This is a genomic window from Ereboglobus sp. PH5-5 (assembly GCF_029504805.1).
GTDB lineage: Bacteria > Verrucomicrobiota > Verrucomicrobiia > Opitutales > Opitutaceae > Ereboglobus.
In genome coordinates this window covers 1-57671 of record NZ_JAQFIT010000002.1, presented here as the reverse complement: position 1 = coordinate 57671, position 57671 = coordinate 1, and the positions used below count along the sequence as shown (strand labels likewise).

Annotated in this window: 41 protein-coding genes and 1 riboswitch; of the genes, 14 read left to right on the top strand and 27 right to left on the bottom strand. The window is 60.8% G+C overall.

Annotated features, from left to right (window positions below; genetic code table 11):
* Positions 1–38 precede the first annotated feature (38 nt).
* Complete coding sequence (locus M2103_RS01440) at positions 39–1322, top strand: class II aldolase/adducin family protein (RefSeq protein WP_277508274.1); 1284 nt, start codon at positions 39–41, stop codon at positions 1320–1322.
* Positions 1323–1469: 147 nt separating this feature from the next.
* Positions 1470–2279 (top strand): sugar phosphate isomerase/epimerase family protein, encoded by an 810-nt coding sequence (locus M2103_RS01435; protein WP_277508273.1) that lies wholly within the window; start codon positions 1470–1472, stop codon positions 2277–2279.
* A 52-nt stretch (positions 2280–2331) separates the two neighbouring features.
* Here M2103_RS01435 and M2103_RS01430 read toward each other — a convergent pair whose 3' ends face one another.
* From M2103_RS01430 to cysS, 5 genes are all read right to left on the bottom strand, one after another.
* Positions 2332–3126: a uroporphyrinogen-III synthase gene (locus tag M2103_RS01430; protein ID WP_277508271.1), complete on the bottom strand. Its 795-nt coding sequence runs from the start codon at positions 3124–3126 to the stop codon at positions 2332–2334.
* Between the two features lie 143 nt (positions 3127–3269).
* A complete protein-coding gene (locus tag M2103_RS01425) occupies positions 3270–3878 on the bottom strand; it encodes a hypothetical protein (protein ID WP_277508270.1) in 609 nt (202 codons plus the stop codon).
* 193 nt (positions 3879–4071) lie between these two features.
* On the bottom strand, positions 4072–4860 hold the full coding sequence (lpxA, locus tag M2103_RS01420; RefSeq protein ID WP_277508268.1) for an acyl-ACP--UDP-N-acetylglucosamine O-acyltransferase: 789 nt from the start codon (positions 4858–4860) through the stop codon (positions 4072–4074).
* Positions 4861–5024: 164 nt separating this feature from the next.
* Positions 5025–6371 carry a bifunctional UDP-3-O-[3-hydroxymyristoyl] N-acetylglucosamine deacetylase/3-hydroxyacyl-ACP dehydratase gene (locus tag M2103_RS01415; RefSeq protein WP_277508267.1) on the bottom strand — a complete coding sequence of 449 codons (1347 nt, stop codon included), beginning with the start codon at positions 6369–6371 and terminating at the stop codon, positions 5025–5027.
* Positions 6372–6669: 298 nt separating this feature from the next.
* Positions 6670–8070 carry a cysteine--tRNA ligase gene (cysS, locus tag M2103_RS01410; RefSeq protein WP_277508266.1) on the bottom strand — a complete coding sequence of 467 codons (1401 nt, stop codon included), beginning with the start codon at positions 8068–8070 and terminating at the stop codon, positions 6670–6672.
* Positions 8071–8190: 120 nt separating this feature from the next.
* On the opposite strand from cysS, the gene M2103_RS01405 reads away from it, so the two are divergent.
* From M2103_RS01405 to M2103_RS01395, 3 genes are all read left to right on the top strand, one after another.
* On the top strand, positions 8191–8436 hold the full coding sequence (locus M2103_RS01405; RefSeq protein WP_277508265.1) for a hypothetical protein: 246 nt from the start codon (positions 8191–8193) through the stop codon (positions 8434–8436).
* Positions 8437–8504: 68 nt separating this feature from the next.
* A complete protein-coding gene (locus M2103_RS01400; protein ID WP_277508264.1) occupies positions 8505–8873 on the top strand; it encodes a hypothetical protein in 369 nt (122 codons plus the stop codon).
* A 235-nt stretch (positions 8874–9108) separates the two neighbouring features.
* Positions 9109–9498 (top strand): hypothetical protein, encoded by a 390-nt coding sequence (locus tag M2103_RS01395; RefSeq protein WP_108825317.1) that lies wholly within the window; start codon positions 9109–9111, stop codon positions 9496–9498.
* A 378-nt stretch (positions 9499–9876) separates the two neighbouring features.
* Here the strand turns inward: M2103_RS01395 and M2103_RS01390 are convergent, their stop codons facing one another.
* From M2103_RS01390 to M2103_RS01375, 4 genes are all read right to left on the bottom strand, one after another.
* Entirely contained in the window at positions 9877–17904 is an 8028-nt protein-coding gene (locus M2103_RS01390) for an autotransporter outer membrane beta-barrel domain-containing protein (protein ID WP_277508261.1), read from the bottom strand.
* A 934-nt stretch (positions 17905–18838) separates the two neighbouring features.
* Positions 18839–20272, bottom strand: coding sequence for an adenosylhomocysteinase (gene ahcY, locus M2103_RS01385; protein WP_277508260.1), 1434 nt, complete (start codon positions 20270–20272; stop codon positions 18839–18841).
* Between the two features lie 100 nt (positions 20273–20372).
* Positions 20373–21545, bottom strand: a complete 1173-nt coding sequence (gene metK, locus M2103_RS01380; protein ID WP_277508259.1) for a methionine adenosyltransferase — start codon at positions 21543–21545, stop codon at positions 20373–20375.
* 274 nt (positions 21546–21819) lie between these two features.
* Positions 21820–22602 carry a TIGR00282 family metallophosphoesterase gene (locus M2103_RS01375; protein ID WP_277508258.1) on the bottom strand — a complete coding sequence of 261 codons (783 nt, stop codon included), beginning with the start codon at positions 22600–22602 and terminating at the stop codon, positions 21820–21822.
* 77 nt (positions 22603–22679) lie between these two features.
* Between M2103_RS01375 and M2103_RS01370 the strand changes: the two genes are divergently transcribed.
* Positions 22680–24341 (top strand): formate--tetrahydrofolate ligase, encoded by a 1662-nt coding sequence (locus M2103_RS01370; RefSeq protein WP_345783532.1) that lies wholly within the window; start codon positions 22680–22682, stop codon positions 24339–24341.
* 226 nt (positions 24342–24567) lie between these two features.
* On the opposite strand, the gene M2103_RS01365 is transcribed toward M2103_RS01370, so the two are convergent.
* The 3 genes from M2103_RS01365 to rsmA form a co-directional block, all read right to left on the bottom strand.
* Entirely contained in the window at positions 24568–25011 is a 444-nt protein-coding gene (locus tag M2103_RS01365; protein ID WP_277508257.1) for a hypothetical protein, read from the bottom strand.
* Positions 25012–25156: 145 nt separating this feature from the next.
* Positions 25157–26032, bottom strand: a complete 876-nt coding sequence (locus tag M2103_RS01360) for a hypothetical protein (protein WP_277508256.1) — start codon at positions 26030–26032, stop codon at positions 25157–25159.
* An 82-nt stretch (positions 26033–26114) separates the two neighbouring features.
* Positions 26115–26987: a 16S rRNA (adenine(1518)-N(6)/adenine(1519)-N(6))-dimethyltransferase RsmA gene (gene rsmA, locus M2103_RS01355; RefSeq protein ID WP_277508255.1), complete on the bottom strand. Its 873-nt coding sequence runs from the start codon at positions 26985–26987 to the stop codon at positions 26115–26117.
* Positions 26988–27162: 175 nt separating this feature from the next.
* Here rsmA and rrtA point away from each other — a divergent pair, with 175 nt between their 5' ends.
* The 5 genes from rrtA (at position 27163) to M2103_RS01330 (ending at position 35398) form a co-directional block, all read left to right on the top strand.
* The gene (rrtA, locus tag M2103_RS01350; protein WP_277508253.1) at positions 27163–27852 is read left to right on the top strand and encodes a rhombosortase; all 690 of its coding nucleotides are present in this window, start codon (positions 27163–27165) and stop codon (positions 27850–27852) included.
* Between the two features lie 57 nt (positions 27853–27909).
* Complete coding sequence (locus M2103_RS01345; RefSeq protein WP_277508252.1) at positions 27910–28797, top strand: NTP transferase domain-containing protein; 888 nt, start codon at positions 27910–27912, stop codon at positions 28795–28797.
* Positions 28798–28971: 174 nt separating this feature from the next.
* Positions 28972–30132: a glycosyltransferase family 9 protein gene (locus tag M2103_RS01340; protein ID WP_277508251.1), complete on the top strand. Its 1161-nt coding sequence runs from the start codon at positions 28972–28974 to the stop codon at positions 30130–30132.
* Positions 30129–32924, top strand: a complete 2796-nt coding sequence (locus M2103_RS01335) for a tetratricopeptide repeat protein (protein WP_277508250.1) — start codon at positions 30129–30131, stop codon at positions 32922–32924. The genes M2103_RS01340 and M2103_RS01335 overlap by 4 nt, the downstream gene beginning before the upstream one ends.
* Positions 32925–32998: 74 nt before the next feature.
* A complete protein-coding gene (locus M2103_RS01330) occupies positions 32999–35398 on the top strand; it encodes a hypothetical protein (RefSeq protein WP_277508248.1) in 2400 nt (799 codons plus the stop codon).
* 30 nt (positions 35399–35428) lie between these two features.
* On the opposite strand, the gene M2103_RS01325 is transcribed toward M2103_RS01330, so the two are convergent.
* From M2103_RS01325 to guaA, 6 genes are all read right to left on the bottom strand, one after another.
* The gene (locus M2103_RS01325; RefSeq protein WP_277508247.1) at positions 35429–35866 is read right to left on the bottom strand and encodes a metallophosphoesterase; all 438 of its coding nucleotides are present in this window, start codon (positions 35864–35866) and stop codon (positions 35429–35431) included.
* A gap of 29 nt (positions 35867–35895) precedes the next feature.
* Complete coding sequence (locus tag M2103_RS01320) at positions 35896–37155, bottom strand: rhomboid family intramembrane serine protease (RefSeq protein WP_277508246.1); 1260 nt, start codon at positions 37153–37155, stop codon at positions 35896–35898.
* A 36-nt stretch (positions 37156–37191) separates the two neighbouring features.
* The gene (hisD, locus tag M2103_RS01315; protein WP_277508245.1) at positions 37192–38484 is read right to left on the bottom strand and encodes a histidinol dehydrogenase; all 1293 of its coding nucleotides are present in this window, start codon (positions 38482–38484) and stop codon (positions 37192–37194) included.
* Positions 38485–38548: 64 nt separating this feature from the next.
* Positions 38549–38929: a type II toxin-antitoxin system VapC family toxin gene (locus M2103_RS01310; protein WP_277508243.1), complete on the bottom strand. Its 381-nt coding sequence runs from the start codon at positions 38927–38929 to the stop codon at positions 38549–38551.
* Positions 38926–39174, bottom strand: a complete 249-nt coding sequence (locus tag M2103_RS01305) for a hypothetical protein (protein ID WP_277508242.1) — start codon at positions 39172–39174, stop codon at positions 38926–38928. Before M2103_RS01305 ends, M2103_RS01310 begins: the two co-directional genes overlap by 4 nt.
* A gap of 180 nt (positions 39175–39354) precedes the next feature.
* On the bottom strand, positions 39355–40902 hold the full coding sequence (guaA, locus tag M2103_RS01300) for a glutamine-hydrolyzing GMP synthase (RefSeq protein WP_277508241.1): 1548 nt from the start codon (positions 40900–40902) through the stop codon (positions 39355–39357).
* A 283-nt stretch (positions 40903–41185) separates the two neighbouring features.
* Between guaA and M2103_RS01295 the strand changes: the two genes are divergently transcribed.
* The gene (locus M2103_RS01295; protein ID WP_277508240.1) at positions 41186–43126 is read left to right on the top strand and encodes a sodium/solute symporter; all 1941 of its coding nucleotides are present in this window, start codon (positions 41186–41188) and stop codon (positions 43124–43126) included.
* Between the two features lie 141 nt (positions 43127–43267).
* Here the strand turns inward: M2103_RS01295 and M2103_RS01290 are convergent, their stop codons facing one another.
* The 4 genes from M2103_RS01290 to M2103_RS01275 form a co-directional block, all read right to left on the bottom strand.
* Positions 43268–46630 carry a CusA/CzcA family heavy metal efflux RND transporter gene (locus tag M2103_RS01290; RefSeq protein ID WP_277508239.1) on the bottom strand — a complete coding sequence of 1121 codons (3363 nt, stop codon included), beginning with the start codon at positions 46628–46630 and terminating at the stop codon, positions 43268–43270.
* Between the two features lie 128 nt (positions 46631–46758).
* Positions 46759–47913, bottom strand: coding sequence for a hypothetical protein (locus tag M2103_RS01285; RefSeq protein ID WP_277508238.1), 1155 nt, complete (start codon positions 47911–47913; stop codon positions 46759–46761).
* Positions 47914–47936: 23 nt separating this feature from the next.
* Positions 47937–49238: a TolC family protein gene (locus M2103_RS01280; RefSeq protein ID WP_277508237.1), complete on the bottom strand. Its 1302-nt coding sequence runs from the start codon at positions 49236–49238 to the stop codon at positions 47937–47939.
* Between the two features lie 125 nt (positions 49239–49363).
* A complete protein-coding gene (locus M2103_RS01275; RefSeq protein ID WP_277508236.1) occupies positions 49364–49777 on the bottom strand; it encodes a hypothetical protein in 414 nt (137 codons plus the stop codon).
* 175 nt (positions 49778–49952) lie between these two features.
* On the opposite strand from M2103_RS01275, the gene M2103_RS01270 reads away from it, so the two are divergent.
* Together M2103_RS01270 and crcB are read left to right on the top strand one after the other, a co-directional pair.
* A complete protein-coding gene (locus M2103_RS01270) occupies positions 49953–50711 on the top strand; it encodes a hypothetical protein (protein ID WP_277508235.1) in 759 nt (252 codons plus the stop codon).
* A 118-nt stretch (positions 50712–50829) separates the two neighbouring features.
* A riboswitch (Fluoride riboswitch) is annotated at positions 50830–50911 on the top strand.
* A 29-nt stretch (positions 50912–50940) separates the two neighbouring features.
* The gene (gene crcB, locus M2103_RS01265) at positions 50941–51333 is read left to right on the top strand and encodes a fluoride efflux transporter CrcB (RefSeq protein ID WP_277508234.1); all 393 of its coding nucleotides are present in this window, start codon (positions 50941–50943) and stop codon (positions 51331–51333) included.
* Positions 51334–51362: 29 nt separating this feature from the next.
* Here the strand turns inward: crcB and M2103_RS01260 are convergent, their stop codons facing one another.
* The 5 genes from M2103_RS01260 to M2103_RS01240 all read right to left on the bottom strand — a co-directional run bounded on the left by M2103_RS01260 (position 51363) and on the right by M2103_RS01240 (position 57521).
* Complete coding sequence (locus tag M2103_RS01260) at positions 51363–53852, bottom strand: HDIG domain-containing metalloprotein (RefSeq protein ID WP_277508233.1); 2490 nt, start codon at positions 53850–53852, stop codon at positions 51363–51365.
* Between the two features lie 212 nt (positions 53853–54064).
* A complete protein-coding gene (locus M2103_RS01255) occupies positions 54065–55660 on the bottom strand; it encodes a peptide ABC transporter substrate-binding protein (RefSeq protein ID WP_277508232.1) in 1596 nt (531 codons plus the stop codon).
* Positions 55657–56157 carry a DUF456 domain-containing protein gene (locus tag M2103_RS01250; protein ID WP_277508231.1) on the bottom strand — a complete coding sequence of 167 codons (501 nt, stop codon included), beginning with the start codon at positions 56155–56157 and terminating at the stop codon, positions 55657–55659. Before M2103_RS01250 ends, M2103_RS01255 begins: the two co-directional genes overlap by 4 nt.
* An 85-nt stretch (positions 56158–56242) precedes the next feature.
* A complete protein-coding gene (gene aroQ / locus M2103_RS01245) occupies positions 56243–56668 on the bottom strand; it encodes a type II 3-dehydroquinate dehydratase (protein WP_192881133.1) in 426 nt (141 codons plus the stop codon).
* A 100-nt stretch (positions 56669–56768) separates the two neighbouring features.
* Positions 56769–57521 (bottom strand): Nif3-like dinuclear metal center hexameric protein, encoded by a 753-nt coding sequence (locus M2103_RS01240; protein WP_277508228.1) that lies wholly within the window; start codon positions 57519–57521, stop codon positions 56769–56771.
* Between the last annotated feature and the right edge of the window lie 150 nt (positions 57522–57671).

The following is a 57671-nucleotide window of genomic DNA, read 5'->3' as shown; positions in this document are numbered from 1 at the left end:
ACTTCTTAATTCTTAATTCATACTTCTTAATTTTTCACATGGATTCCTCCTGGCTTCATCCGCGCGACGAACTCGTTGAAACAATGCGTCGCATTTATCGTTACAAGATGACCACCACTTCCGGTGGCAATCTCTCCATCCGCGACGCCGACGGCGGCATCTGGATCACGCCCTCGCGCGTGGACAAGGGGCGGTTGCATTCCGCCGACATTGTTTGTGTTCGCCCCGACGGCACGCGCGAGGGGCTGCATCCGCCGTCGTCCGAGTTTCCCTTTCACCGCGAAATCTACCGCAGGCGGCCCGACATCAAGGCCATCGTGCACGCGCATCCCGGCGCGCTCGTGGCGTTCAGCATTTGCCGGTTGATTCCGGACACGCGGGTGCAGGTGCTCGCGCACGCCGTCTGCGGCAAGATCGCCTATGCCGCGTATGCGTGCCCCGGCAGCGAGGAGCTCGGTCGCAACATCGCCGAAACCTTTGCGGGCGGCGCCGATTGCGTGATGCTCGAAAACCATGGCGTTGTGATTGGCGGGTGCGATTTGAAGGACGCGTTTCAACGCTTCGAAACACTCGAATACGTCGCGCAGACCCTTTGCAAGGCCGCCGCGCTTGGCAAAATCAACACGCTCACGGATGCGCAGCTCGTGGAGCGCGCGCTGCCCGGGCTTGCCGAGCTTCCCCATGCCGGGCCGACCAGCCGCGAGAAAGAGCTTCGCACGCAGATCTGCGATTTTGTGCAGCGCTCCTACAGGCAGCGCCTGCTCACCAGCACCGTCGGGTCATACTCGGCGCGGTTGGCGGGCGATGAGTTTGTCATCACGCCGCGCCGCCGCGACCGCCTTGAGCTCGAACCCTCCGGCATGGTGCGCGCCACGATCAATGCCTGCGAGGCCGGCAAGCGGCCCAGCCGAGCGGCGCTTTTGCACGCGCTCATTTATCAAAAAAATCCGGATGTGGGCGCGGTCATCAACGCCCAGCCCGCCCATGCGAGCGCGTTTTGCATGACCGACGCCGCCCTGAGCACGCGCACGATTCCGGAGAGTTTTATCATGCTCAACGACGTGCCGCGCCTGCGTCACGCGTGTGTCGTCGCCGACGCGGAAACAATCGCCGCGCATGTGTCGCTCGCCAAGCGCCCCGTCATCCTCATCGAAAACGAGGGCGCGCTCGTGGTCGGCAAAAACGTGCTCGACGCGTTCGACCGGCTCGAAGTGCTGGAGGCGACATGCGAGGCGCTTTTCCTCAGCCGCCCGCTCGGCCCGCTTGTCCCGATGCCGGACGCGGCGATCGACGAGTTGAAAAAAGTTTTCGGTGTCGAATAAACGGGCACGCCGCCGCCCGCGTTGGTTTGTTCAAGCGTCCCGGGGCTTTCTTACTGTTGGCCGTCCGCGGGGTTGACGCTTTGCGCGGCGGTCGAACACGATACGGACACTATGAGACTTGGTGTTCGCGCGCATGATTTTGGAAAGATGCCACTCGACGAGCTGGCACGGCGGATCGCCGCGCACGGCTTGTGCTCGGCGCAGTTTGCCGCGGTCAAATCGATTCCGGATTTCGAATCGGACGCGGGACGCGTGAGCCCGGGGCTGGCGACCCATGTGCGCGAGGCGTTTCGCGCGGAGGGCGTTTCGATTGCGGTGCTGGGATGCTACATCAATCTGGGAACACCGGACGATGCGGACGCGCGTTTCCAGATGGGGCGCTTCAAGGAATACCTGCGCCATGCGCGCGATTTTGGATGCGGTATGGTGGCCACTGAAACGGGGTCGGTGCGCGCGGATTTCGCGTTTCATCCTGAGAACCATGGCGAGGCGGCGTTTCAACGCGTGCTTTCGCGCGTGCGCGAATTGGTGCGCGAGGCGGAAAAATTTGGCGTGTTCGTGGCCGTCGAGGGCGTGGCCTCGTATGTGGTCAACAACCCAAGGCGCATCAAGCGGCTGATCGACGAGGTGGAGTCGAACAATTTGCAGATTATTTTTGACCCGGTGAACTTGGTGAACGCGGACAACCACAAGGACCAGGACGCGATCATCGAGGAATCGTTCGCGCTGTTCGGCGAGCGCATCGCGGCGTTTCACGCGAAGGACTTTGTCATCACGCCGGAGGGCGAATACAAACAGGTCGCTGCGGGGACGGCGGGCGGGCTGCTGAACTACCCGTTGTTTTTTAAACTGGCGAAACAGCACAAGCCTTGGGCGTATGTGCTGCTCGAGGACACAAACCCGGAAACGCTGGCGCGGACGGTGGCGTTTGCCCGGGAGGCGTGGGAGCGCGCGTAGGGGCGCATCCGAAAAACATCCGCGTGGACGAGGGCGCGCGCGAGGCGAGCCCCTACAATTTCGCGATCAACGCGTCGATGAAGGCGTCGAGGGTGGCTTCGCCCGCCTCGAAATCGACGGGGATTTTGTTCTCGCGCATCGTCTCGCTGGTGTGCGGACCGATGCTGCCGTAGAGGGGCTGTTTCGCCTTTTCCCCGCGGCGGAGCGATGCGCCTTGGGCGACGAAGGAATCGACTGTCGATGAACTGGTGAAGAGGAGCGCGTCGGCGCCGTGCTCGCGGTAATCGGCGGCGGCGGGGTTGTCGGCGAGGTTTGTCTTTTCGGTTTTGTAGAGCGGGAGGCGGTCAACAATGGCGCGGGCGTCCCCGAGTTTTTGCACGAGTGTGTCGCGGTTGAGATTGCCGGTGACGACGATTACCTTGGCGCTGTCGAGGCTGCCGGTGTCGATGAGCGCGTCGGCGAGGGCTTCGCCGGTGGCGGTCTTGGGTATGCACTCGACCTTGATGTGGTGTTTTTCGATTTCGCGAGCCGTGGCGCGCCCGACGCAGGCGAAGCGCAGGAGGCCGAGAGAGCGGATGTCGTCGAAGCCCTTGAAAAATTGCTCGAAAAAAATGCGCGCGCCGTTGGCGCTGGTGAAAACGATCCAGTCGTAGCTCCCGAGTTCGGCGAAGATTTCGACGAGGGCGTTTTTGTCGATGGCCGGGGTGACGGTGATGAGCGGGATGTCGAGCACCTCGGCGCCGAGGCTTTCGAGTTTTTCGCGGAGCCCGGCGTTTTGCGCCTGCGTGCGCGTGATGACGATGCGGCGCTTGAGAAACGGCTGGTTGGTGGTGCTGGCTTTGGACATGGAAGTTCACCCAAGAGCAACGCGCGGCGGATTCAGGGCAAGCGGATAAAATCGTTTTTCCAAAGGAGGATGTGCGGATGGAGATTTCGAAGCGGGTTTCTGCTATCCATCGGAGGATGTCCGTGAAATTAAAAGGTTCGTAATCATTGGCTTGGTGGGCTTTTTTTATCGTCGGGAAGCGTGAATACAATGGGTTCAAGCATTGTTTCACCCAGTTTCCATATTTTCTTCCAATCTTTTTTCAGAGATCCAATTGAGTAAACAAAGACAAGTCCTTCGCTAGGAATCGCCCGAACAATCGTCCTAACACGATACTTCTCTTTTGGGTGTGGTGCATCGGGTAAATAAGTGTCCCCTTCAATAACAAAAACCTGCATCGACTTGTTGTCGCTCTGTATCACTTTCTCAAAAGTTGGTTTTCCAAGTTTTTTTATCTCCTCCGAAGTTTTAATCCAAAACTGGACCGCGGAATAATAGGCGTCTTTCCATTCTTTTTCCGTGCGGCACACAACAGTATTCAGGGTGAATCCAGAGTCGAACCCGCCATCCTTTGTAAATTTTGGGCTGATGGTCACTGTTTGCGCAGGTTTATTGTCCTTTTCGCGCGACTGCCAGCCGATGGGCACTTGAATAACCGCACATGCCTTTGGGAACTCTTTCCATGCAAAACCGGATGCGGCCTTAGGCAAGCCGTCGGCAATCGCACTGCAAATGCACGCAAAGAATATAATAAATATAAAGTGATATTTCATTGGGGTAATTTTGTTTAGCAGCGTTATTATTTCAAATAGAGTTTTGGGTTAATCTTTTTATCACAGATTGCGAAATTCGAGGTTTCCGGTTTTAGTATTTTCCGTGTAGGTTCGTGCAATCCGCAGTTATTGTTATTTGGGGAAACAACGGAACCTCCGACTGGACGCCGATGCGGCGGAGATGGTCGCATTTTCACGCCGCCCCCGGCGCGAGGCCGCGATCGCTGGTTCCGGCGAAGGTCATGATGCGCTGGAACTCGGGGGTTTGGGCGTGCTCGTGGGCGGTGAGTTTTTCCATCGCCTGGGTGCGGTTCAGGCCGTCGCGAAAGAGGATGCGGTAGGCTTGTTTCACGCGCTCGATTTGCCCGGGCGTGAAGCCGTTGCGCTCAAGGCCGATTTTGTTGATCGTGCGGATGACCGCGGGGTTGCCGTCGGCAATCATGAAGGGCGCGATGTCCTGCACGATTTTTGAATAGCCGCCGAGCATGACATACGCGCCGATGCGGCAGAATTGGTGCACGCCGGAGTTGGCCCCGAAGACGACGTGGTCCTCGACCGTGACGTGGCCGGCGAGGCCGGCGTAGCCGCTCATGATGATGTTGTTGCCGAGCACGCAGTCGTGCGCGATGTGCGCGTAGCAGAGGACGAGGTTGTTGTTGCCGAGGACGGTGTGCTCGCCGTCGTTGGTGCCTCCGTGGACGGAGACGAATTCGCGGAAGGTGTTGCCGTCGCCGATGCGCACGCCGGGGTTGCCGCCCTTGTATTTGAGGTCCTGCGTCTTGGCACCGATGTAGGCGTAGGGGAAGACGTCGCAGTTTTTGCCGAGGTGCGTGTTGCCCTCGACGGTGCCGTGGTGCCGCACGCGGGTGCCGTCGCCGAGGCGGACTTGCGCGCCGATGTAGGCAAAGGGACCGATTTCAACGCCGTCGCCGAGTTGCGCGCCGGGTTCGACGACCGCGCTGGGGTGGATGAGGGAGGACATGGCTGAATTTTCGATTTTCGATTTTGGATTTTCGATTGGGGCGCTGCCGCGCCATTGGGTGAATTGGGTGTGTGCGTGTTATTCGATTTTATTCCGGCTGTCGCATTTTGTCATGGCGCGGAAGCGCCCAATCCAAAATCGGGAATCCAAAATCGAAAATTCATTCAGCCCGCTCCCATGGCGCCGGTTTCGGCGTCAACGAGGGTGAACATGAGCTCGGCGCTCGACACGACGTTGCCGCCGACGGTGCAGGTGGCCTCGGCGACGGCGAGTTTGTTGGCGCGAATTTTGGTGAGCTTGGCGTTGATGGTGAGCTGGTCGCCGGGGCGCACGGGGCGGCGGAATTTGATCTTGTCGGCGCTCATGAAAAACGGGGTGCGCCCGTCAACGCTTATGCCGCGCAGGAGGAGCAGGCCGGAGGCTTGCGCCATGGCTTCGAGCTGGAGCACGCCGGGCATGAGGGGCTCCTCGGGATAGTGGCCCTGGAAATAGGGTTCGTTGATGGAGACGTTTTTGATGGCGACGAGCTCGTTGTCGCCGATGAATTCGATGACGCGGTCAACCATCACGAAGGGGTAGCGGTGCGGCATCATTTCGAGGATGCGCTTGATGTCGAGCGAGGTTTCGTTGGGGCGGAGCGTGTCGGCGCGGGCGGCCTTCTTTTTCGCGGGCTTCTTTTTGCGCTCGAGGAGTTTTTCGTAGAGGGCCTTGGTGAGGTCGGCGTTGATGGCGTGGCCGGGGCGCGTGGCGATGATGTGCGCCTTGAGGGGCATGCCGAGGAGCGTGATGTCGCCGACGATGTCGAGGATCTTGTGGCGCACGAACTCGTCGTTGAAGCGCAGGCCCTCCTTGGAGAGGATTTTGTCGCCCTTGATGACGACGGCGCAGTCGAGGGTGCCGCCCTTGATTTTGCCGAGCTTGAGGAGTTCCTCGATGTCCTCGTAGATGGTGAAGGTGCGCGCGGCGGCGATCTGCGACATGTAAATGTCGGGGTCGATCGAGATCGAGAGGTGCTGGGTGTGGATGCCGCGGTCGTCGGCCGAGGTGCAGGAGATTTTGAGTTCGTCGGCGGGGAGGGCGATGATGGTGGAGTTGCCGCGCGAGACGGAGACGGGGGCGTCGAGCGTGAAGTATTCGCGGTCCTTGTCCTGCTCGACGGGCTCGGCCTGGAGGATCATGTTGACGAAGGGGCGCGCGGAGCCGTCCATGATCGGGGGTTCGGAGGCGTTGATCTCGATGAGGACGTTGTCGATGCCGCAGCCGGTGAGGGCGGAGAGGATGTGCTCGACGGTGTGGAGCTTGGCGTGGCCGACCTGGATGGTGGTGGCGCGGACGAGATCGGAGATTTGGTCGACGCGAGGGCGGAGCTCGGGGCTGCCGGGCAGGTCGACGCGTTTGAAGACGATGCCGTGGTTTGCCGGCGCGGGCCGCATGGTCATGGTGACTTCTTCGCCCGTGTGGAGCGCTTTGCCTTGTATGGTGACTTCCCGAGCGAGAGTGCGTTGTTTCATTGGTCGGTTGAACGTTGTAAAAAGGAAGAAGCTTTAAAAACAATGAGCTTTGCGCAAGCGCGGAGATTGGGCGGGACGGACGGGGCAATATGCGAAAGTATTGCAATGCGGCGGGGCGCAGGACGGGGAAGGGTGGGGCCGTCCGACTGATCGCGTTGCAAAAAATACTCCCCGTGAATTGAGTGGGCGAAAACCGGGGCGGAGAAGAAGGGCTAACCCACAGATGTCACAGATTTTCACAGATGCGGAGGTTTGCATCTGTGAAAATCGGCGTCATCTGAGGATTATTAAAACCTTCTCAGGCTCCCTTTATCGGTTCCAGTTTGTATCCGTCCTTGCCGTCGAGCATCGTCCAGCCTTTGCCGGCGATTTCTCCGCGGAGGCGGTCGGCGGCGGCGAAATCCTTCGCTTTTTTCGCGGCCCAGCGTTGCTCGGCGAGCGCGGTCACATCGGCGGGAGCCTCGGCTTTTGGCGCGACGGGTGCGTCGAGTTTCAGGCCGAGGGCGAACATGGCGCGCGCGAAAACCGGCGCGTCGAGTTTCGATTCGGCGGGGCCGCGGTTGACGAGCGTGAAGAGCGCGCCGAGGGCGGCGGGTGTGTTGAGGTCGTCGTGCAGGGCGGCGAAAAACGGATCGAGCACGGTGTCGTCGCCACCGGAGGGCGGAAGCGCGGCGGCGAAGGCGCGGAAGGTGGCGAGCGCTTTTTCGGCGGCGTGGAGCGAGTCGAGTGTGAAGTTGAGTTGTTTGCGCGGATGCCCGGCGAGGAGCGCGTAGCGGAGCGCCATCGGCGTGTGGCTCATCGCGGCGAGCTGGTCGAGCGTGTAGAGGTTGCCGAGCGACTTGCTCATTTTTTTGCCGTCAACGAGGAGGTGCTCGCTGTGATACCACTGGCGCGAAAAGGTCCGGTCGTTGCAGCACTGGCTTTGCGCGATTTCGTTTTCGTGATGCGGGAAGAGCAGATCGACGCCGCCGGTGTGCAGGTCGATGGTCGGGCCGAGGATCGCCTTGCTCATGGCGCTGCATTCGATGTGCCAGCCGGGGCGCCCGGCGGCGGCGTTGCGCGGGCCGGGCCACTGGTTGGGGCCGTCCTCGGGCTTGTGCGCCTTCCAGAGGGCGAAGTCGGAGCCGTCCTCCTTTTCGTCGGCGTCGGCTGCGGAGGCCCCGGTCTTGCCGGCGAGGGCGGAGCCGGGCTTGAGCTCGCGCTCCTTGACGCGGGAGAGCGCGCCGTAGGCGGGATAGGAGGCGACTTTGAAATACACGGAGCCGTCGGGCGCGACGTAGGCGTTTCCTTTTTCGAGGAGCACGTCGATCATGTTGACTTGCTCGCTCATGTAGCGCGGGTCGGTGGCGCGGGGCTCGTCGTGCGGCCGCAGGCAGTTGAGCGCGTCGCAGTCGGCGTGAAATTTTTCCGTCCACTGGCGGGTGACCTCGGCGAGCGTGCGGTTTTCCTCGCGCGAGCGGCGGATGGTTTTGTCGTCAACGTCGGTGATGTTGCGGACGTGGCGGACTTTGTCGGCGCCGAATTCGAGTTCGAGCAGGCGGCGGATGAGGTCGTTGACGACAAAGGTGCGGAAGTTGCCGATGTGCGCGGGCGCGTAAACCGTGGGGCCGCAGTTGTAGAAACGGAAAACGCCGTCGGGCTGGCCGGGCGCGAGCGGAAGCGCGGTGCGTGTGAGCGAGTCGTGAAGACGAATAGGCATGAGGGGATGAATTAAGAATTAAGAATTAAGAATTAAGAAAGCAGAAATTCGAGCCTGCCAGAAAGACCCATAGACATGTTGACCCGGGGCATCGGGCTGGCGGGGGGGCACGGTTACTAATTGCCAGCAAGTTTTTATCAGGACTCGCAACGGCTGCGCACCCCGCAGTTCGCTTACAAGCCGACCTTGCGCACAACGCCGCCGGTGTTCATCGACCACGCCGCCCGCCACGACCATCCCGCTTTCCGGCCGGCGACCTCCGCGGTGCTTCGGCAAAAAATAAAGCTCAATATGAACGATGTATTTAACGAAAAGAAAAAAGCGCCATCGGCGGCGGAATCCCGATCATCGAGCACAGCGTCATGATGACCTATTCGGTGGCATTCTAAAAACAAAAGGAATTTTCTTAAGGACGTGTTTCGAACGGGGCGTGCGTGCGTCCCGTGTGTGTTTACAGGCCTTTTGCCGGACAATCATTCGGACAAATAAAGGATTTAGTGTTCCAATTCTTATTCATCACACCGCTACCATCGGGGAAAATTAAACGGGCTTCATTGGCTTTTCCCCTAAAAATATTCTTAAGCTATACTGCATGCGGACTGGCTTTGGTCGTTAGCGGGCCGGGCGCGCTTGCCGGCTCCGCCAAGAATTACGGGCGGCAGAACGCGGCTTCGTGTCGCGCCAAAGGTATGTTTTTTCCCGCCGCACTGTGGGTTTTGCGAAAAAATTGTGTATTTTTCACCGACATTTCCGGCATGTTCTTCCGCGCCCGGGCGGCGAAAAATGAACATTGTTTTCGATGATGAAAATAATGCACGGGAGGGTTTTTATGATTTATCAATTTGTTGCAAAACAAGTGATTGCGAAATTCTTATGCGGATGGATGGGTGTTGTTTTTTAGATTGTGACAAATCCGGAGTATGATTTTCCGCATGCCTCCCCGCCTGTTTATTGGGGCTCGGTAAAAACGCATAGTAGCATATAAATTGGATAATAATGCTTGCATGTGAAAAAACATATTACTGTATTGGCGCCCGTATGGCTAACGACATCAAAAACGAAATTGCAGCAACAAAGGCAAAGCTGGCAGAACTTGAAAAGTTTCAGAAGATTCAGGGGAAACTTGCAGGCCTGCCCGCGGCTTATGGATTCAGTGACGTTGATTCCTTTATCAAGGCACTCAAGCGCGCCGGCGGCTCCAAGAAACCCGGACGTCCCGCCAAGGGCGCGAAGGTTGCCAAGGCTCCCAAGGCCAAAAAAGGCAAGAAGGGCAAGCGCGCCCGCATCACGCCCGAGGTGAAGGATCAAGTGAAGGCCCTCGTTGCCGGCGGCAAGACTGGCGCCGAAATCGCCAAGAGCCTTGGTATCTCGCTCCCGAGCGTTCAGAATATCAAGAAGGAATTCGGTCTCGTCAAAAAGCGCCGCTAATATCCTGGTATCTTGTTGCTATAAACAATCACAAAGCCCCCGGTTCCGCCGGGGGCTTTTTTTGCGGGAAGTGAACCGGCGTGCAGGCCATTAACCGACGCGCCTAGCGATCGCGCCCTGCCTAAGGCGGGAACCTCATCCAGCGCCATGCTCGGGCTCTATAATAAATATGATGATTTTCGGCGTCTCATGTGCGAGACGCGCGATTCCTTGGTCAAGCTTTCAAAATTATAATATATAAAAAGGTAATTCAAGAAAGGGCGCGCCTGTTCGCGGACAGGCGCGCCCTTTTTGTGTATAATACCATTTGCGAATAAGTTTTATTCTTTGGGCGCCGTCAACAGTGGGGGGCATGCCTCCCGTAATTCCCGGACGCGCTTACCAAAGTCTGCGATAGCCGAGGTTGATGGACCAGGGGCGGTCGTAGTTGGATGCCTTGGCGTATTCGTAATCGAAGTAAGCCTGGCTGATGTCGTTGATGCGATACATCACGCCGATGCCCGCCTCGAAACGGCAGCCGTCGTAGTCGGTGCCGAGGGTTTTGCCATGCGCGCGGATTTTGCCGCCGCTGCTGTCGACTCCAACAACGGCGAACTTGCCGTAGGGATGCCAGTTGGTGTTTTTGAACTGGCGCCCGCCGCGCACACGCGCGCGGTATTGGTAGTTTGTCGACGAGGCAACCGACACGCCGATGGCGCGCTGGACATCGGTTGCGGCGGTCGAGTAATCGGCGCTGTTGATCCAGAGCACGGAAACTTGGACGGCGGGTTCAATCCACCAGCCGTTGGATTGCATGAGCAGTTTGCCGGCCTCGAGGGAAAGGCCTTGCGCCTTGGAGGTGTATTTGCCGCGGGTGATGGCGCCGTTGTGGGCGCGTGCCTCGAACTCATTGTCGTAACGGTCGATTTTGGCGACCATGTCGGCAAACCAGCCTCTGTCGTTGATGAGCGTCGCGTAGAGGCCGAAGCCGACGCTGTCGGTGTCGCCGTTGCCGTGATTGTCGAAGTCGCGATTGACGCCGCCCATGTCGAGCAGCGCGCCGGCGAGCACGCGGCCCGCGGGGGTGTCAAAGCGCTTGTCGGCGCCGATATTCACACCCCAGCCGTATTGTTTGAAGCCGAGGCCGGAGAGTTCGTTGTTAGCGTTGAGGCGGTAGCCGCGCGAGCGAACCCAGAGGTTGCCGTTGTCCGCCGTGGCGAGGCCTTTTTGATTTTCCCACCGCAGTTCGCCCATGCGCAGATACAGGCTGTCGAGCGAGTAGTTCCAGTCGAGGGCGAGGGTGGCGGCGGTGTTGAGGATGGCGTCGGCGGCGTGCGAGAGGCCGGCGTCGGTGAGATACCATTTGCGGGTGTCGGGGATGTAAACGGAGCCGTCGCCTTGGAGGAGTTCGAGTGTGGTGAGGGCGTGCTCAAGTTTGCCGCCGGGGTTGGCGAGGACGAACTGCGCGGAGCCGTTTTCAATGGTGACGAGTTCGATGGCGGTGTTGATGACGGAGATGTCGCCGGTGGCGTTGACGTAGATGTTGTGCCTGCCGGCGCCGGCATCGGTGATGGTGAGCGCGTTGGCGATGGTGCCTGCGGGGGTGTTGCCGGCGGTCGCGGCGGAGAGGTCGGCATTGAGGACAAAGTTGCCCGTGCCGTGGCCGAGCGCGGCGATGGTGGCGGTGCCGGTGGCGGTCGCGAAGGTGATGGTGCCGCTGTTCATGTGGACGGCGCCGAGCGAGATGCCGTTGGCGCCGAGGCGCAGGTTGCTGGGCTGGTCGAGCGCGACGGTGAGGGTGTCCGCAATGGCGTTGGCGCGGGTGACGAGGAGGTCGGCGCGGGTGAGCGCGAGGGTGCCGGTGCCGCGCAGGGTGTTGGCGAGGGTGCCGGCGGCGATGTCGCGCATTTCGTAGGTCGCGGCGGCGTTGATGCCGATGGTGGCGTCGCCGAGGTTGTCGGTGCGCGTGGCGGTGAGGCGTCCGGCGTCGATGGTGCCGGTGCCGTGGAAGTCCGCGCCGGAGGCGGCGAGGGTGAGCTCGCCGGTGTTGGTTTTTGCGAAGAGGCCGTCGCCGGAGAGGGCGTTTTGCAGGGTGCCGCTGTCGGCGGCGGCGATGTCGAGGTGGAGTGTGCCGGAGAAGGCGATGGCGGCGGAGCCGAGGCCGGCGGGGTTGGAGAGGCGCGCGGTGGCGTTGGCGTCGATGATGGTGGAGGCGGCGAAGTCGGCGTTGGCTCCGGTGATGTCGAGCGTGCCGCCGGCGATGTTGAGCGTGGCGGTGTTGGTGCCGGCGAGCGCGCCGTCGATGGCTCCGCCGGCGGTGATCGCGAGCGAGCCGGAGTTGAGGTTGAGGAGTGAGCCGGCGGCGGTCGTGATGGTGGTGACGGTTTGCGTGTGGGCGTCGAGGTCGAGCGCGCCGTCGGCGAGGATGTCGAGCGGGGCGGCGGCGCCGAGGACGTTGTCGGCCTTGGCGATCACGGTGCCGGTGGTGATGATGCTGGCGCCGGAGTAGCTGTTGGAGCCGCTGAGGGTGACGCTGGAATCGGGCGCGGCGTAGGTGACGCCGCCGAGGCCGGTGATGTCGGCGGAGAGGGTGGTGTCGGTTGCGCCCTCGGTGGTGAGGGCGAGTGTTTCGCCGGCTTGCACGTCGAGGGCGGTGAGCACGTAGTCGTAGTAGAGGCCGGCGGGCATCGCGCCCGTGCCGGTGTAGGCGGCCGCCTCGGTGCCGCTGACGGTGAGCGCGGTGTAGTCGTAGATGGCGTGGACATTTCCGTAATCGACAATTTGCCCGTTGGAGAGCGAGGTGCCGTCGGCTTGCTTGATGGCGATTTTGCGCTGGGTGGGATCGTCGAGCGCGCCGGCTTCGACGAGGAGCGTGGCGTTGTTGGTGATGTTGTCCTGGTCGAGGAAGTTTTTGTTGGTGCCGGTGCCGATGGCGACGGAGCCGGATGAGGTGTAGTTTTTAAACACAACCGTGCTGGCGGTCGTGTCGCTGACGGCGAGGGTGCCGACTTTGAGGACTTGCTCGGGCTGGACGCCGTTCATGTCGAGCCAGAGCGCGCCGCCGTTGAGGTCGAGGGCCTTGATTTGGCGTGTTTCGTTGTTGGCGTGGAGCGCGCCGCCGGCGTTGAGTTGCAACGCGGCGTTGACGAGGACGTCAGTGTTGGCGTTGGTGCCGAGTGTGAGCACGCTGTTCGTGAGCGAGACGGTGCCGGAGAAAGGGCTGGGGGGCTGAAGGACTGAAGAGCTGAAGGAGAAGTCGGCGCCGGAGGTGTTGATGGCGAGAACGCCTTCGCCGGAGAGCGCGTGCTCGAAGGTCGTGGCGATGGTTGCCAGTTTGGCGTTGGATGCGATGACGACTTGCGCGGTGGCGCCGCCGATTTGGTTGTTGTTGTCGATGTCGGCTGTGCCGGTGACGGTGAGCGTGCCGGTGAATGCGGTGTTGTCCCCGCGCAGGCTGACGTTGCCGGTGGCCAGGTTCACGCCGGAGCCGCTGATGGTGTTGGCGTAGGTGCCGGTGCCGGCGAGGTTGAGGGTGGCGTTGTTGGACACGGCGCCGGTGCCTGTGCCGAACAGGTTGGCGAGTGTGAGGGTGCCGCCGGTGATGGCGGTCGTGCCGTTGAAGGCGTTGCTCGATGTGATGCGCAATTCGCCGGATCCGGTTTTGACGAGTTGACCGTTGCCGGTGAGGGCGTTGCCGGAGCCGAGCTCGACGAGGGCGGCGTTGCTGGCGGTAAAGATGCCGGCGATGGCGAGGCCGGCGTCGGCGAGCTGGTTTTGCGCGGTGGCGATGAGTTGCGAATCGGCGGCGATGTCGAAGACGCCGGCGTGGCCGGTGTTGTCGGCGGCGAGCGTGACGGTGGAGGTGCTGGCGAGGGCGACGGTGCCGGTGCCGGCGATGGATTTGGTGAGCGTGCCTTGGGCGTTGCTGAATTCGAGGAGGCCGGCGTTGGCGATGAGGCCGGTGGATCCGAGGCCGTCGGTGTTGTCGAGGCGCGCGGTGCCGGTGGCGGCGATGGTCGCGGTGGCGGTGAGGCCGGTGTTCGCGCCGCGGATGTCGAGGAGGCCGCCGTTCAGGATGAGGCTGCCGGTGCCGGTGAGCGCGCCTTCGCTGATGCCGCCGTTGGTGATGACGAGGGCGCCGTTGGAGAGGGCGAGGGTGGAGTTGGCCGCGCCGCTGAATGCGCCGACGGTCTGCGAGTGGCCGGCGAGATCGAGGGCGGCGTTGGCGGCGATGTCGAGGAGCGAGGTTTTGCCGAGGGCGGTTGAGGAGATGAGGATCACGGTGCCGCTGGTGATATGGGTGGCGCCGAGGTAGTCGCTGTTTGCGTTGCCGACGAGGGCGGTGCCGGTGATGGCGAATTGGTAGCCGCCGTTGCCGGTGAGCGCGGCGTCGAGGGTGTCGGAGGTCGCGCCGGCGTTGGAGAGGAGGATTTGCGTGCCGGTGCCGGCGATGAGTTGCGAGAGGCCGTAGCCGACATGGAGACCGTTGTTGGTGGCGCTGGCGCGGTAGTTGTAAACGGCGGTGCCGCTGACGCCGCCGTCGGCGGCGAGGATGGTCACGTTTTGCGCGAGCTCGGGGGCGGCGATTGCGGAGCCGTCGTGGTTGGTGAGCGTGACGTTGCCCGCGCTGCCGACGAGGGTGGAGGACTCGACGACGTGGAGCTGGTAGCGCGTGGCCGAGCCGGAGTCGGAGAAGAAGTTGCTGTGCGGATCGATGGCGGTGTTGAGGGTGCCGGTCAGGCCGATGGCGAGGGTGCTGGTCGCGGCGAGGTTGAGCGTGCCGGTGACGAGCGTGCCGGAAAATTGGTTGATGTTGGAGCCGGGCGCGGCGGCGATTTTGAGGACGCCGCCGTTGAGCGTGAGGTTGCCGATGGTGGCGTTGGAGAGCACTTCGGCGACGCCCGCGGAGCTGACACGGAGGGTGGCGTTTGCGAGGGCGGCGACGTTGGCGTTGGCGGCGTCGAGTGCGAGGTAGCCGCTTTGGAGGTCGAGGGTGCCGGTGAAGCCGGTGGTGTCGGCGGCGTTGGCGAAGGCGAAGGTGCCGGTTGGATCGGCGAGGCTGGCGGCGAGCACGCCCGCGCCGCCGAGCGTGCGGGCGAAGGTGGTGTCGCTCGTGGTGAGCCAGCCGCCGGCGGCGATGTCCACGGTGGCCGCGGCCGCGCCGAGGTTGGCTTCGTTGGCGATGGAGGCGGTGCCGCCGGAGACGATTTGCCACGCGCCTGCGAAGGTGTGCGCGCCGGCGTCGGTGGCCGCGAGGGTGACGGCGCTGCCGGAGATGATGGCGGTGGTGGTGGCGTCGCCGGCGATGTTGTTTGTGAATGTGCCGCCGAATGCGAGGTTGAGCGTGGTGTCGGCGGCGAGGGTTATGTTGCCCGTGCCGGTGGCGGCGTGGTGCGCGAGCTTGAGCGCGCCGCCCTCGACGACGGTGGTGCCGGTGTAGGTGTTGCTGCCGCCGAGGACGAGCGTGCCGCCGTGGATTTTGTGGAGGTCGGCGGTGCCGGTGAGTCGGGTGTTGATGGTGGCGGTGATGGCGGAGTCGCTTGCGTCGCCCGAGCCGACAAGGATCGAGGCGGTGCCGGAGACGGGAGTGAATGTGAGGGTGCCGTCGTTGAGCACGTAGTCGCTGACGAGGAATTGCGCGCCGCTCAGCGTGACGTCGCCGAGGGTGTTGCTGACGGTGACGGGACTGCCGATGACGGCGTCGGGGCCATAACCGAAGACGGCGAACTTGCCTTCGGTCCATGTCTTGTTGCTCACGCCGCCGTTGACGGTCCAGTTGGTGTTGCCGCCGGCGGTGCCGGTGTCCCAGATGCCGTTGCCGCCTTCGATCTGGTTGTTTGAATGATTGAGATCTCCGTCCCAATAGACGAGGTCGGAGCCTCCTTGAATGAGGTTTACCTGATGGGCGGTTGCGAAATCGACCAGGAGGTCATTGGTGCCCAATCCGCTGCCGGTTGAATCGTTGAGTGCGTCAAAGCTGATCGTGCCGCCGCCAAGCAGGTCGCCCGAATAATTGATGAGGCGGTAGACGCCAATGCCGAAGCCGGTTTGCGCGGTGACGTGCAGGCTCGTCGTGCCGGTGAGGGTGAGGTCGCCGGTGACGTTGATCAGGTCGCTGGTGCCGTCGGCGAGCCCGTCCACCGCGTTGGGCGTGCCGAGCTTGAGGTGGAGGAGCGAGCCGTTGGCGAGCGAAAGGCCGTTTAGGATGGTGAGCGTGCCGGTGGCGGCGAGGTTGCCGGGGGAGAGGGTTGCGCTTGTGGCGAGCGTGACGAGGCCGGCGAGGGTGCCGGTGCCGGCGAGGGTTGAGTTTGCCGCGACAATTGTGTTCACGCTGGAAAGGTGTCCGCGCAGGTCGAGCTTTCCGCTGTTCACAAAAGTCGTCCCGGTGTAGGTGTTGCGCGCCCACAGGGTCAAGGTGCCCGCGCCGGTTTTGATGAGATTCACGCTGCCATCGGCCGCCGAGATGGAGTCTGCCTTATTGGCGATGGAACTGGCGTTGCCGATGTTGGCTGTCGCGTTGGCGCCGATGTCGAAGACCATGCTGCCGCTTGCGATGTAGAGGAAGCCGCCGGAGTCGTTGTCGATCGCCTTGTTGTTGGCGGCGGAGAGGGTTTCGTTCGCCCCAACCTCGAGGGTGATGTTGCCGCCGGCGTAAATCGCGCCGCCTTTTCCTGCCGCCGCGGTGTTGCCGGAAAAGGTGCCGGAGCCGAGCGAGAAGCCGGCACCGGAGTAAATTGCCCCGCCGGAGCCGCTGGTGGCGGTGTTGCTGGTGAACACAAGATTGGCGCCGGTAATGGTGCCGCCTGCGGTGTTGTAGATGGCGCCGCCGGAGGTGCCGGCCACGTTGCCTTCGAATGTGATGTTAGTGCCGGTGAAGGTGCTGTTGTTATTGTTATAGATCGCACCGCCTGCGTTGGCAAAATTGCCGGACAAGGTTGTTGAAAAGAGGGTGACCGTGCCGGTGGCTGTATCGCTGTAAATCGCGCCGCCTGCATTCACCGAGGAGTTGCTGATAAAAAGCAGGTTGGAGCCTGTGAAGGCACCTCCGTTGACCACGGCTCCGCCGAGATTGCCTGAATAGTTTTTGGAAAAAGTTGACGAGGTCACGACGGATGTGGCCGGAAAGGCTCCAACTACATAAGTGAACAGGGCGCCGCCATAGGACGAGGCTGTGTTGCTGACAAAGAGCAGGTTGGAGCCGGAGAAGGTGCCGGTGTAGTTTGCAACCGCTCCGCCATAGCCGGCGTAATTGCCCTCAAGCGTGCTTGATGCTAGGTTGATAGTTCCATAGGCATTTCTCATATAAATGGCCCCGCCGAAGTAGACGGCAGTGTTGCTGGTGAAAAACAGGCCGGAGGCGCTCAAGTTGCCGCCGTTGTAAATGGCGCCGCCATAGTATCCGGAATAATTGCCGGTGAATGTGCTTGAGGTGAGGATGTTGGAGTTTGAACCGAGATACAACGCGCCACCCGAGGCACCGCTACCTGTGCCGTTGGCCCTGTTGTTTATAAAGACAAGATCCTCGCCGACAAACTGGGTTCCGGCATATATGGCACCGCCAGAAGACGTGGTGGCGGTATTGTTCTTGAAGGTGCTCGATACAAAGGTATCGATGCCGCTTCCTCCCGCGCCGTAATAGGCACCGCCTGCGACGGCGGTGTTGCTGATAAAAACGAGGTTGGTGCCAGTGATCACACCTCCGTCGGTTGCGCGGATAGCTCCGCCGTTGGCGACAACAGAACGGTTGCCGATGAAGGTGCTCGATATGAGAACCATGTTGACTTTCCGGTTGTAGATCGCGCCACCGTTGCCGTTACCGCTACTGCTGCCGGCTGCAGTGTTGCTGACAAACACAAGATCCGTGCCCCAAAAGCTGGAAGGTCTTCCTGCGTTATCGATATAGACAGCACCCCCCCCGCCTTTTGTGGCGACGTTGTTCAGAAATGTTCCCGATGTCAAAGTGAAGGTGGCCGACCTGTTGGCAATGGCCCCGCCAGTGCTGGCGGTGTTGCTGATGAAGACGAGTCCCGTGCCAGTGAAGATGACCGTTCTGACGTCGAACCCGTCGTTGACAAGCGCACCGCCCCAGTTGTTGGCCGCTTTGTTGCCGGAGAACGTGCTTGTCACCAGCAACATTGTTCCTGTGTTAAAAACGGCTCCGCCACGATATGTGGACGAGTTATTGTCGAACAAAACGTCGGTGCCGGTGACAAGGCCCGCGTTCATGATCGCACCACCTCCATTGTAACTGCTTTCGGTCAAACCGGCGAACGTGCCCGAGGAGACGTCTCGCGTTTGACCGGAGGTAATGTTCAATCGAGTAGTGTAGTTGGCCGCCGGCGCGCCCGTCGGGAGCGCCAGGCAAAGACATGCGACAATGAGCAACTGTGTTGCGGGAAAAAGGAGGGAAAATGACTTTTGGTTCATCTTTTTTGTCTACTTTGAAAAAAATAAGGACAGTTCGATTGTCGTGGCATATTTCAGAAGGGACATTCAGCCCAAGGCGGCATCCTGCCATTAAAATGGTCTAAACGATTAAACGACCTGCGTTCTGTGTGGTTTTTTGGGGGGGAGTTGAAAAAATCTTTATTCGTTTTGAGTGAATGCCATGGGGGTGTTTTCCGGATTGCCCGGGCGAATGTGCCTTTTGGGAGAGACGGCTGAATTGCTAAATGACATAGACCAACCAAGAATTTGTTAGAGTATGGTTATTTTATTTATATGTCAATATGACGGTGATTTTAATAAATTTTTTTAATAATTCATTGCCCTGAACGTCGTTTTTTTAATTTCAGACGCTTTTATGCGAAGTTTTAATAACGAGCACTCGTCCTGTGACATCGTGTTTTATTGGACAGTAGCATAATTTTACTGCGCCCCGCTTGCGGGACATGGCAGGCAGGGGCGGTTGAGATAATTTGGTATATTCGATTTGTATCGTCGCTTAGGAGACTGGTTGAATCTTTCGGATGTGCCGGGGCAGTCATGATCTCTCCAGACGTTTCTGTCCTGATAAAAGATATTTGTGCGCAATAAGTTACGCCCGCGAAAACTTCGCCGCGAAATGTGTCGTGAACGAAAGAATTGTCCGCATTTTTTACATGTTCAAAATTGCGGACAAATACCCCGTGTCGTCCGACACCGACGGACGTCGATCACGGGTTCAAACCCGCGTCATGCATCCGGCATCGCCGGGTTGGGGCTGAACGGCTGTGAAATACCCACCTGATTCGCGCGCTGAAGATGTCGGATGCGCGGGCGCTGGCCATGAAGGCGTTGACGCAGGAGCGCGCGGTGAGAATCACCTCGCTGTGCAGCGCGTTTTACAACGAGCACATGGCGGAGTGGGCGCTCCCAGGGGTCAATACCGGTAGTGCTCCGGTTTGTAGGGGCCGTTCACCGGGACGCCGAGGTAGGCGGCTTGTTGCTTGGTGAGCTTGGTGAGCTTGACGCCGATTTTTTCCAGGTGCAGGCGCGCGACTTCCTCGTCGAGGTGCTTCGGCAGGCGATACACTCCGACTTCGTAACGGTCGCGGTTTTGCCAGAGGTCGATTTGCGCGAGCGTCTGGTTTGTGAAGCTGTTTGACATCACGAAGCTCGGGTGGCCGGTCGCGCAGCCGAGGTTCACGAGGCGGCCTTCGGCGAGGAGATAGATGCTGCGTCCATTCGGGAATACGAACTGGTCGTATTGCGGCTTGATGGTGATGCGCTTCACGCCTTTCTCGGCGTAGAGGCGGCTGACTTGGATTTCGTTGTCGAAGTGGCCGATGTTGCAGACGATGGCCTGGTCTTTCATCCGCTTCATGTGCTCGAGCGTGATGACGTCGCGGTTGCCGGTGGTCGTCACGTAGATGTCGGCCGTGCCGAGGGTGCTTTCGGTGGTGTTGACCTCGAAGCCTTCCATCGCGGCCTGGAGGGCGTTGATGGGGTCGATTTCGGTGACGATGACGCGCGCGCCGAAGCCGCGCAGGGAGTGGGCGCAGCCTTTGCCGACGTCGCCGTAGCCGCACACGCAGGCGACTTTGCCGGCGATCATGACGTCGGTGGCGCGCTTGAGTCCGTCGGCGAGGGATTCGCGGCAGCCGTAGAGGTTGTCGAACTTGGACTTGGTCACCGAGTCGTTGACGTTGATGGCGGGGACGCGGAGGGTTTTCGCGTCGAGCATTTGGTAGAGGCGGTGCACGCCGGTGGTGGTTTCCTCGGAGACGCCGCGCCATTCGGCGGCGATGGGGCGCCAGAAATTTTTGTTCGTTTTGTGAACGCGCTTGAGGAGGTTTTTGATGACTTGCTCCTCGTGCGAGGCGGAGGGGGTGTTGACCCAGTCGGAGCCTTCCTCGAGTTCGCAGCCTTTGTGGATGAGGAGGGTGGCGTCGCCGCCGTCATCGACGATGAGTTGCGGGCCCTTGCCGCCGGGGAAGGTGATGGCGCGCAGGGTGCAGTCCCAGTAGTCCTCGAGGGTTTCGCCTTTCCATGCGAAGACGGGCACGCCGCTTTTGGCGATGGCGGCGGCGGCGTGGTCTTGCGTGGAGAAGATGTTGCACGAGGCCCAGCGAACGCTGGCTCCGAGGTGCTTGAGCGTTTCGATGAGCACGGCCGTCTGGATCGTCATGTGGAGCGATCCCATGATGCGCACGCCGGCGAGCGGTTTTTTGGCGGACGCGCCGTATTTTTTGCGGATGGCCATGAGGCCGGGCATTTCGTGCTCGGCGACGGAGATTTCCTTGCGGCCCCAGGGGGCGAGCGCGATGTCGCGGACGTGATACTTGGACGTGATTGAGAAGGCGGGCTTGGACATGATTTTTATTTTGGATTTTCGATTTTGGATTTTGGATTGGGAACCACCGCTCCGAAGGATTTCCGGATGACGCTTGAGCAACCCCAAATCCAAAACTCACTTATTTGACGGCGGCGCGGAGGGCGGCGGTTTTGTTGGTTTGCTCCCACGGGAGGCCGGCTTTGCCGAAGTGGCCGTAGTTGGTTGTCTCGCGGTAGATCGGGCGCAGGAGGTTGAGTTGCTTGATGATGTCGGCGGGTTTGAAGCTGAAAACTTTTTGGACGGCGCGGGCGATTTTTTCGTCCCCGACTTTGCCGGTGCCGAAGGTGTCAACGAACACGCTGACCGGGTGCGGGTAGCCGATGGCGTAGGCGAGCTGGAGCTCGGCGTATTTGGCGAGGCCGGCGGCGACTATGTTTTTGGCGGCCCAGCGCGCCATGTAGGCGGCGGAGCGGTCAACTTTCGAGGGGTCCTTGCCGGAGAAGGCGCCGCCGCCGTGGCGGCCCCAGCCGCCGTAGGAATCGACGATGATTTTGCGTCCGGTGAGGCCGGAGTCGCCTTGCGGGCCGCCGACGACAAAGCGGCCCGTGGGGTTGATGAGATACTGGGTGTTGCCGTTGAGGAGGTCGGCGGGGATGACTTTGCGGATGACGTTGTCGATGAGGGCGGACTCGATTTGCGCATGCTCGACGTCGGCGGTGTGCTGCGTGGAGATGACGACGTTGACGACTTCGACGGGGCGGTCGTTTTCGTAGCGGATGGAGACTTGCGATTTGGCGTCGGGACGGAGCCACGCCCATTTTTTGCCGCCGGTTTTGCGGATTTTGGTGAGTTCGCGTCCGAGGCGGTGGGCGAGCATGATGGGGAGCGGCATGAGCTCGGGCGTTTCGTCGCACGCGTAGCCGAACATGAGCCCCTGGTCGCCGGCGCCTTGCTCGGCGGTTTTCTTGCCCTTGGCTTTGCGTTTGTCGACGCCCTGGGCGATGTCGGGCGACTGGCTGGTGAGGTAGTTGTTGATGAAAACGGTGTCGGCGTGGAAGACGTCGTCTTTGTTTGTGTAACCGATTTCGCGGATGGCGTCGCGGACGATGGTTTCGTAGTTGAGCCTGGCCTTGGTGGTGATCTCGCCGGCGAGGATGACGACGTTGGACTTGACCATGGTTTCGCAGGCGACGCGGGAGGTTTTGTCCTGGGCGAGACAGGCGTCGAGGACGCTGTCGGAAATATAGTCGGCGACTTTGTCGGGGTGCCCCTCGCCAACGGACTCGGATGAGAATACGAATGTTTTAGCCATGATAGAAATGAGAAAAGTTGCGCAAGAAGGTGCGGCGTTTTCGTGGGAGCGCAAGGCAATAGCATCAACGTATGCGGATTCCGTGATGCGTTTTTGATGAGTGAAATTTCCCATGTCATCTTACTCGCTGTAAACGGGACTGTCATTTTTGCCGCGCCACAACGAAGACGGTAAAAAACACCGAATCATGCATGGCGTTGAACCCATCCCATGCAAAAAACAAAAACAGCGGATGATGCTCGAAGCGCGTGCGCAGTTCGAGAACGCGCGCCGGTTAGCTTTTCACCGTTATCAATTCGCACGATACCGCGCGTTTGGTTGCGGGGTCGAATGTCACCAGCGCGGCTGACATGCGCACATCGCCCTCGGCCACTTCGAAGCGGCGCGGCATGCCGTCGAGGAAGCGTCCGAGCACCGGTTTCACTTCGCGGCCCAACACCGACGCGTAGGGGCCGGTCATTCCCACGTCGCACATGAACGCCGTGCCGCCGGGCAGCACGGATGCGTCGGCGGTGGGGACGTGCGTGTGCGTGCCGAGCACGGCGACGGCGCGTCCGTCGAGATGCCAGCCCATCGCTTGTTTTTCGGACGTGGCCTCGGCATGGATTTCAACAAAGACACCGTCGGTTTTGTCCTCAAGCTCGCGCAGGACGCGCTCGGCACCGAGGAACGGGCATTCGGCTTTCATTCCCACGAACTGGCGGCCAAGCATCGTCGTCACGCCGAGGCGGAAACCCCCGGCTTCGAGGATGACATATTCGCGTCCGGGACACGCGGCGGGAAGGTTGGCGGGGCGGCAAACGCGGTCGAGCGCGCCGATATCGTGTTCCCAGCCTTTTTGATCCCACACATGGTCGCCGAGCGTGATGGCATCCACGCCCGATGCGAGGAGTGTTTTGGCGATTGCGCCGGTGATGCCCGAGCCGGCGGCGGAGTTCTCGGCGTTGGCGACGACAAAGTCGATGGCGCGCTCGGCGCGCAGCGAGGCGAGTTTTTCAATCACAATTGCGCGCCCGGGTTTTCCGACGATGTCACCAATGAAGAGAAGTTTTAACATGGGGGAAAACATGCGTGAGAATCGGCGTAAATCGATTCAAATCGATTTGAGTCGATTTACGCCGATTCCCTCGCAAAATAACCAATATTTTACCCATGATTCCCATCACCGACCTCGCACGTTCAATCGGCATCAACCAAGACCACCTCTCGCTTTACGGCAACGACAAGGCGAAGGTTTCGCTGGCAGCGCTCGACGCGGCGCGGGCGCGCCGTCCGAAAAACGGGAAACTTATCCTCGTTTCGGCGATCACGCCGACCCCCGCGGGCGAGGGCAAAACGGTCACGTCGATCGGGCTCGCGCAGGGCATCAAAAAAACCGGGCGCTCCGCCGCGCTGGCGTTGAGGCAGCCCTCGATGGGGCCGGTGTTCGGGCGCAAGGGCGGCGCGGCGGGCGGCGGACTCAGCACGGTGCAGCCGGCGCGCGAGATCAACCTGCACTTCACGGGGGATTTTCACGCGATCACATCGGCGCACAACTTGCTCGCGGCGGTGATCGACAACCAGCTCCATTTCAAACAAACGCGACTCGCGCCGGAGGGCGTGCTTTGGAAGCGAGTGCTTGATTGCAATGACCGCGCGCTGCGCTCGATTCGCACGGGAGTGGACTCGGCGACGGAGCGCGCGGGCGGCTTCGACATCACGGCGGCGTCGGAAATCATGGCGGTGCTTTGCCTGTCGGAATCGCTGGCGGATTTGCGCGCGCGGATTGACCGGCTTGTTGTCGGTTTCACCGCGGAGGGCGAGCCGGTGCGCGCGTCGGAGTTTCGCGTCACGGGCGCGATGTGCGCGCTGTTGCGCGACGCGTTAAAACCGAACCTCGTGCAAACAGCCGAGGGTGTGCCCGCGTTTGTGCACGGCGGGCCGTTTGCGAATATCGCGCACGGATGCAACTCGGCGCTGGCGACGCGCATGGCGCTCGCGCACGCGGATTACGTGGTGACGGAGTGCGGATTCGCGTTCGACCTCGGCGGGGAAAAATTCATCGACATCAAATGCCGCCAGACGGGACTCGCGCCGGACGCGATTGTGCTCGTGGCGACGATTCGCGCGCTCAAGATGCACGGTGGCGTGGCGCTTGCCGATCTTGAGAAAACGGACGTGGCGGCGCTCACCCGGGGCCTTGAAAATCTTGCGGCGCATCTCGACGCGGCGAGGAGCTTCGGGCGCCCGGTGACGGTGGCGATCAACCGCTTTCCCGCCGACACGCCGGAGGAGTTTGCGGTTGTTCGCGAGTTCTGCGCGGCGAACGGCACGGGGTGCGCGCTCTCGGATGTGTTCGCGCGCGGAGGCGAGGGCGGGGTGGAGCTGGCGAACGCGGTTGTGGAATCAATCGCCGCGGCGGAGAAAACCCTGTCGCCACTGGAGTTCGTTTATGCGGATTCGATGCCGGTGCGTGAAAAAATCGGCGCGATCGCGCGGCGAATCTATGGCGCGGACGGGGTGGATTTCCTGCCCGAGGCGGAGCACAGGCTTGCGTTGTTCGAGACGGCGGGGTTTGGCGGGCTGCCCGTGTGCATGGCGAAGACGCAAAACTCGATCAGCGATGACGAGAAGAAGCTCGGACGTCCGCGCGGGTTCCGCATCACGGTGCGCGATTTCGAGTTGGCGGCGGGCGCGGGATTTATCGTGGCTCTCACCGGCCGGATGATGCGCATGCCGGCACTGCCCAGGGTGCCGAGCGCCGAAAAAATCGACGTGTCGCCCGACGGCGAAATCACGGGAATATCGGGCGCGTAGCACGGTCCGCCAGTTCTCCGGCGCGCCTGTTTGACGGGCGTAAATCAATAAACGCGAACGAATCATTGAATCCGCGTCCTTATTTTCCTGCCAAAAACTCATGAGGAGAATGAAAATCAACAAAACTCGGCCCATCCCCATTTTCATCCCTCCATTTTTATCCCTCTAAAAAAAACTACGACGCCAGATTGGTAGTTTTTAAGACGCCAAAAAAGTTCGTAACATTTCAGGTGTCGGATGCACGCTCGATCCTGCTCAGAGTTTTTATGACCTTAGAAACATTACCATTAAATGGTAATGGATTTATATATAATATTTTTAATCCGGCTGCAGTTTTATATTTAATTATTAGTGACCTGAATTTTAAAGAGGCCCCAAATCGGTAATGCTGTTTTTTCCAACCTTGTTTTACGCTGATTATTTCATTCAAAGAGATTGCTGTTTTTCGATACAATCCATCTCGATACTCTAACTGCTTTTCGGAGATTTGTATCCGGAAGCCTAAAAGCCAAAATCCCCACAGCAATGAAACGACAAAGCATATTATGGACATTGGTGCATATCCATTCAATCGACCAACTTTTTGTAAGCACGCAATTGCAAGAAGTCCCCACGGCCCTGATAACACCAAATATCCAAATAAGTTTGCTTTATAATTCAATGGCTTCATTTAGGGCAAAAAAGGGGCCGAGTATTGTTGATTTTCATTGCTTGTGCGCGGCGTGGGCGTGAGCGCGCGGCGGGGATGAGTGCCGTTGTGGGCATGGCGGGGAGGAGGCATTCCTGCCGCCGACCTTCCCATTTTCGTGTGGATATTATTTGAGGGAGGTGCCCGAGGATGACGGCCCGGAAGAGGGGAGCGTGATGGCGGGGATTTCCGACGGTGTCGCTGCGGGAGCCGGGGCGGGGGCGATGCCTGTTGCGGGAATGTTGCCGGCGGGTGCCGATGCGTTTGCCGGGGCTTCCATGAAGGTGATGCGGTTTAGGAAATCGTTGAGGCGCCTGCGAAGGACGGCCTCCTCCTCGGTGACGGTTTTGTTGTAAGTGCTGTGCTCGAAGATGCGCTCGGCGAGCTCGATGCTGATCACGTAGATGTTGCCGTTGTTTATGAAGATGAAATTGCCGCGCTTGGCGACGTGGCCCGACTTGGGCGGAAAAACAAAAACGCGATGGGCAAACGCGGAGCCGTTGGGCAGGAGCAGTTGCGTGAAGAGCGTGCCGCCTTGCGTGCCGTTGATGAAGCGGGCGTTGGGCTCGGTGCTGGTGCCGGGGACGTTGCGGGTGAAATCGCGCTGGATGAATTGCTGGAAAAACCACACGAGGAATTCCTTGCGTCCGCGCTTGGTTTCCTCGGCGCGCAGCTCGTCGTTCATGCGAAAGCAGCCGATGGTCGCGTGCTCGCCGTAGTCATCCTGGAAGGTGACGGTGTTTGGCGTGTCGTTTATCTGGCCGCCGAGCTCGGGGAGCACGGGGATGGTGACGCGGAAAAAACCGGTGGACGAGGTGTATTGGTCGTTCTCGACGGATCCGTAAATGTGATACTCCTCGTCGTCGCCGTAATATTCCTGGCCATCTGCAAATATGCCGGGCGCGGCGGCCTCCTGCGCGTGCAGCGCGGGCGCGGCGGCAAAAACGAACAGGGAAAAAAGGGCCGGCGGCACGGCGGTTAGTTTTTTCAGGTAGGATGTCATGTATGTGTGTGTGCGACCGGACGAGGGATTATGGTGCTTCGGAAAATAAGGGCGCATTTATAGATTTAAAATCGGAGGAGTTTCAAGCGCGAGTCTGCGGCGGCGGATTTGCGGGGAAATGAGTCCAGAGTTCGGGCGGGATTTCCTCGGGGCGGCTTTTGGGGGTGAATTGTCCCGCGGTCGCGAGATAATCGAACCAGTCGCCGCGCGCGCCGTCCGGCAGGCGGTCGCGAAGCAGCGCGCCGAGTTGTTTGCGGCGTTGCTGGAAACAGGCGCGAATGGCGGCTTTTGTTTCAGTCGCAAAAATAAAGGGGCGCGGCTTGCGCACGAGGTGGAGCAGATACGACTCGATGTCGGGGCGCGGATAAAAGCAGGCGGCGGAGACTTTGTGGCCGGGCGCGATGTCGTAGGCGTTTTGAAGAAAGATGGAGATGGCGCTGTATTGTTTGGTGCCGGGCCCGGCGGTGTAGCGTTGCGCGGCCTCCTGCTGGAGCATGAGCACCATGCGTTCGGGCAGCGGGCCGGAAAGAATCGCATCCATCCACGGGGTTGAGATGGCGTAGGGGAGGTTGGCGACGACTTTGATGGAAGGGGCTGAATGGCTGAATGGCTGAAGGGCTGAATCCAATCCGGCGAGGGGGTGGTCGAGGGCGTCGCCGTGGATGAGGTGGAATGTTTGGGGATGCTTCGGAGCGAGCGTGGAGGCGAGGTGGGCGTGGAGCGTGGTGTCTTTTTCGACCGCGTAAACGTGAGCGCCGGTTTCGAGCAGGGCGTTGGTGAGCGTGCCGAGGCCGGGGCCGATTTCGACGACGGTGTCGGCCGGGGCGATTTGGGCGAGTTCGAGGGATTTGCGCACAATGTTGCCGTCAACAAGGAAGTTTTGCCCGAGAAAGCGCTTCGGGTTGTGGCCGAGCGAGGCGAGAAGTTCGCGTGTGGCGGAGGGTGTGAGCGGCATGCGGGAAATTTGGATTTGGCGGATTGTAGCTTCGCCCGGAACGATTGCGCGCTGCCGTGCGGTTGCGAAAACGAAAAAGAATACGGGCGTGATTGTTGGCCGAGTGCGCGGCGTGTTGCACGCGCAAAAGTTGTCGTCAACATCGCGATCCGCGGCCAAGCTCCGCGTTTTCAAAATGATCCCGCCGTTCTCATCACTGTTGAAACCGCGTTTGCTGCCGTGGCTGTTTTTGCCGGGCGGGGTGCTGGCGCTTGTCGCGCAGTCGTGGCCGGAGCTGGCGCGCGCGCTGGTTTACGACCGCTTGGCGATCATTGCGGGCGAGTGGTGGCGGATGTGGACGGGGAATTTCGTGCATTTCGGTTGGGTGCATTTCGCGCTGGATACGGGGCTGTATTTTTTGATCGGGTGGGCGCTGGTTTACCGGTATCGCTGGTGGCTGAACGTGGGCTGGCTCGTGCTGATGCCCCTGGCCGTGACGACAACGATTTTTATTTTTGACGCGGACATGATTCGCTACGGCGGGTTGTCGGGCGCGAACGTGGGCTGGCTTGTGATGCTTGCGTTTTTGGGCTGGCAGCAATCGTGGCGCGACTGGTTTTGGCCGGTGTTTCTGGGCATCCATGTGGCGGAGTTGATTTACGAGGCGCGGCTCGGCGGGCGCGGGGGCGGCATGATCAAGTTTGACGATCCCAACATCCGCGTGGCGACGATTGCGCACATCGGCGGCGCGGCGTTCGGAATCGTGCTTTGGGGCGTGGTGAATCTGTTGCGCAAGCATGTGCTGACACCGGAGGCCGCCGCTGACGATGCCGCGGAAAAAAGGCCGGCGGCGAGCCCCGGGGGGCGCGCGGGTTCGCGGGACTGAGCCGGGCTGTTCCTTGGTGTTGCGCTTCCGCGTCATTTTGGGCAAGGGTGGCTGTTTATGAAACCCACGTTACTCGTTCTTGCCGCAGGTATGGGCTCCCGTTTCGGGGGGCTCAAACAGATCGCCCCCGTCGGTCCGTCGGGCGAAACACTTTTGGATTATTCGGTTTTCGATGCGATCCGGGCGGGATTCGGGCGCGTGGTGTTTGTCATTCGCCGCGATTTTGAGGAGGTTTTTCGCGCGCAGGTCGGCGCGAAGTATGACGGGCGCATCGAGGTGGGGTATGCGTTTCAGGCGATGGACGATTTGCCGCCGGGGTTTGGAGTGCCGTCATGGCGCGCGAAGCCCTGGGGCACGGGGCATGCGACTTGGTGCGCGCGCGGCGAGGTTCGGGAGCCTTTCGCGGTGATCAACGCGGATGATTTTTACGGCGCGGACGCGTTTCGGAAGTTGACCGGGTTTTTGACGGCGGCGAGCGAGGGCGAGGCGGCGCTGGTGGGGTTCAAGCTGTCGCGGACGCTTTCGGAAAACGGCACGGTGTCGCGAGGCATGTGCGAGGTTTCGGCGGACGGATGGTTGCGCGATGTTGTCGAGCACACAAAAATCGCGGCGGCGGAAGTAGGGGGAGGGGAGGGGAAAAAGTATTCCGGCGACGAAACGGTTTCGATGAATTGCTGGGGCTTTTTGCCGGGATTTTTTGACGCGCTGGAGGGGCAGCTCACGGCGTTCCTGCGGCGCGATGAAACTTACGCTGAGGGAAGCCAGGATGAGTTTTATTTGCCCGCGGCAGTCGCGGCACTGGTCGGGCGGGGCGGGTTGCGCGTGCGCGCGTTCACGGCGGACAGCGATTGGTTTGGCATAACGTATCCGGCGGACAAGCCCGGCGTGGTCGCCTCGATTCGGGAGCTCGTGGCTCGAGGCGAGTATCCGGGGACGCTGTTTTGATTTTGCCCGCTTTTCGGTCTTTTCAAAGGGCCGTTCTCACGTATTTTACACGCTTTTCCATTTGCATGCCCACTATCCATGAGCCGACCAAGCGCCCAAACTAAACGATTGCAACAAATTGACGGATGGGTGTTTCCGTATGTCTGCGCCTGTTTTACCTTTTGGCGCTGGCTCATGGATTTGATTTTCAGGCCCGACATAAAAACGGAGCCCAAGAGCATTATTTTTCTGAAACTCGCCGAGCAGGGCTCGACGGTTCTCGCAAACGAGGCCATCCGGCAGGCCGTCGCGAAGGTGGGCAGGGAGAACGTTTTTTTCCTCATGTTCGAGGAAAACCGGTTCATCCTTGATGTGATGGACCTGATTCCGCGCGAGAATGTGCTTACGATTCGCACGAAGTCGGCGGTGTCGATGGTGACGAGCTGCCTTTCGCGTTTGCGGGAAATCCGCCGTCGCAAAATCGACGTGTGCATCGACATGGAGTTTTTTGCGCGCGCGTCGGCCATCATCGCCTACATGATGGGCACGCGGATGCGCGTCGGTTTTCACTGTTATTTTGGCGAGGGGCCGTATCGCGGAAATCTGTGCACGCATCGCGTGTTGTATAATTCGCACATGCACGCGTCGAAGACGTTTCTTTCGCTCGTGCGCGCGCTCGACAACGATCCCGGCGCGTTTCCGACGTTTGGATTCGCGGCGCCCGCGGAGATGTCGCTCGCGCATTTCAAGCCGGAGGATTCCGAGCGCGAGGAGGTTGCCGCGATGCTTCGCGAGCTCGCGGGCGCGGACGCCTCCGGACGCACGCGCCGCGTCATTTTGCTCAACGCCAACGCGAGCGACCTGATGCCCCTGCGCCGATGGGAAAACTCGAACTATGTCGCGCTCGCGCGGCGGCTTTTGGAAACGCATTCCGATGTCGCGATTGCGTTCACCGGCGGCCCCTCTGAGGCGGAAAAAATCGAAAAACTCGTCGCCGAGGTGAATGACGCGCGCTGTTTCTCGCTCGCGGGCAGGACGACGCTGCGCCAGCTCCTGATTGTCTACGGACTGGCGGAAATTCTCGTCACCAACGACAGCGGCCCCGCGCATTTCGCGGCGCTCACGCCGGTCGATGTGGTTGTGCTGTTCGGTCCCGAAACGCCGTTGCTCTTCGGCACGCTCAGCCCGCGCAATCACAACATCTGGCTCGGCCTCGCCTGCTCGCCGTGCATCAACGCGTGGAACAACCGCCAGACCGCCTGCAACAACAATCTCTGCATGAAAAACATCCCTGTGTCGCAAGTGTTCGACACGGTTTGCTCCGTATACAAACAACGCACCGCCCATCTTCAATGAACGACAAATCATCCCGCAAGTTCCCGGAACATACGCGCAGCCTCAAGAGCGCGCCCGCCGCCTCCGGTTCCGCAACCGCCGCGCCCGAACCGTTGCCGACGCCGGTCGTGAAGCACGACTGGCACAGGATTCTGCTCTACGCGGCGATCATCGTGGCGACGGGTTTGTTTGTGGCGTCGCCGGCGTTTCACGGCACTTGGCTCTGGGACGACGACCAGGAGATCACCGCCAACCCCGCGCTCAGCAGCGGTCTTGCCGGACTGAAGATAATCTGGAAGGGCGATGTCGGCGCCGACTACCTGCCGCTCAAGGCGACGATCCTCTGGCTCGAGTGGCAGCTCTGGCAATACGACAACAGTTGTTATCATATTATAAACTCGATCTGGCATGTGATAAACGCGCTGCTGGTGTGGCAATTGCTTTCATTATTAAGAATAAGGTGGGCGTGGATAGGCGGGCTTTTGTTTGCGATTCATCCCGTGCTTGTCGAGTCGGTGGCGTGGGTGTCGGAGCAGAAGAACACAATTTCGCTCATATTCATGCTGCTCTCGGCGATCACGTTTATAAAATATCACGAGGGGGGAAAGACGGGGAATCTTGTGGCGTCGCTGGTGTTGTTCGCGGCGGCGTTGCTGAGCAAGAGCGCCGTCATCGTGCTTCCTTTCGCGTTTGTATTGTATAAATGGTGGAAGGACGACAATTTGGAGCTTCGGGACACCCCTGTTTTCATGGCGCTTGCCTCGTTTTGCGCCGCTGTTGCTTGCGGCACAATCGTCGCCATGAGATGGCTGGTGGGGGCCGAGACCATAAGCTCGCAAGCCAACTCAACAAGCTCGCTGATAAAGGAAATCATAGCGCCCTCCGGGAGCCTGAAATTCGCGGCCGGCATGCTTGTCGCGCTTGGCATAACGTGGGGGCTTGTCCAGCTGTGGAACAAGCGGAAAGGCCCGCAATGGCGCTCGGTGAGGCACCTTGTGCTCAGCACCGCGCCATTTTTTGCCATGGCCATAATAGTCGCGCTTGTCACCGTTTATTTTCAGCACAAGAACGCCATCGGCGCGGAGGTCATTCCGGTGGGCGGCTGGTGGTCGCGCATCGTGATCGCGGGCGCGGCGATTTTCTTCTATTTAAAACAGTGCGTGTGGCCGTTCGATCCGTATCCCCTGATGCCGATTTATCCGCGATGGGAGGTGCCGGAAAACCCGCCGCTGTGGATGTTTTTGCCTTGGGTGGCGTTTATCGCGCTGGTGGTTTTATTCTGGGTTTATCGCAAAACTTGGGGAAAACACCTGATACTCGGCCTCGGCTTTTTCTTCGGGTTCCTCGTGCCGGTGCTCGGATTTGTTGACATGTCCTACATGCGCATCACCTGGGTGGCCGATCACTTCCTGTATATATCGGTCATCGGCGTGATCGGGTTGATGATCGCGGGCGCGGCGAAACTATACGATTGCGTTTCCGACAAGGGCAAACCGTGGGCGATGGGCGCGGGCATCGCGGCGCTGGTGCTGGTGGCCTTCAACGGGAATTTATACAGCGACGTGTTTCTGAACGAGACAAACATGTGGCGCTACACACTTTCAAAAAATCCGGACGCGTGGCAGGCGCACAGCCGCTATGGCAAGGTGCTGCTCGACAGCGGCAATCGCGACGCGGCGTATTATCACATACAGCAGTCCAACCGCCTGCGCCCCGATCTGGCCGAAACGAATAACAACATGGGCGTGCTTCTCCTCCAAAAAGGACGCAATGCCGAGGCGCTTCCGTATTTCCGGCGCGCGATGCGGCTCATGCCGATCGGCGCGTTCATGGTGAATTATGCCAACGCGTTGACACAGGTTCAGCAGGGCGCCGAGGCCGCGCCAGTGTATGAAAAAATATTCAGGGCCGAGAGCGGTCCCAAATTCACGCAGATGTTGCGGGAAAGGGGCTACCAGACGCTGCAACAGCTGCTCTCCGAGCAGGGTAATGTGACGATTGGCGACTTGGTCAACAGCCCTGACGGCGCGGCGCTGGGCAAACTGTTGAAAACCAAATGCGGCGACTCCCATGAACGCGTGCTCGGTTTGAAAGGCGGCGCGGCGATTGAGGAGCTGATCAAGTTGCGCGTCAGCGATCCGCTCGACGATTTGCGCAAGGCCAGGACCGTGGACACGCTCGAAAACCTGGTCAAGGAGGAGAGCGGGGCGGCTCTCGAAAAACGGCTCGCCGAAAAAGGAATCCTCAACGACCTGCTCAAGCTCGACGCCGCCGGTGAGTTCAGGAATATCTTCACGCTCAAGGGCAGCGCCGCCTATTTGGCGTTGCGCAAAATGCGGGGCAGCGACGCCTACGAATCGATGATCCTCGACATGCGCGACGAACCGCTTGCGCACTTGCTCGAAATGCGCGGAGGCGACCTGTTCGCCAAATTGATAAAGGCGGACCAGCGCGAGGCGCTTTCCCTGCTGCGCCAGATGAATGGAACCGAGGTGTTCGACGTCGTGTGCGAGATGATGGGCGGCGACCCAATGACGCGGTTGCTGAGTCTCGACGGCGGCAACGCCATCTTGCTGACAAACTATGGTGTCGCGCTCATGCAGGCGAACCGTCGCGACGACGCCATTCTCGCGTTGCAAAAGGCGCTGAGGATCAACCCCAACCTCGCGGACGCGCGCCGCAACCTGGAGGTTGCCCTTGGCAAGGCCCAGCCGCAGCCCGCCCAGCAGCAGGACCTGCGCTTCCCGATGTCGAACGTGCCGGGCAGCGCCGGCGTGCCGCTGCAAATCCCGTCGATCTTCCTTAATAAATAAGCGCGGCAATTAAAACCAGGCAACGACCGGCGTTATATTATAATATAATTATTAAGAGTGTTCTTATGAATAAAATGAAACGGCTTTGGGCATGGATTGTCGCCGCCGCGCAATGGGTGTGGGGCAGGTATCACGCGCATCTGCCGTGGTGCGCGGGATTGTTCGCCATCGTGATGAGCCTGTTTTGCTGGCACCTGTTTTCAAAGGATGTCGTGTATTCGAAACCGGGCACGGATGTTTACAGCCAGTATATATATCAGCAGCACTTTCTGCACTCCGAGGCCACCCGCGATCTTCCGATGACCCCGGCGTGGAAGGAAATCCCGCCGTTCAACCTTCCGCTTTGGAATCCCTACACCTACGGCGGGCATTCGTTTGTGGGCGACTCGCAGGCGGCGTTGTTTTATCCGCCCACTTGGTTCGTTTCCTTTTTGCCGCCGACCGCGGCGATCAACGTGCTGATGGCGTTTCACACATTTGTCATCGGACTCGGCCTCTACATGTGGGCGGCGTGGCGCGGGCTCAGGCCCGCCGCGGCGTTTGTCGGCGGGGTGCTCGCCATGCTCGGCGGCACGTATTTCATGCACGTTTACGCGGGGCACATGTCGAATCTCGGCTCGATGGCGTGGGCTCCTTTTGTGTTCTGGGGCATTGACGGATGGATGCGCGCGCATCGCTTCAAGTGGATCGTGCTCGCCGCGGGCGCGGCCGCGCTGCAGATCTACGCGGGCCACGCGCAATACGCATATTACACGGCGATCACGGCCGGCGTGTATTCGCTCATATTTCTCTGGCAGGCGGAGCGGCGCATGGCGACGGTTCTCGGCCTGCTGGCCATTTATCCCCTGGCCGCCATTTTTTCGGCGATGCAATTGCTTCCCTCCTACGGCGCGATGATGGAGTCGGTGCGCGCGGGCGGCGCCGGGCTTGAGTTTGCAAAAATGTTCGGCCTGCCGCCGGAAAACCTGCTCACCACAATCGCGCCGTGGTTTTACGGCGGCACGGAAAAGGTCATGTATTGGGGGCGCTGTTATCTTTGGGAGATGCAATTATACATGGGCGTGGCCGGGCTTGCGTTTGCCGCGTTCGGCGTCGGCGGATTCAAAATGAACGACCGGCTGCGCTGGATCGGCCTGCTTGCCGCGGTGCTGTTGCTCGCGTTTGGCAGCAATGTTTCGGCGTTGTATAATATATTGTATAAGATGGTGCCGTTTTATTCATCCTTCCGCGGCGCGTCGAAGTTTGTGTTTTTTGCCGGACTGTTCGGCTCGTTGCTGGCGGCAATGGGCGTCAACCGGCTGCTCAACAAGGAAAAGCCGGGCGTCGGCTGGGGCGCGGCCTGGCTCGGCCTTGGCGCGGGCTGCGTGCTGGCGGGGATTTGGATGGGCACGGACGGCGCGCTGGAAAGTTGGAAGTCGATATTGAACTCGATGATCGATTCGAATGAAAGCTACCTGCACAAAAACTACTGGGTGCAATCCGGAGTGATGGAGGCGGGAGTGGCGACGAGCGCGCTGGCGCTGCGAATCGGCGGGGGGCTGCTCATGGTCGCGGGCGCGTTGTGGCTGGCGGCGCGCAAGGTTCCGCAGGTGGTCTGGGCGCTTTGCCTGATGGCCGTCGTGGATGTGTATATTTTCGCGTATAAAAACCTGCCGAGCTTCAAGGTTTCCGAAATACACGGCATGCAATTGCAGGAGTTTTTTGCGAAAAACGATCCCAGGAGCGGCTATCGCGCGCTAAACCTGATCGCGCCGATGTCGGGCATGATGTGGCGCTCGGAAGGCATATGGGGCAACGAACCCTCGGTGCTTAAACGCTACTCGGAGTTCATGACATTTACGCAGGGACTGAACCCGGATGGCGCCACGCAAAACCTGAACATCACGAGAATTGACCAGCGATTGTTCGGCCTGTTGCGCTGCCGCTTTATTTTCCATCCCGAGGGCAATAATATAAAGGCGACGCCGATCGCGCCCGAGGCGATGGGACGTTTTTATATCGTGTCCAATTACGAGGTGATGAAGTCGCGCGACGAGATATTCAAGGCGCTCGCCAATCCCCAGTTTGATCTCAAGCATAAGGTAATACTCGAGCAGGAGCCGAATCCGAAACCCGAGCCGCAATCGGTCGAATACACCGTGCGCCTGCTCGGCGCCTCAACCGACCAGTGGACGCTGGAGGTGACCTGCAACCGCGCCACGATGCTCGTGATGACCGATCCGTGGTCGCGCGATTGGCGCGCGGTGACATTGCCCGGCAGCGTGCAAACGAACTACGACGTGCTTCCGGCGAACTACATATTGCGGGCAATCCCGCTCGCCCAGGGGCGCCATGTGTTTCGCATTGAATATGTGCCGTGGGGACTGGCCACCGGCAAAAAGGCCACGTTCGCGGGCATTGCCTTTGCGGTGTGCCTGCTGGCGTTTCCCTCGTGGCGCAAAAAACTGCGCATTGAGCCGCCGGAAGCGGAGTAGCCTGAGCACCACGAGTCCGGCGGTTTGCGGCTACAAATGCTCGATGCTCCACTCGACGCTTTTGTCCGGACCGATGGTCAGCCAGCCGAAGCTTGGAGGATGGCCCCCGCGCGGCAGTGAAACGCTGCCGGGATTCAGCCAGCGAATGCCGTCGATCACCTGGTCGCGCGGGATGTGCGTGTGCCCGTGCAGAAGAATGTCGCAATACTCACGCGGCAGATCCGGGGGTGGAGCGTGGACAAGCTGGCAGCGCATGCCGTTGATTTCGCGGCGGAGCGAGGTGGGCCACGGATAAAAATCGCAGTTGCCCTGCACGACATGCAGCGGCGGCCCGATCAGCGAGAGCTCGTCGAGAATGGCGGGCGCGGAGACATCGCCGAGGTGCCAGATCTCATCGGCGCCTTGGATGCGTTGCGGCAAATGCGGCGGGTAGCGGTCGTGTGTGTCGGATATGACGGCGATGCGCATGGGTGGATGAAAGGAGTCGGGTGCAGGAGTCAGGAGGATGAATCCGGCGCTCCGGTCGCTGGATTTTTGTTTTTCCTTGGGAGTGCTTCGTATTTGAGCGCTTTGTTTGCCTGGTTGAAATTGGCGACAATTTGATTGCTGCGTTGCATGCATGTCGAGAGGTCGAATGCCCGGTCGTCCTTCAGTCGTGTGTTGAAGTCGGCCCAAGTTTGGCGGCTTTCATCCAAGGCCGTGATGAGGAGCTTTTGTCGTTTTGCTGTAATTTGATCGGGATTAAAACGCGGCGACGAGGTTTCCTCCAGAAGCTCTCGGTAGGTTGGGATGAGGCTGGAGTCGATCCAGTTGGCGAGCTCCCTTGTGTTGTTGTCGGAGGCAAACTTTTTCAGCACGCCATTGCGCGAGGTTCCAAGCGTGTTGAGCTTATTGAGGATCGAAGCCTCCTTCGTTCCCCACGCGAGCTCGTCGGTGACCGAATAGTTAAAACGCGGCGTGAGTTTTATGCCGCCAAAAATCAGCGCTGTAAGAAGCAGGCCCGCGAGGCCGAGCGTTTGCAGTCGGCGGATGCGGCGCAGGCTCAGGTCGAGCGGTTGCGCGAGCGCCGCGCCGAGAATGACGCCGCCCGCGAAACCGCCGATGTGCGCCGCGTTGTCGATGCCCGTCACAGCGGCGCCGAAGGCGATGTTATAGACGGCGAATGTGGCGGTGCTTTTCATGATCGGCTTGTAAACGGTCGCGGGAAGACCGCTGCGCATCCTGAGCATGTAGCCGAGGATTGCGCCGAAGACGCCGAAGACCGCGCCGGACGCGCCCGCGCTCCATGTCTGGTCGCCGTGCCAGATGATGCTTGCGAAGCCGCCCGAAAGCCCGCTGGCGAGATAGATGAGCGCGTAGATGAAGCGGCCCTGCAACTTTTCAAGAAACGCGCCCGCCTGATACAACGCCCACATGTTCACGGCGATGTGGATGATGCCGTAGTGCATGAACATGCACGTGAGAAGCCGCCACCATTCGCCGTTGGTCGTGGCCGCGCCGTTGTTCGCGCCGTATTTTATATAGACGAGCATCCCGTCCTCCGCGGGCATGAACCAGCCCGCGCCGAGAAAACCCATGACAATAAACACGGCAATGTTCAGCGCGATGATGACGTTCGTGACGGAGAAGCGCGGATTGTGGTGCGCGGAAACTTGCTGGAGTCGCTGGTAGAATTCGACGTGCCTGCGATGCTCGGCGCGCGCGTGCGCGAGCTGCTCGGCGGTCGGTTCTGGAGGCGGATTGTGGCTGCTGTGCATTGATGGGTGGCGTTGCATACGCGCGCGCGGGCGAGATCAGCAGCGGATTTTTACCGAGCGGCCGTGGGCGTCGAGTTTTTCCATCGCGGCGAAATGGCTCGTGACTTCGTTGCCTTTTTTCACGCTCGCGGGGGCGTAGCGGACGATGCTTGTGCGGCGCATGAAATCCGCCGTGCGCAGGCCGCTCGAAAAGCGCGCGGTGCGCGCGGTCGGGAGCACGTGGCTCGGGCCTGCGGTGAAATCGCCGAGCGCGGTCGGGGTGTGATTGCCGAGGAAGATCGCGCCGGCGGTTGTGATTGCGCGAAGGAGTTTTTTCTCGGCGGCGGGCTTGGTGATGATTTCGAGGTGCTCGGGCGCGACGTAGTTGGCGATGTCGGCGATTTGGTCGGGCGAGGGCGCCTCGATGGCTAGGAATCCGCCGGTCAGGACGGCCTGCGTTTTTTCCGAGCGGGCGATCAATTTGAGCTGTGATTGGATTTCCCCGGAGATGGCGTCGATGATTTTTTGTGAGGTGGCGACGAGGTAGATTTTTTCGCGTCCGGAGCCGTGCTCGGCCTGGGCGAGGAGGTCGGCGGCCACGAAGTCGGCGCGCGCGGTGTCGTCGGCGATCACCATGAGCTCGCTGGGGCCGGGGAGCGAATCGACGCCGACGGTGCCGAAGACCTGGCGCTTGGCCTCGCAGACGTAGGCGTTGCCGGGGCCGAAAATTTTGTCGACGGCGGGAATGGTTGTCGTGCCGTAGGCCATTGCGCCGACGGCTTGCACGCCGCCGATGCGGTAAACTTCGTCGACGCCGGCGATGTGCAGCGCGGCGAGCAGGGCGGGGGAGACTTTGCCGGAGGGATCGGAGGGGGTGAACGCGGCGATTTGCGGGCAGCCGGCGATTTTTGCCATCGTGGCGGTCATGAGCACGGTGGAGACGAGCGGGACTTGTCCGCCGGGGATGTAGAGGCCGACGCGGCGGATGGGGTCGAATTTTTCGCCGACTTCCGCGCCGTGCTTGTTTTTTGCCGTCCAGTTTGCGGGGAGGTTTTTGCGATTGTAGGCGAGGATGTTCGCGTGCGCGGCCTCGATTGCCTTGCGCTCGGCGGCGGGCAATTTTTTAGCGGCGTCGGCGATGAGCGCGGGTTTGACGAGGAATTCCTTGGCGCGGAGTTTGGCGCTGTCGAATTTCGCGGCGTAGTAGGAGACGGCTTCGTCGCCGCGCGCGCGGATGTCGGCGAGGATGGCGGCGACGCTGGCGGCGATTTCGGGCGAGGGTTCGGCGGCGCGACAGAACGCGGCAAGTTCGTCGGCGAAGGTCTTGGAGGTGGCGGAGAGGGTGTGCATAAATGCGGAATGCGGATTTCGGAATGCGGAATGAAGGGCGCGCAAGCGGCCTGCGAAGGTTGGGTTAGAAGGCGATTCGGCGGAGACGCGGGACGAGATCGAAATGCGTGTCGTCGCTGAGAACGGGCATGTTTAGTTCCCACGCAAGGGCGGCGATCCATGCGTCATTTTGCGGAATGGGGGTGCCGACCTTTTTTAGGGCGTGACGGATTTCGGCGTAATGAAATGTTGTTGTTTCGGTAATGGAAAGCGTGACGCAGTCGCGGGCAAAGGCTGCGAGGTGCGTCTCCCATTCGCGTTTTTTGCGACTTCCAAGCAGTCCAAAACGAAACTCGCCAAGCACGATCACCGGCAGATGCGGGACGCCGGCCATTTCTTCAAATTTTTGGACGACCTTCGGGTTGCCCTCGAAAAAGGCCGAGAGGGCGTTTGTGTCCAGTATCATGATTCGTCCTCAATTTGCTCAAATTCGGCGGCGATGGCGGAGCGGATTTTTGCAAGCTCCGCGGGGCTCGACTTGAAGGCGCCGGCATGGCGCATCCACGGCTTTGCGTTGCCGCGGCGCATGTCCTCCGCGACGCGGCTTTCCACTGCAAGGGTGACGTAGGAGCCGAAGGTTTGTCCGTTGCGCATTGAGATGGCCTTTGCTTTTCGGAAAACAGTGTCCGGTATTTCGAGTGTGGTTTTCATGGGGCACAACCTGCCCATAAATATGGGTGCGGCAAGAATTGTTTTTCATGGTCCCAATAGGACCACTGGGACGGATAAGACCGATAGGACTGATTGGGCGGTTGCGATGGTGCTGGTGTTTGGCGGTTTGGCGCGGGAGCGCCCAATCGAAAATCGAGAATCGAGAATCGAAAATCCCGCTCACTCCCACTCGATCGTCGCGGGCGGCTTGGAGCTGATGTCGAGGACGACCCGGCTCACGCCGCGGACTTCGTTGGTGATGCGGTTCGAGATTTTTTGCAGGAGCTCGTTGGGGAGCTTGGCCCAGTCGGCGGTCATGGCGTCGATCGAATCAACGAGGCGCAGCGCGATCACGTCGGCGTAGTTGCGCTCGTCGCCGATCACGCCGACGGATTTCACGGGCAGATAAACGCAGAAGGTTTGCCAGATTTTGTAATAGAGTCCGGCGTCCATCATTTCCTCCTGGAGGATGGCGTCGGCTTCGCGGAGGACGTCGAGGCGTTCCTTGGTGATGTCGCCGACGACGCGCACGCCGAGGCCGGGGCCGGGGAAGGGCTGGCGCCAGACCACTTCCTTGGGCAGGCCGAGCTTGGTGCCGACTTGGCGGACTTCGTCCTTGAAGAGCTGGCGGAGCGGCTCGACGAGCTTGAACTTCATGCGCTCGGGCAGGCCGCCGACGTTGTGGTGCGACTTGATCATGGCGGCGGGGTTGCCGCCGATGGCCATCGACTCGATGACGTCGGGATAGATGGTGCCCTGGCCGAGGTATTCGATGCCTTCCCGGGTTTTGAGTTCGCGGACTTTTTTCTCGAAGACTTCGATGAAGGCGCCGCCGATGATTTTGCGTTTGCGCTCGGGGTCGTTGACGCCCTTGAGGCGCTTGAGGAAGAGTTGCGAGGCGTCGACGATGCGCAGGTCGATTTTGAAATGCTTGGCGTAAAGCTTCTCGATGTTTTGCGTTTCGTTTTTGCGCATGAGGCCGGTGTCAACGTAAACGCAGGTGAGTTGTTTGCCGATGGCCTTGTGGAGGAGCGCGGCGCACACGGAGGAATCGACGCCGCCGGAGAGGGCGAGGAGCACGCGGCCCTTGCCGACTTGGGCGCGGATTTCGGCGACGGCCTGCTTGATGAAGTCGGCGGTGGTCCAGTTTTTCGGGGTGTTGCAGATGCCGAAGAGGTAGTTGCGGATGATGTCCATGCCGTGCTCGCTGTGCGAGACTTCGGGGTGGAACTGGATGCCGTAGAAGTTGCGCTTGGTGTCCTGCACGACGGCGAACTCGGAGTTTTCGGTGCGGGCGACGGCGGTGAATCCGGGAGGGAGCGCGATGAGGCGGTCGCCGTGGGAATTCCAGACGCGGAGCTTGCGGGGGAGGCCGGCGAGGAGCGGGGATTTTTTGCGGATGGCGAGCGTGCCGAGGCCGTATTCGCGGTGTTTGCTGCGGGCGACTTTTCCGCCGAGGAGCCTGCCCATGAGTTGCACGCCGTAGCAGATGCCGAGCACGGGGACGCCGAGCTCAAAGATGGCCTTGTCGGGCATCGGGGCGTTGGGGGCGAAAACGGAGCTGGGGCCGCCGGAGAGGATGATGCCGGTGACGCCGTCGGCGCGGAGTGTCTCGGCGGGCGTGGCGAAGTGGTAGATCTTGGAGTAAACCTGGCACTCGCGGATGCGGCGGGCGATGACTTGCGTGTATTGTGAACCGAAATCGAGGACGGCGATGGTTTGGATCATGGGTGGCGTGTGGCGTTCGTGGGCGTTCTGTTTGTGTGGAAAAGCCGTGCAGATAATCGGGCGGGCGGGTGAACGGCAAGGGCGGAGTTTGTGTTGTTAAAAAAATGGACCCGGGCGTAATCTTTTTGGACGAGATTTCTGTTCTCGCCTTGGTTTGGATTTTCCACACTTTTTCATGTTTTCATTTCGGCAACCGCCTTCAGGGGCGGTTGCCGCTTACCTTAACAAACGCACATAAACCCACCAGCACCACCCTCCGGATTCGCGTCCGGGCATAATCAAAATGAGCACACTTGATATAGTTCTGTTCTTTGTCGCAGTTATCTCAGTCATTGGCTTTGGCACTTGGAAAGGCATCGCCAAAAGCAAGAACGAGCCGAAAGGCGCCAGTTCCTACTTCCTCGCGGGGCGCGGGCTGACCTGGTGGCTTGTGGGTTTTTCGCTGATCGCGGCGAATATTTCCACCGAGCAATTTGTCGGGATGTCCGGTCAGGCGGCCGACTGGCTGGGCCTGGCGATCGCCTCTTATGAGTGGCTCGCGGCCGTGACGCTTGTGGTGGTGGCGTTTTTGTTTCTGCCGAAACTTTTGCGCGCGGGCATCTACACGGTGCCGGAATTTCTCGAACATCGCTACGGCGTGCTTTCGCGGACAATCATGGCGATCGTGACCATGGTCATCCTCGTGGGCGTGCCGACGGCGTCGGTGATTTTTGCGGGATCGAAGGTCATCACGGTGTTTTTCCAGGGCACGACGATTCTCGGGCTCGACATAGGGAACATCACCGTGTCGTGCTGGATTATCGGAATAAGCGCGGCGGTTTATGTGTTTGTCGGCGGTTTGCGCGCGTGCGCGTGGACCGACTTGATCTGGGGCTCCGCGCTCATCGCGGGCGGCGCGCTCGTGCTCGTGCTCGCGCTCAGCGCCATCGGACAAAAAGACCCCGCGGAACTGATCGCCACGAAGGTGGCCACGTCCGATGTGACGGTGGCGCAACTCGCCGACGCGGGGCCGATCGAACGCCTCACGTTGCTCAATTCCGGGGCCGCGATGCCGGGCGAAAACGGCGCGGGCGGCAAATTCCACATGGTGCGTCCGGCGTCGGACCCGGCGGTGCCGTGGACGGCGCTGCTCATCGGCCTGTGGATTCCGAACTTTTTCTATTGGGGGCTCAACCAATACATCATGCAACGAACACTCGGCTCAAAGTCGCTCGCCGAGGGACAGAAGGGCATTATGTTCGCCGCGTTTCTCAAGCTGCTCATTCCGTTCGTGGTGATCATTCCGGGCATTCTCGCATTCAACCTCTACAGCGGGGACTTGCGTGAACAGGCCGACATCAAGAACAAGCAGGTGCTGGTCGAGTTCCAGTCGGGCAAATCGGAGAAGGTGTTTCCGTTCACGGAAAACTTTGCGAAACGCGACACGGCGACGGCGCTTGCGCTCGCCTCGCACAACGCCGCGAAGGCGGGCGCGCCCCTTGAGGTCGGCGCCGCCCCGACCGCGACCGAGATTTTTGCGGCCAACACAAACCTGGTGGCGGCGGCGAACAAGAAGGGCGTGAGTTCGGCGACAAAAATTGTCGGATACGACTATGACGCGGCCTACGGCACGCTGTTGAAAAATTTGCTGAAACCGGGCTACACATGGTTCGTGCTCGCGGCGCTGTTCGGCGCGGTCGTGAGCTCGCTCGCGGCGATGCTCAACTCGGCCTCGACGATCTTCACAATGGACATCTTCCACAAGCTGGCTCCGCGGGCCAACGAGAAGGTGCTCGTGAACGTCGGCAAGGCCTGCACGCTGATCTTTGTGGGAATCGCGTGTGTCATTGCGCCGGGATTGGGCAGTCCGAAATACAACGGCATATTCACCTTCATCCAGGAATTCCAAGGCTTCATCAGCCCGGGCGTGCTCGGCGTGTTTTTGTTTGGATTTTTGGTGCACAAGGCCCCGCGTTATCTCGGCTGGCTCGGCATCGTCATCAACGCGGCGCTTTATGGCGCGCTCAAGATATTCACGCCCGAAATCGCGTTTCTCAACCGCATGGCGATCTGCTTCGGGGTTGTCATCGCGGTGCTCGCCATCTGCACGCTCGTGAATCCGTTGAAGGAGCCGGTGAAGATGCCCGTGAACACGGCGATCGCGCTGGAGACCTCGCCCGGCGTGAAAAAAGTCGGCATCGGCATCGTGCTGCTCACAATCGTGCTCTACATCATCTTCTGGTAAGCGCGATAAACGCGTCAGCACTGACGCTTGAACTTAAAAAAAGACCGGGTTTGCGCCCGGTCTTTTTTGTGTGTGGAGGCTTCTCCGTTTTCGATATGCCAAGCGCCAGGGGATTCCGGCGGCAGTCCGCGCTACGTCGCATCATCTGCTCTCAGGTCTTTGTTTCTTTTCAAACGTGTCATAAAGCGCGGGCAATAGAATCAGCGTCAGGAATGTCGCTGTTATGATTCCGCCGATGACGACTGTGGCGAGGGGACGTTGCACTTCGGCGCCGGGGCCGGTGGCCAACGCCATCGGGAGGAAGCCCAGGCTGGCGACGAGCGCGGTCATCAACACGGGGCGCAGGCGCGTGAGGGCGCCTTCAATGGCCGTGTCGCGGACGCTCAGGCCTTCGGCGCGGAGGGTGTTGAAATGGCTCACCATCATCAGGCCGTTGAGGACTGCCACGCCGCTCAGGGCGATGAAGCCGACGCCGGCGCTGATCGAGAATGGCATGTCGCGGAGCCAGAGCGCGAAGACGCCGCCGGTGACGGCGAGCGGGATGCCCGTGTAAACGAGCAGCGCTTGCCGGAGGCTGCCGAAGGCGATGAATATGAGGACAAAGATGATTGCGAGCGCGGCGGGCACGATGATCGCGAGGCGGGCGCGGGCTTGTTGCAGGTTTTGGAAGGAGCCGCCAAACTCGATCGTGTAGCCGGGGGGGAGCTTGATTTCGGCGGCGATTTTTTGCTGCGCCTCGCGGACGTAGCTTTCCACGTCGCGGCCGCGGAGGTTGACCATGATCGCGGCGCGGCGCTGGCCGGACTCGCGGGTGATGGCGGCGACTTTTTCAGTGACGACGAGGTCGGCCACCTGGCCGAGCGTGAGGAGGGTGTCGGGCGATTCGGCGCGGAGCGGGATGCGCAGGATTTCCTCGGTGCGGGAGCGGATGTCGTCGGGGACGCGCACGACGATGGGGATGCGGCGGTTGCCTTCGATGACCGTGCCGACGTCGGCCCCGGCGAGCGCGGTTTCGATGGCGGCGTTGAGTTCGGAGGCGTGGATGTTGTAGCGCGCCATGGCGTCGGGTTTGAGTTTGATTTCGAGGAGCGGGGATTTGCCGAGCGAGTCGAATTCGACGTCGGCGGCGCCGGGGATGGCTTCGAGGATTTCGCGCGCCTCGGTGGCGATGTGCTCGATTTGGTCGTAGTCGTCGCCAAAGACTTTCACGGCGATGTCGGCGCGCGTGCCTTCGAGGATTTCGTTGAAGCGCATTTGGATGGGCTGGCTGAAGAGGTAGGCCTGGCCGGGGATGGCGGTTTCGAGCGCGGCGGTGAGTTGCGCGGCGAGGTCGGACTTGGAATGCGGAGTGGGGAGTGCGGAATGCGGAATTGGCGCGCTGCGCGCGTCCGGCGACCTGGAGACCGCCGTTCCGTTCCATTGGTCGAAGGGTTTGAAGAAGATGTAGGTGTCGGCGACGTTGACGCCCATGGGGTCGGTGGCGACTTCCTGCGTGCCGATGCGCGAGAAGGTCGTGGTGATGCCGGGGAATTGCTCGAGGATGATTTTCTCGGTTTTTTCCTGCATGGCGACGGAGGCGTCGAGGCCGATGCTTGTGGTGCGGATCATGTGCGTGGCGAACGAGCCTTCGTCGAGTTGGGGGATGAACTCGGCGCCGAGGTTTTTGAAGGTGTGCGCGGCGAGGGCGAAGAGCGCGATCGACGCGGCGACGATGAGCCAGCGGAGGCGGAGCGCGAGCGCGAGGAGCGGGCGGTAGGCGGCCTTGAGGGCGCGGATGACGAGGTTGTCCTTGTGCGAGATGTTGCCTCGGAGGATGTGGCTGCTGAGCACGGGCATGAGCGTGAGCGTGAGGATGATCGCGCCGATGAGCGCGTAGATGACGGTGAGCGCCATGGGCTTGAAGGTCTTGCCTTCGATGCCGGTGAGCGAGAGCAGCGGGATGTAAACGATGGTGATGATGAGGACGCCGAAGAACGCGGGGCGTCCGACTTCCTTGGCGGCGGAGAGGACGGTTTGGTTGCGCTCGGCGGCGTTGAGCGGGCGTCCGATTTCGTGCTGCCGGAGGCCGAGCCGGCGAACGATGTTTTCAACCATGACAACGGCGCCGTCGATGATGAGGCCGAAGTCAACCGCGCCGAGGCTCATGAGGTTGCCGCTGAGGTTGGTCTCGACCATGCCGGTGATGGCGAAGAGGAACGAGAGGGGGATGGCGAGCGAGACGATGAGGGCGGCGCGGATGTTGCCGAGCAGGAGCAGGAGAACGACCACGACAAAGATCGCGCCGTAGGTGAGGTTGTGCGCGACGGTGTTGATGGTGCGGTCAACGAGTTCGGTGCGGTCGTAAACGGTGATGATTTCGACGTTGTCGGGGAGGCGCGGGCGGAGTTCGTCGATTTTTTCGGCGATGCGGCGCGCGACGATGCGGGGGTTTTCGCCGGTGAGCATGAGGGCGGAGCCGAGCACGGCCTCGCGTCCGTTGTGCGTGGAGGAGCCGGTGCGGATCGAGGAGCCGATGGCAACCTCGGCGAGGTCGGAGACGAGGAGTGGGCGCGAGGCGAGTCCGCGGAACTTCACGGGCAGGCGAGCGATGTCGTCGGTGGTTTGCACGCGGGAATCGGCGCGGATGATGATTTGCTCGCCGCCGATTTGCACCGCGCCGCCGCCGGCGTTTTCGGTGTTGGCGGCGATGATGTCGGCGAGTTCGGCGGTAGTGATGCCGGCGGCGAGAAGCGCGTCGGGGCGCGGGTAAACGAGGATTTGTTTTTCGTAGCCGCCGGAGGCGTTGACTTCGGCGATGCCGGGGACGGAGCGCAGGGCGGGTTTGATGACTTGGTCGTGGAGGAGTTTGAGCTCCATGAGTTGCTCGGGGCGCGTGGCGGGGATGGGGGAATGCGGAGTGCGGAGTGCGGAGTGCGGAATGGGTTGTGCGGGTTGAGTGGCATGGGTGACTCGACCGTGTTCAGGATGTTTGTGGGATGCAGACATGGCCGGGTCGGCCATGCCACCCGACCCGCCCGAGCCCATGGGCGAGTCGCCCATGCCACTCAATCCGGCGGCGTCGTGTTTGTAATCGACAACGTAGTAGTAGATTTCGCCGAGGCCGGTGGTGATGGGGGCGAGCTTGGGCGCGAGGCCGGGGGGGAGCGACTCGGCGGCGTTGGCGAGGCGTTCGGCGACGAGCTGGCGGGCGCGGTAGATGTCGGCAGAGTCCTCGAAGACGATCGTGATTTGCGAGAGGCCGAACTTGGAGAGCGAGCGCATTTCGCGCGCGCCGGGGATGCCGCTCATTTCCATTTCGATGGGAAAGGTGACGAGCTTTTCAATTTCCTCGGGCGCGAGGTTTTTGACTTCGGTGTTGATCTGCACTTGCGTGCTGGTGATGTCGGGCACGGCGTCGATCGGCAGGCGGTTGACGAACCAGAGTCCGGCGAGAAGAAGCGCGAGCGCGCCGAGCAAAACGAGCGGGCGCTGGCGGAGGGAGAATTCGAGGATGCGATTGATCATTGGGAAAAAGGAGGGAAAAGGAGTCAGAATACAGGAGTCAGGAGTCAGAATGTAGAAAGCCGGAGGCGAAGGCAGGAGGCTTGGTGGTTTGTAGCTGTCTCCTGACTTCTGACTCCTGCATTCTTTTTTTAGTGCGAGTGTCCGCCGCCTTTGGTGAGGCGGAGTTCGGTGAGCCAGAGTTGTTCGACGGCGGTGGCGGCGACGGGGGCGTCGGGCGCGAGGCCGGAGATGATTTCGGTGTGGGCGCCGTCGGTCATGCCGAGCACGACGGGCGTGCGGCGGTAGTGGCCGTCGTGATAGAGATACGCGAAGGTGCCTTCTATGGTTCGAAGCACGGCGGTGTTGGGAATGGTGAGTTTTTGCTCGGGCGGGCCGATCAGCGGAATGGCGAGGCTGTCGCCGATGTCCGTGCCCGGAGAGGCGGCGGACTTGGCAGTCTGCGCCATGTTGTGAATGTCGGCGAGCGCGAGGGTGACTTCGACTTGGCCGGTGGCGTGCGTGAGGGCGCGGTTAACGGCGAGGATACGCACGCCTTCGTGCGGGTGATCCTGCATGTCGTCGGCAACGGAGGGCGGGACGAGCGCGGTGACTTGCACGGGCGGGCCGGCGTCGACGACGGTGGCGTTGAGCATGACGCGGTGCGCAAACGGGCGCGTGACAATGCGCGTGGTGGCGAGGTTGATGGCGTGCGCCGTGGCGTCGTCGAACTTCAGGCCGGTCTTTTCGTCGTAGGTGACGTTGGTGCTTTCGGACGCGCCGTGCGAATGTCCGTGCGAGTGGCCCGCGTGCGGATCGCGTTTTTTGGCGGGCGCGTGATCGTGGGCAGCGTCGGGGACGACGCTGTCAGCACGCGGGACGCGTGCGGTCCCCTTTGCGGTGGTGGCGTGCGCGGGGTGATCGTGATTTGCGTGGTCGTGTTTGTGGCCGGAGTGATCGTGATCGTGTCCGGCATGAGCGTGGTCGGCGTGCGGGTCTTTTTTTGCGGGGGTGCCGTGCGCGGCGTGATCATGAGCATCGTGGTTGTGATCGTGATCGTGGGCTGCGTGGTTATGCCCCGCGTGGTCGTGATTATGATTATCGTGTTGGTGTTTGCTGTGGTCGTGGCCCGCATGGTCGTGGGCTGAGTGATCGTGCCCCGCGTGGTCGTCGTGGCGCGAGCAGGAGGTGGCGAAGGCGAGGGCGGCGAGAAGCGTGATGGCGAAAAAAATGGGGCGCGACTTTGTCACGTCCGGCGGCTGAAAGCCGCCGCTCCTTGCGCTGGCGTGGTTCGTGGATGTTTTCATTCTACATTCTCCATTTTCATTCTTCATTTGGAGTTCGCGCCGCCTAGCGGCACGAGTTTCAGGCCTGTGAGTTCCTCGAGGCGAAGGGCGGCTTCGAGGGCTTCGTTGCGCGTGTCGAGGAGCGATTCGACGGCGTCGAGATAACTGTTTTGCAGTTCGATGTAGGTGGAGATGGGAACGGCTCCGAGGCGGTAGTGGCGGTCGGCGAGCGCGGCGGCTTCGCGGAATTTTGTTATCGTGTCGGGTTTCCATCGCGCGGTTTCGGCGAGTTTGGTTTGGAGGGTTTGGGCGGCGAGAAGCACGTCGCGGTCGAGTTCGCGCTCGGCGAGGCAGGCGGCGGCCTCGGCCTGGCGGCGGCGCGACTCGGCTTCGTTGACGGCGGCGCCGGAGCGTCCGGTGACGGGGAGCGGGATGGAAAGGCCGATGCCGAAGGAGCGCTCGGTGCCGTCGGCTTTTTCCTGCGAGTAGTAGGGGCTCACGGCGATGCCGGGGTAGCGTTCGTTGCGGGCGAGGCGGACGGCGTAGCCTTGTTGCTCGAGTTCGACGCGGCGCATGCGGTATTCGAAGTTGTTTTCGCGGGCGGCGGCGAGGAGGGCGTTGCGCGCGGGCGGGGCGGCGAGCGCGGCGGCGTAATCGTGCGGGGCGTCGATGCGGAGCGGGGCGTCGGGCGCGGCGCCGCGAAGCTGGTTGAGCTCGATGAGCGCGGCGTGGAGCGCGAGATCGGCCTCGGTGGCGCGGCGCTGGAGCGTGAGCTCGGAGGCTTCGATGACGCGCGTGTCGAGGAGCGGGGTAAGGCCGGCGGGATCGCGGGCGAGGAATGTTTCCTTGAGCGCGGTGAAGCGGTCGGCGACTTCGCGGATGGCGTCGGCGCGGGTGGCGGCGGAGTGCAGGCCGGTGGCGAGGACGCGCGCGCGGGCGGTGAGCGCCTGGTCGAAGCGCGCGAGGCCGAGCTCGGCGAGGGTGATGTCGCGGCTGGCGATGGCCTTGCGGAGCGGGAGGCGTCCGGGCCAGTCGAAGGTTTGCGTGAGCGAGACGGACCACGCGGCGCCTTCGCCCGCGAGGGAGCCGTCGGACGCGCGGACGCGCGTGCGCCCGAGTTCGACGGAAAGCTCGGGATCGGCGAGGCGCGTGGCGGCGCGCGCGCTGGAGCGGGCGGCGGAAATCTCGGCCTCGTAGAATGCGCGCTCGGGATTTTTCGCGCTGATCTCGGTGATGAGCGCGGGGATGGTTGTGGCTTCCGCGGCGGGAGCGCCGCGGAGAAGGGTGAAGGGTGAAGAGTGAAGGGTGAAAAGGAGGGCCAGGGCGATGTGCGGGATGTGCTTCATGTTGTGTGTTTGTTGTAGTTGAAAAATGGATACGGAATGGGGGAGGGCTTCGCATGGGCGCGCGCGGCGGCGTCGCGGGCGAGGCGTCGGGATGGGAGGAGCCTGTCAATCCGCGCGGGGATTGATCAGGCGAGGGAGGCGGCGGGGGCGCGCGACACGGGCGCGGTGCGTTCGGTGAAATGTCGCGAGGGTAACCAATCAGGCGGATCGGAAGGAAAGGCGGGGGGCGGGCTCGCGAAAACGCAAAGCGCGCCTGACGGGGCGGAAAGTGTTTCGATGAGGCAGGCGCACGCGTCGCGGGCCGAAGGCGCGGGGGCGTTGAGGTTTTCGGCGGTGTCGAGCCAGGAGGAGAACTCGACGAGCACGCAGGTGTCGTGCGCGTGCTGCGTTGTGTCGGTGTGGCGGTCGCAACCGGTTTGGTGGTCGTGATCGATGACGTGCGCCTCGATGAGGCCGATTGCATCGAGCATGCAATGCTGCGTCGCCGGCAGCCAGAGGGCGGCCATGAAGAGGGCGATGCATTTCACGAGGGGTCGCATGAGGCGTGGAAGTTGTCGCGGTTGGCGGGGCTTTGTCAAGTTGCGGCTTGGGTGTGTCGTGCTTTTGGGTGGCTCATTTTTTGCGGCAGCTGATTGCAGCTTTTCTTTTTCCGGCACAATTCCGATTTGCTGATTGTCGGAAGGATGTTCTCCTTTTGATCAACCTCTCACCACCATGAAACACAAAAGCCTCTTTATTGCCCTGCTCCTCCCGGTTTGTCTCAATGCCCAAGGCTCAATCGCCTCCGGCGAAAGCGTGGAAATCAACGCGCCCTACGCAACCAAGTATCCCGCCCGCAATCTCGGTTCCGACGTTCCCGCGTCCAACGCGCCGATCAGCCTTATCAAGCCAGCCGATGCGCTTGTCCTCCACTTCTCGCTATTCAACAACTCTGGCAAACAGGAAATCCGCAACAAGGATCTCTCCGCCACGCTTGACGCCATTGTCGCTGTCATTTCCAAAACGCCCGGCCTTCGCATCGAAACCCGCGAGGTTCGCCTCGCCGGAGCCGACCGCAAATACATCTCCGTTTCCAGTTCCGCCACCACCTCATCGACGCAACTGGCCATTTATGCCGATCTCACGTCCGAACATCGTCCTTATGATCGCGCCAAGCAAATCCGCGCCCTCCTCGACACTGTCAGGTTTGCCGGCGACACGACGCTCAACGATGGTCCCGCGATGCTCTTTGTCCGTAATCCCGCCAGTTATCGCAGAGAACTCCTCGATGCCATTTTTGCCGATATTGCCTACCTTCAGAAAAAACTCGGCGATGGCTTTGAAATTCTCCCCACCGGACTCGACCAGCCCATCAAAATTCGCGCCGCGTCCGAATCCGAGATCGAGTTATACATCAGCTACAGCTTCACCATCCGCTCCCTCCGAAACATTCCCGCGAGAGTGGGATGTCCTGTTGCACCGTTGAAACAATAGCGGGTTGGGAGCGGCCAATCGAAGAAACACGGTGATGGTCGCACCCGCACCCTTTGATGACGTGAAATCGTGAAATCCATCGCGGGCTTGCAAAGCGTGGATCGTTTGGCAGCGTTCCCTGCACAACGGCAATGGATTTCTGCCGCCCCGTTTCGGGGAAACCGCCGGTCGCGAGACTTGCTGATGATTCCTACTTGGCATTCTCATTGCATACAAAAAGGAATCTCTCATGGCACTCTACTTTTGGATAGCTCTCGGCAGCGCGATTGGCGGATTGGCGCGATTCGCGCTTTCCGGTTTTGTCGCGCACCATGTCGGTGAAACGTTTCCGTGGGGCACGTTTATCGTCAATGTGAGCGGCTCGTTTCTGATCGGATTTTTCGCAACAATCACCGCTCCCGACGGACGGTTTCTGGTCGGGAGCACGGCGCGCCAGTTTGTGATGACCGGCATTTTCGGGGGCTTCACAACGTATTCGTCGTTCAGCCTCCAGACGCTTGCGCTCGCCCGCGAAGGCGAGTGGTTTCACGCCGGAGCCAACGCCACGCTCACGTTCGTGGTCTGCTTTCTGGCCGTGTGGCTCGGTTATGTGTGCGCGACTGCGTTCAACAGTCTGAAATAAGTTCACGCCGTGCCCGATGGGGGCGACTCTTATTTGGCCGGCTCGGCTTGCGGCGCATCGGCGGGCGGAGTGCCTTTGTCGTTGGTTTGTTCGACGGTCTTTTCCTCCGTGGGCGGATAGGCGACTCGCGAATGCAGCATGTTCAGGAGCGTGAGGACAAAGCTGTTTCTGATTTTGTTCAGGTCGGCAAATGTCAGCGGCGCGTTGTCGAGCTGGTCGTCTTCCATGCGATCCTTGAAAATCTGGTCGATCAACTCGCCCAAGTGTTGCGGCGTGACCTTGCGCATCGAGCGCGAGGCCGCCTCGACACCGTCTGCCAGGAGGATGATCGCGCTTTCCTTGAATTGCGGACGCGGGCCGTCGTAACGATAAGTGGACTCGCTCACCGGAACGGGGTCGAGGCCGGGCGAGTTTTGCATCGCAAACGGCGGGCGCGTGACAACCACGGGCGGGGTTGTTCCCCCGTGATGCGGAATCGGCGAGGCGGAGCCGCTGGCCTGGTAGCGTTTTTCACCGAGCGCGCGATGATAGAAAAAGCGGATCAGGCTCGTGCCGTGGTGCTGCTGGATGACGTCGATGACCGCGCGCGGGAGCTTGTTTTTGATTGCGAGGTCAACGCCGTCCTTCACGTGCGCCTTGATGATGAGCGCGGAAAGCGAGGGGTTGTTTTCGTCGTGCGGGTTGGCGCGGTCGCGCTGGTTTTCCGTGAAGTATTCGGGTTTGTTCGTCTTGCCGATGTCGTGGAAGAGCGCGCACACGCGGGCGAGCAGCGGATTGGCGCCGATGGCGTTGGCGGCGTTTTCCGCAAGCTGCGCCACGACGAGCGAATGGTGATAGGTGCCGGGCGCCTCCATTTGCATGCGCCGGAGGAGCGGGTGATTGTAGTCGGTAAGCTCGAGCAGCGTGATGTCGGTCGTGCGTTGAAAAAGCGTTTCGATGATCGGCAGCAAGCCGACGACGATGACGCCGGTGATGACGCCGTTTATCAGGCCCGTGAGTATCTGGCGGGGCACGGTGAAATCGGGCCCCAGGAATGACTGCTGGTCGATGATGCCGAAGAGCAGCGCGAAGCACGAAACGGCGATGCCGCCATAAAGTGCCGCGCGCATGATGCTGCTGCGGCGGCGGACGTGGCGGCATTGGTAGGTGGCGATGATCGACGCGAAGAAGGTGAGCACGAGCACGTCGAGCCGGTTTCCGTAAATGACGCTCGTGAACACGGAGATCAGCAGCGCCATGAAAATGGCCGAGCCCGCGTCGATGAGAATCACGACAATGATTGGCGCGATCGCGGTTGGCGCCAGATACGGCAGGATTGATGCCGCCTCCGAGTGGTGCATGAAATACGGCAGCTCGCTCAACCAATAGGTGACCCGCACAAGGGCGAGGTTGAAAACGACAACGAGCGCGAGGAGCGCGAGGCGTCCGTTGCTCTGGAGCGTCTCGGGGTCCTCGATGCGCATGTAGATGGCGCATGCGAGCACCATCGCCAGCACCACGAGTATGCGACGTAGGAATTGCATGTCGGCCGAGCTGCTCTCGGTGTTGTGCTCAAGCTGGTAGGCGCGATAGGCCTCGAGCATTTCGTGCTGTTCGGATGTCACGCGCTTGCCGTTTTCGATGATGATCTGCCCTTTCTCAACGTGGACGACCGGCGAGGGCATTTTTATCGTGGCCTCCATCTTGAGCGCCTCGGTGGCAACCTCGTCGAAGCGGATGTTGGGCGCGAGGCCGTTGTCGAAGATGCGCGCGATTGTGTTGATCGTCCTGCGCCGCAGTCCCTCGCTGGCCAGGCTTACGCGCAATTCGCTGCGCGCGTTTTCAAGCGTGCGCACGGTGCGCTCCACGCTTTCGCCGCCGGGGCGCGTTATTCGCAGCAGCGTGGATGTGCCGTCGGACGCCGTCATCATGGCAAGCGCATTGTCCTGAATGCCGTCCTTGCAGATTTCGCGCAGTGTTTGCAATGCGGTCTCGGCGATCTCGCGGCGCCGGTTGGCGTCGCCGATGTCGAGCAGCGTCCGCACCTCCGCCGCCGTGGTGTTGTAGGGGCCGCGGGCGTTGAATGCGACCAGGAGCGCGTTGAACGACGCGGTGCGCACGGGATTCTCGGCGCCCTCGGGCGGGTATCTTTTTTCAAACGTGTCCAGGTCCGCCAGCAAGTCCTTGATCGCGGCCTCGAATTTTCTGAGCGGCTCGTCGTCGAGCTTGTAAACGCGGGGCACGCGGTTGCGGATTTGCTCGCGCGTGAGCTCGGCCTGTTGGTGGCTCACGTAATCAAACGCGACGTTTGCGGTGATTTGCACCCCGGCGACCTGGTTCGGGTAAATCGGAATCGAGCTGCTGTTGATTCCCACGTAGCTGATGAACACGATTGAGGACGCCGTCGCGATGAGGATCAACGTCGTGACGAGCCTGTGGGTTGCGAGGAATTTCCAGACGCGCGAGTTGACGAGAGTCTTGCGTTTGCGCGGCTGCTGGCCACCACCTGGAAGGGTGCGTAGAGTATCAATCAGAGACATGAATGCGGTATGATTTCTTGAAACATATTTGAAAACAACCGTCCGCAATTAGAAGAAACACGCGCGATTTAGCTAGGTTAATTGTGCGCTTAATTATTCCTCGGCGATTGCGGCATCTGGTTTGCAATAAACAATCGTGACGCAAAACGAGCCCGGTTTTTTTTCGGACGAGATGTTTTGAACGGGATTAACGGGTTTTCGCCCGAGTCACGTCACTTCACTTCCAAGTCCACGTATTTCCACGGGTAGTTGTCCAGGAACGTGGTGCGGAAATTCTTTACCCGCGGGGAAATGATTCTCGCGTAGGTGTAGAAATAAATCGGCATGATCGGCAGGTCGCGCAGCAGCATTTTTTCCATGCGCTGGTAGATCGCATAACGCTCCTTCTGCGTCTTCGCCTCGAGCGCCGCGTCGAGCATGCGGTCGTATTCGGCGTCGCCCCAGTTCGTGTTGTTGTTGCCGCCGCCCGTGCGCCACAGGTCGAAAAACACATGCGGATCGACATAGTCCGCGATCCACCCCGCGCGCTGCACCTGAAAGTTCATCGTCTTCTGCGAGTCGAGATACACCTTCCACTCCTGGTTATAGAGGCCGATTTCGACGCCGAGGTTTTTGCGCCACATCTGCTGCAGCGCCTCCGCGATGATGCGGTGCTTCTCAAGCGTGTTGTAAAGCAATTCGGTTTTTGGAAACCCCTTGCCGTTCGGATAACCCGCCTCGGCCAGCAGTCGTCGCGCCTCGGCGATGTTTGCCTTCAACGCCGCGTCCGGCGCCGGCGTGTAACCCGCCACATCCGGCGGCACAATCGTGTAGGCCGGTTTTTCGTCGGCGAGCGTCACGTATTTCACCAGCCGCTCGCGGTTGATCGCTAGCGCAAACGCGCGCCGCACTCGCACATCGTCGAACGGTTTGCGCTTTGTGTTGAAGCGATAAAAATAAACGCCGCAGTAGGGATCGATGCGCAGGTGCGAGTCGGGCGAGCGTTTGTAGGAGGGGATTTTTTGCGGCGGAAAATCGTAGGTGATGTCGAGCTGTCCCGCGCGATACATGCGCTCCTCGTTGTCGGATTGCGTGACGGGATAAAAATCAATGCCGTCGAGTTTCACCGTTTCGCGATCCCAATATGTGGGCGAGCGCCGTGTTGAAATAATCTGGTTCTGCTTCCACTCCGTGAGCACAAACGGGCCGTTGCCGACGAGATTTCCCGGACGCGTCCAGCGCGAACCCTTTGCGTCCACCGGGCCGAATTTTTCAATCACCGAAAGCGGCACCGGAAACCACGCGTAATGCGTGAGCGCGCTCAGAAAAAACGGCGCGGGCCTCTCGAGCGTAAGCACGAGCGTGCGCTCGTCGGGCGCGCGCGCGCCGACGGTGGAAAAATCCCCCGTTTTTCCCGTGTAGTAATCCGTCGCGCCCTTGAGCAGAAAAAGCATGTAGGCGTATTCGGTGGCGAGCTTGGGCGACAGCATGCGCGCATACGAACGCACGAAGTCGTTTGCCGTGACCGGCTCGCCGTTCGACCACTTCGCGTCCGCCCGCAAATGGAACGTGTAAACAAGCCCGTCGTCCGACACTTCCCAGCGCTCCGCCACGCCGGGAATCACGCCCAGGTCGTCGGGCGAATTGTTCACCAGCCCCTCGAACAAGGCGCTCACCAGGCGGTGCTCCACGCTTCCGGAAATCACCTGCGGATCGAGGTCCTGCGGCTCGTCGCCATTGCCAGCGCGAAGGATTTTTTGCTGTCCCGCCGCGGACACGGCAAAACAGACTGCGCTCAAACAGAGAAGGAGGATGCGATGGAGGTTCATGCGTAGTAAAGATACAGATCAAACAAAACGATCATGACCATGAAAAGGGCAATCGCCAGCCTCGCCGCCATGGAAATGCCGTAACCCACGCCCGCGCCAAACCCGGACTTTAACGAGCTTTCCAAGCCTTTCCTCGCAAAAATAATTTCCGCGACAAACGCCCCGATGACTGGCCCGAGCAACAGGCCGAACGGCGCGAAAAACAGGCCGACAATTCCGCCCACCGCCGCGCCGAACAGACCCCACCGCGTCGCGCCGGCCCATTTGGCGCCGACGAGTGTTCCAAGGAAATCCACCACGCGCTCCAGAATCGCGCAAACCACCAGTGCCACAATCGTCCACCACGACAGCACGTCGGGCAGAATCAACTTGTGGATGAGCGCGCCGACCACCGGCAGCACCGCGCCCGGCACCACGGGGATGAGCGCGCCAAACGGTCCGCAGACCAATCCGATCACGAGCGCGCTCCAAGCGAGAATTTCCAATGTGATTTGCATGTCGATTAATTCAAACAGTGGCGCGTTTTGGCGCGCGTTTGTGTTTTGGCGGACGCGCGCAAACGGACTCGCGCAAACAGCGCCCTTATTTCAACAAAAACCTCACTGCCGCGAAGTAGCCCTCCAAGCCGAGGCCGCTGATCATGCCGGCGCAAGCGGGCGCGGTCAGCGATGTGTGGCGGAATTCCTCGCGCTTGTAGATGTTTGAAATGTGGACTTCGACCGCGGGCAAATGCGCGCCAAGAAGCGCGTCGCGCAAGGCGACGCTCGTGTGCGTGTAGGCGCCGAAGTTGACCACGAGGCCGTCGAACTTTGCGTCGGCGAACGCGGCGATTTTGCCCACGATTTCGCCCTCGATGTTGGATTGGAAAAACTCAAGCGCGGCCTTGCCGTCGAACTCGGCCTGCAGTTGCCGCGCGAGCTGGTCGAGGGTGGTGGAGCCGTAGATTTCCGGCTCGCGTTTGCCGAGACGGTCGAGGTTGGGGCCGTTAATGATGCCGATTTTTTTCATGATAAAAAATGTTTGTCGCGGTAAGGCGAAGTCTCCGGCTGGACCGCGATGCGCGAAACGGCGCAGCCGGAGGCTTCGCCCTACCTTGAATGCTCGTATTTCACAATGGGTTGTCCGTGGCGATGAATTTCCACGGGAGGCCGAAGCGCCCGGAGAGCTCGGCGGCGAGGGCTTTCACGCCGTGCACCTCGGTGGCGTAGTGGCCGCAGAGGTAGAGGTTGAGTTTTTGCTCCTGCGCGACGTTGAACCATTCCTCGCGGAGCTCGCCGGTCACGAGCGTATCGACGCCGGCGGCGGCCAGTTCGCGCATGGCGCTGTTGCCGCTGCCGCTGCAAAAGGCGATGGCGCGCGGTTTGGTTGAGCCGTATTCAATGGCCGTCACGCGCGGATAGAGTTTTTGCAACTGCGAGCGCAGCGACGCGCGCGACGCCTTGTGCGCGGCGATCCAGCCGACCGGCTCGCCGTCGTGCACCATGAACGGCGTGTCGGGCGCGAGGCCGAGCTGGCGCGCGAGCAGGGCGTTGTTGCCGATCTCGGGATGCGAATCGAGCGGCAGGTGCGACGAGTAGAGCGCGCAGTTGGCGCGCATGAGCGTGGAAACGCGCTCGTAAACGGGGCCGGTGATCGGGCGGGGCATGTCCCAATACATGCCGTGGTGCGCGATGAGAAAGTCGATGCCGGCGGCGGCGGCCTTGCGGAACGGCGTGATGCCGGAGTCGACGATGGCGCCGATTTTGGTGACGCGCCCGTCGTTGGCGAGCTGGAGTCCGTTGAAGGCGCCGGGCGCGTCATTGAACGCGGCGCGGCGCGTTCGTTCGTCACAATAGGCAACCAGTTCGTGGAGTGTGGGCATGCGGGTAATGTTGGCTGGCGCGGCGCGGCCTGCCAAGTCTGCATCGCGAGAGGCCCAGAAAGACCCATAGACATGTTGACCCGGGGCAACGGCCCGGAAGCAAAGCAAAAGTCAACACCATGAAGCTCCAATCATTGCGAGTGCTTGGCA

What these genes read in the sequence shown, in the direction of transcription:
- M2103_RS01375 (WP_277508258.1), bottom strand. Translation starts at nt 22,602, where the DNA reads ATGTTAAAACTTCTCTTCATTGGTGACATCGTCGGAAAACCCGGGCGC.
- M2103_RS01435 (WP_277508273.1), top strand. Translation starts at nt 1,470, where the DNA reads ATGCCACTCGACGAGCTGGCACGGCGGATCGCCGCGCACGGCTTGTGC.
- M2103_RS01425 (WP_277508270.1), bottom strand. Translation starts at nt 3,878, where the DNA reads ATGAAATATCACTTTATATTTATTATATTCTTTGCGTGCATTTGCAGT.
- M2103_RS01390 (WP_277508261.1), bottom strand. Translation starts at nt 17,904, where the DNA reads ATGAACCAAAAGTCATTTTCCCTCCTTTTTCCCGCAACACAGTTGCTC.
- M2103_RS01290 (WP_277508239.1), bottom strand. Translation starts at nt 46,630, where the DNA reads ATGATCAATCGCATCCTCGAATTCTCCCTCCGCCAGCGCCCGCTCGTT.
- guaA (WP_277508241.1), bottom strand. Translation starts at nt 40,902, where the DNA reads ATGATCCAAACCATCGCCGTCCTCGATTTCGGTTCACAATACACGCAA.
- M2103_RS01295 (WP_277508240.1), top strand. Translation starts at nt 41,186, where the DNA reads ATGAGCACACTTGATATAGTTCTGTTCTTTGTCGCAGTTATCTCAGTC.
- M2103_RS01250 (WP_277508231.1), bottom strand. Translation starts at nt 56,157, where the DNA reads ATGCAAATCACATTGGAAATTCTCGCTTGGAGCGCGCTCGTGATCGGA.
- M2103_RS01240 (WP_277508228.1), bottom strand. Translation starts at nt 57,521, where the DNA reads ATGCCCACACTCCACGAACTGGTTGCCTATTGTGACGAACGAACGCGC.
- M2103_RS01365 (WP_277508257.1), bottom strand. Translation starts at nt 25,011, where the DNA reads ATGAAGCCATTGAATTATAAAGCAAACTTATTTGGATATTTGGTGTTA.
- M2103_RS01440 (WP_277508274.1), top strand. Translation starts at nt 39, where the DNA reads ATGGATTCCTCCTGGCTTCATCCGCGCGACGAACTCGTTGAAACAATG.
- M2103_RS01305 (WP_277508242.1), bottom strand. Translation starts at nt 39,174, where the DNA reads ATGAAAACCACACTCGAAATACCGGACACTGTTTTCCGAAAAGCAAAG.
- M2103_RS01270 (WP_277508235.1), top strand. Translation starts at nt 49,953, where the DNA reads ATGAAACACAAAAGCCTCTTTATTGCCCTGCTCCTCCCGGTTTGTCTC.
- M2103_RS01345 (WP_277508252.1), top strand. Translation starts at nt 27,910, where the DNA reads ATGAAACCCACGTTACTCGTTCTTGCCGCAGGTATGGGCTCCCGTTTC.
- ahcY (WP_277508260.1), bottom strand. Translation starts at nt 20,272, where the DNA reads ATGTCCAAGCCCGCCTTCTCAATCACGTCCAAGTATCACGTCCGCGAC.
- M2103_RS01260 (WP_277508233.1), bottom strand. Translation starts at nt 53,852, where the DNA reads ATGTCTCTGATTGATACTCTACGCACCCTTCCAGGTGGTGGCCAGCAG.
- M2103_RS01285 (WP_277508238.1), bottom strand. Translation starts at nt 47,913, where the DNA reads ATGAAAACATCCACGAACCACGCCAGCGCAAGGAGCGGCGGCTTTCAG.
- aroQ (WP_192881133.1), bottom strand. Translation starts at nt 56,668, where the DNA reads ATGAAAAAAATCGGCATCATTAACGGCCCCAACCTCGACCGTCTCGGC.
- M2103_RS01280 (WP_277508237.1), bottom strand. Translation starts at nt 49,238, where the DNA reads ATGAAGCACATCCCGCACATCGCCCTGGCCCTCCTTTTCACCCTTCAC.
- M2103_RS01335 (WP_277508250.1), top strand. Translation starts at nt 30,129, where the DNA reads ATGAACGACAAATCATCCCGCAAGTTCCCGGAACATACGCGCAGCCTC.
- M2103_RS01330 (WP_277508248.1), top strand. Translation starts at nt 32,999, where the DNA reads ATGAAACGGCTTTGGGCATGGATTGTCGCCGCCGCGCAATGGGTGTGG.
- M2103_RS01430 (WP_277508271.1), bottom strand. Translation starts at nt 3,126, where the DNA reads ATGTCCAAAGCCAGCACCACCAACCAGCCGTTTCTCAAGCGCCGCATC.
- M2103_RS01340 (WP_277508251.1), top strand. Translation starts at nt 28,972, where the DNA reads ATGGATTTGATTTTCAGGCCCGACATAAAAACGGAGCCCAAGAGCATT.
- M2103_RS01310 (WP_277508243.1), bottom strand. Translation starts at nt 38,929, where the DNA reads ATGATACTGGACACAAACGCCCTCTCGGCCTTTTTCGAGGGCAACCCG.
- M2103_RS01415 (WP_277508267.1), bottom strand. Translation starts at nt 6,371, where the DNA reads ATGAAACAACGCACTCTCGCTCGGGAAGTCACCATACAAGGCAAAGCG.
- M2103_RS01320 (WP_277508246.1), bottom strand. Translation starts at nt 37,155, where the DNA reads ATGCACAGCAGCCACAATCCGCCTCCAGAACCGACCGCCGAGCAGCTC.
- rrtA (WP_277508253.1), top strand. Translation starts at nt 27,163, where the DNA reads ATGATCCCGCCGTTCTCATCACTGTTGAAACCGCGTTTGCTGCCGTGG.
- M2103_RS01275 (WP_277508236.1), bottom strand. Translation starts at nt 49,777, where the DNA reads ATGCGACCCCTCGTGAAATGCATCGCCCTCTTCATGGCCGCCCTCTGG.
- M2103_RS01395 (WP_108825317.1), top strand. Translation starts at nt 9,109, where the DNA reads ATGGCTAACGACATCAAAAACGAAATTGCAGCAACAAAGGCAAAGCTG.
- lpxA (WP_277508268.1), bottom strand. Translation starts at nt 4,860, where the DNA reads ATGTCCTCCCTCATCCACCCCAGCGCGGTCGTCGAACCCGGCGCGCAA.
- hisD (WP_277508245.1), bottom strand. Translation starts at nt 38,484, where the DNA reads ATGCACACCCTCTCCGCCACCTCCAAGACCTTCGCCGACGAACTTGCC.
- rsmA (WP_277508255.1), bottom strand. Translation starts at nt 26,987, where the DNA reads ATGCCGCTCACACCCTCCGCCACACGCGAACTTCTCGCCTCGCTCGGC.
- M2103_RS01325 (WP_277508247.1), bottom strand. Translation starts at nt 35,866, where the DNA reads ATGCGCATCGCCGTCATATCCGACACACACGACCGCTACCCGCCGCAT.
- M2103_RS01360 (WP_277508256.1), bottom strand. Translation starts at nt 26,032, where the DNA reads ATGACATCCTACCTGAAAAAACTAACCGCCGTGCCGCCGGCCCTTTTT.
- M2103_RS01255 (WP_277508232.1), bottom strand. Translation starts at nt 55,660, where the DNA reads ATGAACCTCCATCGCATCCTCCTTCTCTGTTTGAGCGCAGTCTGTTTT.
- cysS (WP_277508266.1), bottom strand. Translation starts at nt 8,070, where the DNA reads ATGCCTATTCGTCTTCACGACTCGCTCACACGCACCGCGCTTCCGCTC.
- crcB (WP_277508234.1), top strand. Translation starts at nt 50,941, where the DNA reads ATGGCACTCTACTTTTGGATAGCTCTCGGCAGCGCGATTGGCGGATTG.
- metK (WP_277508259.1), bottom strand. Translation starts at nt 21,545, where the DNA reads ATGGCTAAAACATTCGTATTCTCATCCGAGTCCGTTGGCGAGGGGCAC.